Here is a 56,762-nt window from a genome sequence, read left to right on the forward strand (position 1 = left end):
CCGACAACTGTTCGCAGTGGCCACGTCATGATCCGTCCCGCTGCGCTCGCAACCACGCTTCTTCCTCACCCGGTGCGGGCAGCACCCGACCACCTTCGATCGCAAAGTGAGCCGGGCTGTTCTGAATGACTACCAGCACCCGTTGAGCAGGGATGCCAGTGACCCGTGTTGCCGCGGAAGCGATTTCGGCGACCAATTGGCTGGTCTGGGCCTCGGGATGCCCGGTGCGGACCCAGCCGTTGATCAGCAGTGGCTTCGCAGGCTCACCGTCGGTGTACACCTCGTCGGCGGCAAGTTCATGGAAGACCACGTTGACGTACGTGCCGGGCACGTGATTGATCATCGAATGGATTCTGGTCAGTTCCCCGGCCAGGTTGGCCCGGGTTTGCGCGTCAAGCGTCGATTGCACTGTCGTGCACGTGTAGACCGGCATCGTTCAGCCCAGGAACGGCAGGTGCGATTGAGTGGGAACCACCAGGACGGTGGGCCCGTCGGCAGCCAGTGCTTCGTTGAATTCGCGCACGAGATCCTCGGTGCCGTCAACGGTAGCGGTTCGACATCCGAAACCGGTTGCCAGCGAGGCGATATCAAGACCGGGCAAATCCATACCGGGCACGTTGGGCGTCTTCTCGAGGAGCGCGAAGGACTTCAAGACGCAGTACTCGCCATTGCGTTGCACCACGAACACGATGGGTAGCTTGTGTTGTGCGGCGGTCCAGATGGCCTGTATCGAGTATTGGAACGAGCCGTCGCCGATCGAGGCGACGACCGTCCGCTTCACCCCCCGCGCCCGGTCCCCGAGCGCGATGCCCACCGCCGCAGGCACTCCCCAGCCGATGCCGCCACTACCTGTCGCGAAGAAGCTTCCCGTTCGCCGGGTCGGCCACCAGGTGATGAGATCCGCGAGCGTGGACGTGGATTCCATCACGACCGCCGCGTCATCCGGCTTGACCGAGCTGAGCACCGCATAGACGTCGTTGGGCGTCAGTGGCGCCGAAGCCACCGGTAGGTCACCGCTGAGGTTTCTGGTCAACCCGGGGGGTGCTGTCCGATCACTCGGCACCTCGACGAGATCCAGGAGCTCTTCCAGGACCGTGCCCATGTCGCCGATCAGACTGTCGCCCACCGGGGCGATGGCCGCAAGATGGGGGTCGGCGGTGATGTGCAGCACTTCGGTCCCCGCCGGCAGGTATTCGCCTGCGACGTAAGGGTAGTACCGGAACACCTGCGCCCCGATCACGATGACCAGGTCGTGGCCGGTGAGGGCCTCGTTGACGCCGGCGATCGTCAGCGGCAGCGGCCCACCGTACAGCGGGTGGTCCTCGGGGAACGAGCACCTGTCGGACAGCCCACTACCCCGGACCGACGCACGCAGCTTCTCGGCGAAGGCGACCCCAGCGTCCCACGCGCCGGCACGGTCGACTTCGGGTCCGAGCACCAACAGGGGACGCTCCGCCTGGCTGATCCGAGTGGCGAATTCGCGCAGGCGCGCGGCGTCCGGTTGCACGCGCTGGCTGACCGTCCGCACCACCGCCGGGCCCAGCGCCGGCTTGTTCCAGTCATCGAGCGGGATCGACAAGAACACCGGACCTGCCGGCGGCTGCATCGCGACCGCATAGGCACGCATGAAGGCCGCCGGTACGTCTTCTGCGCGCGAGGGCTCGTAGGCCCACTTCACCCAGGGTTGCGGCAACACAGTCGCGTCGGGGTTGTTCAGGTACGGGTCGACAACGGACATCTCGCGGGTCTGCTGACCCGCAGTGACGATCAGCGGTGTGTTGGCGCGGTATGCGGCAACCAGGCTGCCCATGGCGTTACCGGTGCCCGCCGCCGTGTGCAGATTCACCAGGGCCGGCTTTCCGGTCGACTGCGCGAAACCGTCGGCCATTGCCAACACCGACGCTTCTTGCAAGCCCAACACGTAGGTGAAATCGTCCGGGAAGTCCTGCAGGAAGGTTTGTTCGGTAGAGCCGGGATTGCCGAACACGGTTGTCAGTCCGAGTTTTCGGAGCAGATCGTAGGTGACCTCGTGGACGGTCTTGGCGCTGGTCATTGTTCAAGCCCTTCGTCGATTACATACACAGAAATTCGATGTGGAGATCTGGAGAGCACACGTGCGACACATCACCCACCGGCGGTTCTCAAAGCCTCTGCGGCAGTCGTCCGCCGATGTGGTCCAGCAGTGTGCGTCGGGCGGCCCGTCCTTCCGGCACGGGCAGCAGCGGGTAGACGTGTATCGCCCCGGGCTGTTCGTGGTAAGTGAGCCCGCCCCCGCCGATGGTGTCGCGCAGTCGACGGCAGTCGGCGAGGAAGATGTCGCGGTCGCCGACGTAGAGATCGATCGGCGGAAGATTGTGCAGCACACCGAAGATGGGGCTGACCCGGTTGTCGTCCGTCGCCAGCTTCGCGGCCCATACCTTGCCACATTCGCGCAGACCGGGAACCGCCAGCCAGGGGTCGCGGATGGCGATCGGGGCGATGGCGGGATTCGTCAGTTCGATGTCCAGCCAGGGGCTGATCAGGGTCAGTCCGACGGGTGGGGCGGCCGCGTCGCTGATCATCGTCTGCGTCGCCGCCAGCGCAAGCCCCGCGCCCGAGGAGTCGCCGACCATGTAGAACGGCCCGTGCCGGGCGGCGCGCCCAGTCACCGCTCGGAGGAAGTCAATCGCCTCGCCGGCGCAGTGCTGGGGCGCGAGACCGTACAGCGGCACGTGCACAGGGCAGCCCGTGGTATCCGCGATCGCGCAGATGATCTTCCAATGCGCCGGTTGGATCTGGTTGACGTAGGCACCGCCGTGGACATAGACCACCGACGGTCCGTCCCCGCCAGCGGTGCCACAGTTGGTGGATTGCACGGTGTAGCAGTCGAACCCGCCCACGATCTCGTGGCTGACACGATAGCGGGTGGACCTCCCGAGGTGCGCGGGAGGTTGGCCGCGGCCCTTCGGTTTCGCCAGGTAGGCGCGGGCAGCTTGAGTTGTCGCGTAGGTGCGGGGCCGGCGGACCAGACGCCCGTAGGCGGCAAAGGCGTGCATCTGCCAGGACATGGCTCACCTGACCACAGCGATTTTGAACACCGCGCGAGTGATCGTTCCGAAGGCGTTGCGGCCGCCGATGAACAGCCGCTTGGTGTCGTAGCCGGCAACGTCTTTCATGTTCTGGCCGCCGAAGCTGGCCGCGGCGCCGTCGGGGAGGACGACGTCGACGCCGAGCAGAGCGTGGCGTACGGCGAGGCGTTCTGCGCCGCCGGCGTTGGCGATCAGTTCGCCGACCGTGCGCTCGGCGCCGGCCGCCGGGATCGCCGGGCATGTAACGCCGTATTGGTCAAGCTGTTTCACCAGATCGCCGAGGGTGACTGCGCCACCGACTACCAGATTCAGGTTGCCGGTGTTGACCTCGACCGAGGTGTCGTTACCGTCGCTTTGCCCAGCCGACAATGGTGTGCGTTCCAGCGCTGCGCGCACGGCGGCTTCGAACGCCGGAAGTGCGGGTTCTTGCGGCGACACGTCCGGGAGCATGATGCCGGGGTTGAAGCGGTGTGCGGGATCGAAGTGCTGCTTGAGGATGCGCTGGGCGGCGATTTCGACCGGCGTGAAGCGTTTGGTCATGAACTGGATCTTCTCGGTGCCGACCCCGTGCTCACCGGTGATGGTGCCGCCGAGTTGTAGTGCTGCATCGATGATTTCGTTATTGGCGGCTTGCAGAGCCACGGCGGCGGCGGGGTTGTCCTTGTCGTAGAACGTGGTCGGATGCAGGTCACCGTCGCCGGCATGTCCGGTGACGGCGATGAACAGCAGTGCGTCGGAGTGTCGTGCGGCGGCGTCCTGGATGGCCTGCTGCATCTCCGGGATGTGCTGGCGGGGAACGGTGACGTCGCCGATGAAGAAGCCTTTGCCGCTGCTCACCACGGCATCCGGGGCGTGCAGGCGTCCGTACCACAGCTTGGCACGGGCGTCGTCGTCATCGGCGCGGCGCACCTCGACAGCGCGTTGCCGCAGTACCCCTTCCACGACGCGGGTGTCCCGGTCGACCTCGTCGGCGGTGCCGTCGACGTCGATCAGCACGATGGCGTCAACGTCGGTGGGATAGCCGGTGTCGGTGTACTGCTGCAGCCCGTTGATACCGGCGCGGTCGAGCCATTCGACCGCGGCGGGGACGGTGCCGGTCTGAATGATCGCGGCGATGGTTTCGGCCCCGTCCTGGGCGGTGGCGAAGCTGCCCATCAGGCTGTGGGTGACCGGCGGGATCGGCCGCAGCGCGACCGTGGCCTCGGTCAAGATCGCGAGTGTCCCTTCGGAGCCGATGAGAATGCCCAGCAGATCGGGGCCGTCGTCGTCGGCGCTGAAGCGGACGACTGAACCGTCGGCGAGCACCGCCTCGACGGACAGTACGTGGTTGTACGTGACGCCGTATTTGAGAGCGTGTGGGCCGCCGGCATTTTCGATGATGTTGCCCCCGATGGTGGCCAGATGTGCCGATACCGGGTCGGGTGAGAACACCAATCCGTGGGGAGCCAACTGCTCTTGCAGGTCGGAGTTGATGACGCCGGGCTGGACCCGAGCGGTGCGGGCGGCCGGATCGATGTTCAGGATCTGGTTCATCCCGGTCAGATCGAGCACTGCCCGGTCCGGGCCCGCCATGACTCCGGCGCTGCAGTTCGATGCGCCACCGCGGATGACCAGCGAGACATTGTGTTCGGCTGCGACTTTGACGATTTCGATGACTTCGTCGCGGCTGCGCGGATGCAACACCAGGCCGGGCCGCTGGCCGAAACCCCAGTAGTCGAAGGTGTTTGCGGCCAGGGTGGTGGCATCCGCGGCCACCGCCTGGCGTCTGTCGAGTACATCGGTGAAGGCCGAGACGACGGTGCTATCCATGGTGGGTGCTCCTAGTTTTCGAATCCGGTGGGGACAGGGATGGTGTATCGGGCTGCGCAGCGGTGAATACCGGCGATCGGGCGCGGTCGGCGGGTTCGATCACCGCACGGTTCGCGGCCCCAGACGATGGTGAGATCAGCCAAAGACGTCATGACACGAATGGTCATCAACCGGCGCGCACTTCACCACGAACTGCAGCCCAGACTTCGCACCGCGAAATCTGTGCCCGCGCACAACGGCGCGCAACGCTCTACGATCCGTTCATGGTGGAGCAGCGACCACTGACAGTTTTGGTCAATCGGGTCCGCCAACAGTCTGATGCGATTGTCACCAGGACCCTCGCCAGGCTTCGCAGCGAGGTTCCCGACTATCTGCACAGCAGCGGTGATGACGACGACACCGTCCGCGTCAACACCGTCAACTATCTCGATGAGATGCTCGAGTGGATTGACCGCGGCGTTGAACCGGTCGACATCAATTTCGACTCGGCCATCCGTCGGCGAGCAGGCAGGGGGCTGACCCTATCTAGTTTGCTGCATGCCTATCGGCTGGGGGCGGCGACCATCTGGGACGAGCTCGCGGATCTGGCTGCCGCGGGTGAAATCGACAAGGCGGCATTGATCAAGGCGACACCGACGATCTTCGCCTGGATGAACGTCAATTCGCTTCGCGCACAAGCAGTTTTCCATGAACTTGAGATCCGCGACGCACGGCGCAACGAGCAGGTGCGGGCCGCCCTGCTGGACACCGTGCTCTTCAACGAATCGAGCACCGGAGCGCCCTTCTGGGACGCCGTCGCCACCCTGGGCCTGCCCCGCTCGGGTGAGCTGACCGTGATCGCAGCCGCGCCCACCGCGCCCGTCATCGAGCAATCGCCACACGACATCGAGGCATTGATCTCGGCGCATCCCGCGGTCCAAGGTTCGTGGTTTCGTCTCGCCTCCCACTCGCAACTGGGAATCGTCGCGCTACGCCCGAACCGCACCGAGGTGCTGGACGGCGTCGCCGAGAACATCTGCGCCGACGTGCCGATCCTTATCGGCCTCAGCGGACCTTTCACCACGATCGCGGACTGCTCCAAAGCCCGCGCTCAGGCACAGGTCGCCATGTCAGCCTGCGGCGACGCACGACCAACTGCTCGCTACAACCGCGACGTACTGCCCGTCTTGCTCGCCAGCTCACCCGACGCCGCGGAGGCGGTCGTGACTGCGACCCTGGGACCGATACTCCAGCTACCATCCGAACGAGCCCGGCCCCTGATCGAGACCGTCCATCGCTGGCTACGACTGGGCCAGTCGGTGTCAGCTACCGCAGAAGCCATGCATTGTCATCGCAACACCGTGAACTATCGGCTGCGCCGATTCGCCGAACTCACCGGACGACCTTTGACCGACACCATCTGGTTGGCCCAAGTCGCCCTGGCACTCGAGGCGTTGGGCGCGCGGTCCTGAGCTCGACGCGCAACTGAGCGGAGGCGCCAGGGAGCCAAAGGGCGGCTTAACTCGGCGACTCGAGCTCCACGTCGCCCGGCGCCTTGTCCGGACGCAGGCCACGCCAGCTCGGGTGCCGCAGTCGGCCGTCGGACGTCCACTCACCGAAGCGCACCTCGCCGACCAGTTCGGGCCGCACATACGTCACGCCTTTGGCGTCCAATCTGGGAAGTGCTGTGGCGAAGGGTGATTCGTCGGTGTGCAGTGGAGCCAGGATCTTCTTGAGCCGGGTCAGCTCCTTGTCGGTGAACCCGGTGCCCACCCGGCCGATGAACCGCAATCCACCGTCGTCGGGGATGCCCAGCAGCAGCGCACCGATGCCGCTGGAGCGACCGCCGTTGCCCTCGCGCCACCCGCCGATCACGGCCTCCTGCGTGTTCCAGTTCTTGTCCTTGATCCACGCCGCCGACCGGCGGCCCGGCTGATACGTCGAATCCCACTTCTTGGCGACAACACCCTCCCACTTTTTCTTGCGGGAGAACTCCAGCGCCTGCGGACCATCCCCGTCGAGCAACGGGGGAACGATGAGATCGGTTCCCTCGGCGAAGGTTTCGAGTACCTTGCGGCGGTCGCGGTACTTGGCCTTCAGCAGTGAACGCCCGTCGAGCCGCAGAATGTCGAACGCCCAGAATTCGATCCGGGTGGCCCGCACCCGGTTCTGCATCTCACCGAAGTTCGGTACCCCGTCGGCGTCGAGCGCCACCACCTCGCCGTCGAGGATCACCTCGTGATCGGCGAGATTGTCTGCCAGTGAGCGTAATTGGGGATAGTCAGCGGTCAGGTCACGCCCGCTACGCGACTGCGCCCGGAGCTGCCCGTCGGAGATCTCGACCAGCAACCGATACCCGTCGAACTTGCCCTCGAACGCGTACTGCGCCGCGGTCAGCTTCTCTACCGACCCGAGCGTGGCCAGCATCGGCGAGTAGTCCTGCAACCGGGGAGCCGGCTGCTCCTTCATCCGGTGCGCCAACCATTGGTCGCCCTTGGTCTGAATCAGGGCATACCGTCCCGAAATCCGTTGGCCGCGAAGGTCGACGATCACCTCGCCGCCCTTCTCGGCGCCGGAGTCCCGGAACTTCTCGGCCTCATACGTCCCGGAATCCCAGATGATCACCTTGCCGCCGCCGTACTCCCCTTTCGGGATGTCACCGGAGAATGTCCCGTACTCCAGCGGGTGATCCTCAGTGTGTACGGCGAGATGATTGACGGCCGGGGTGTCCGGCAGATTCTTCGGCACCGCCCACGACACCAGCACGCCGTCGTGTTCCAGCCGGAAGTCGTAGTGCAGCCGCCGCGCATGGTGTTCCTGGATGACGAACGTGTTGTTCTGACCGACCGCCGGCGTCGCCTTGGGCACCGGCTCGGGTGTCTTGCTCGCATCACGCATGCTGCGGTACGTGGTGAGCCTGTCGTACTTGGGCATGTCGTCGTCCAGCCCGGCCAGCAGGTCACCCTGCTCGGCGACCCGCGCCAGCACTTCGTGATATTCGAGGTGCCGCAGCGCGGGATCGCCGATCTCCTCCCACGTCCGCGGGGCAGCCACCGTCGGCGTCTCGCGGCCACGAAGCGAATACGGCGCGATCGTCGTCTTGGAACCGTTGTTCTGACTCCAGTCCAGAAAGATCTTGCCGGCCCGAAGACTCTTGGTCATCGTCGCGGTGACCAGCTTGGGCATGCTCTTCTCCAGCTGTTCGGCCACCCGGCGGGCCACCACCACCGCGCCACTGCTGCTGACCGGATCGGCCAGCGGTGCATACAGATGCAGCCCCTTGCTACCGCTGGTGAGCGGGTAGACCGTCAACCCGATGTCGTCCATCAGCTCGCGCACCGCGTTGGCCACCTCGCACAGCTGCGGCATGGTCACGCCTTCGCCCGGGTCGAGGTCGAACACCAAACGCGTTGCCGGGCCTATCTTTCCGTCCGCGGTGAACCGCCATTGCGGCACATGGACTTCCAGCGAGGCCTGCTGCGCAATCCACGCCAACCCGGTCGGGGTCTCGATGATCGGGTAGGTCGTGCTGCCCGACCGGTGGTCCACCGTCGCGCGCTCGAGCCACCCCGGTGCCGAACTCGCCAGCTGCTTTTCGAAGAACGCAGGTTCGTCGACGCCGTTGGGCCAGCGTTTTCGGGTGACGGCCCGCCCGGCGATGTGCGGCAGCATCACGTCGGCGATGGTCGTGTAGTAGGAGAACACGTCGGCCTTGGTGGTGCCGGTGGCCGGGTAGAGCACCTTGTCGGCGTTGGTGAGCACCACTCGCGGTCCTCGCGTCGCCCCCGGCGGCCACACGTCATTCACCATCCCACGGTATTACCCGCTGTTACCGTGGACTAGTGATCAAAATGCTGGCGGCCGCCGTTCTGGTGCTGCCCGCGGTGATTGGCGTTCCGCAGGCGGCCGCCGATCCAGAGGATCACGTGCCGTACTGCTCGGGTGATCAGACCCCGATGAACAACAACTGCCAGTACGCGCCCGAGCAGGGCTACATGAGCGGCGCGCCGGGCGCCAACCCGGATACCCCGCTCGGGCTCACACCGCTGGACGAACCCGCCATCTAGCCGCGGCAACTCCGATCGGCCCTGCATACTGGACAGATGCGTTCCATCTGGAAAGGCTCGATCGCATTCGGTCTGGTGAACGTCCCTGTCAAGGTGTACAGCGCCACCGAGGACCACGATCTGAAGTTCCATCAGGTGCACGCCAAGGACAACGGCCGCATCCGCTACAAGCGCGTCTGCGAAGTGTGCGGCGAGGTCGTCGAATACCGGGACATCGCCAAGGCCTTCGAATCCGACGACGGCCAGACCGTGGTGATCACCGACGAGGACATCGCCACACTGCCCGAGGAACGCAGCCACGAGATCGAAGTGGTGGAGTTCGTGCCCGCCAGTGAGATCGACCCGCTGATGTACGACCGCAGTTATTTCCTGGAGCCCGACGGTAAATCGTCGAAGTCCTATGTGCTGCTGGCCAAAACGCTGGCCGACACCGACCGGGTCGCCATTGTGCATTTCGCGCTGCGCAGCAAGACCCGGTTGGCGGCGCTGCGGGTCAAGGACTTCTCCAAGCGCGACGTGATGGTCATCCACACGCTGCTGTGGCCCGACGAGATCCGCGACCCCGACTTCCCGGTGCTCGACAAGGAGGTCGAGATCAAACCGGCCGAACTGAAGATGGCCGGCCAGGTCGTCGAGTCGATGGCCGACGACTTCCGCCCCGACGAGTTCCGCGACACCTATCAGGAGCAGCTTCGGGAACTCGTCGCCGCCAAGCTCGAGGGTGGCGAGGCGTTCACCACCGAAGACCAGCCCGCCGAACTCGACGAGACCGAGGACGTCTCCGATCTGCTGGCCAAGCTGGAGGCAAGCGTCAAACGCCGCCGCGGTGAAGCCGGCGACGACGACGGCGAGGCCAAGAAGGCTCCTGCGAAAAAAGCCGCCGCGACGAAAGCCCCCGCCAAGAAGACCGCCGCGAAGAAGGCACCTGCGAAGAAGGCCGCCAAGAAGTCCTGACGCCCTCAGGATGTGAATTTTTCGCCGATTCCTCGAACTCGGCACCAAAGTAGAACGTGTTTCAGTTACGTTCCGAAAGGAGCGTCATCAACCGCAGCGGTCTTGTTACGGTGTTCGCCGACAAGGGAAGAGAGACACGTGATACTCGACAAGTTCAGACTTGACGGTCAAGTTGCAGTGGTCACCGGCGCGGGCCGCGGCCTGGGAGCGGCGATCGCCGTCGCATTCGCCGAAGTCGGCGCCGACGTCGTCATCGGCTCGCGCACCCAATCCGAGTTGGAGTCGGTGGCCAAGCAGATCGAGGCGGTCGGCCGACGCGCCCACATCGTCGTCGGCGACCTCGCCCACCCGGAGACCACGGCCGAGTTGGCAGGCAAGGCCGTCGAGGCGTTCGGCAAGCTCGACATCGTCGTCAACAACGTCGGCGGCACCATGCCCAACGCGCTACTCAACACCAGCGTCAAGGACATGAAGGACGCGTTCACATTCAACGTCCTCACCGCTCACGCCCTCACCCTGGCCGCGGTACCGCTGATGCTCGAACACTCCGGCGGCGGCAACATCATCAACATCACCTCGACGATGGGCAAGCTGGCCGGACGTGGCTTTGCCGCCTACAGCACCGCCAAGGCCGCCCTCGCCCACTACACCCGGCTGACCTCGCTGGACCTGTCGCCCAAGATCCGGGTCAACGCGATCGCGCCGGGCTCGATCCTCACCTCGGCGCTGGAGATCGTCGCCTCCAACGACGCGCTGCGCGACCCGATGGAGAAGACGACGCCGATGAAACGACTCGGCGATCCGCTCGACATCGCCGCGGCCGCGGTGTATCTCGCCTCGCCGGCCGCCAGTTACCTGACCGGCAAGATCATCGAGGTCGACGGTGGCCTCATCGTGCCGAACCTCGACCTTCCCATCCCGGACCTGTAAGCCCTGACCTGAGGAGCACCATGCCCATCCGCGTCGCACAAGTCGGCACCGGCAATGTCGGTGTCCACGCGCTCAAGGGATTGATCACCAACCCGGAGTTCGAACTCACCGGGGTCTGGGTTTCCTCGGACTCCAAGGCGGGCAAGGACGCCGCCGAGCTGGCCGGGCTCTCCCAGGCCACCGGCGTCACCGCCACCACCGATCTCGATGAGATCCTGGCCGCCAAGCCGCAGTGCGTGGTCTACAACGCGTTGGCCGACAACCGGCTGCCCGAGGCGCTCGAGGACTACCGCCGCATCCTGGCGGCCGGCGTCAACGTGGTCGGCAGCGGCCCGGTGTTCCTGCAGTGGCCGTGGGAGGTGATTCCCGAGGAGATGATCAAGCCGCTGGAAGATGCTGCGCAGCAAGGTGATTCGAGCCTGTTCGTCAACGGGATCGACCCCGGCTTCGCCAACGACCTCCTGCCGCTGGCGCTGGCAGGCACCTGCCAGCGCATCGAGCAGATCCGGTGCATGGAGATCCTCGACTACGCCACCTATGACAGCGCCACCGTGATGTTCGACGTGATGGGCTTCGGCAAGCCACTCGACGACATCCCGATGCTGCTGCAGCCCGGTGTGCTGAGCCTGGCCTGGGGTTCGGTGATCCGTCAGATCGCCGCCGGACTCGGACTCGAACTCGACGGCATCGAGGACATGTACGTGCGCGAGCCCGCACCCGAAGACATCGAGATCTCCGCAGGGACCATCGCGAAAGGCACTGCGGCGGGACTGCGTTTCGAGGTGATCGGCCTGGTCGGCGGCGCTCCGGTGATCGTCCTTGAGCACGTCACCCGACTGCGCGAGGACCTGTATCCGGAGTGGCCGCAGCCGTCCCAGCCCGGCGGCAACTACCGCATCGAGATCACCGGCGAACCGTCGTATGCGGTGGACGTGTGCCTGGGATCGCCGAACGGCGACCACAACCACGCCGGATTGGTCGCCACCGCCATGCGACTCGTCAATGCCATTCCCGCGGTGGTGGCGGCACCGGCCGGGATCCGCACCACGATCGACTTGCCGCTCGTGACTGGCAAAGGGCTGTACGCTCCTAGTTAGGGAACTGCCAGGAAGGGAATGTCCATGCGGCAAAGGCTCCGCTATGTGTTTCCAATCATCATCGCGGCCGGAGCGGCCGCCGGTGCGCTCGCGCCGGTGGCGGTTGCGGACACGACGCTGATCAACCCGACGCTCCCCACTTGTGTAGATACCGGCGGCAGCACCGTCATCGGCGGCCAGAACACCGAATGCGCTACCCCCGGCAACGTCGAGCTCAACTCGACCCCGGAAGTTCCGGAGGATTTCGCCTACCCCTGGGGTGACGAATTCTACGGTCCTGCACTGATCTTCGGCGGCCCCGGCCCCGTCAACAACGGCGGCGGCGGAGGACATGGCGGCGGAGGCCGCTGACAGATCGCCCGGCCATAAAGGAGGCCACCATGCGGACCAAGATCGTTCTTGGCGCTCCCCTGATGATCGTGTTCGCGAGCGTGGTGCTGGCCGTCCCGGCGGCTGCCCGCCCGGCGCAGTGCACCGACACCGGCCCGAGCACGACGGTCTGCGAGACGCCCGGGCATGCCGCGATCGTCACGTCGCCCAACCCGGCTTTGCAGAATCCGCTGGCCGGCTGGGGTTACGGCGGCTTCGGCATCGGGCTGGGCGGGATCTTCATCGGTTTGTGAGCAGCCTTTTCGGTTACCCTAACTTTTCAGTTTGAGTGACCGGATAGAAAGCTCGGCGGTTGGCAGAGGTGACGCGGGCCCGCACGGCGGGCTGGTATCTGCTCGGCCCCGCCTTTGTCGCGGCGATCGCCTACGTCGATCCGGGCAATGTCGCCGCCAACATCAGCGCCGGAGCCCAGTTCGGATATCTGCTGGTGTGGGTGATCGTCATGGCCAACGTGATGGCCGGACTGGTCCAGTACCTGTCGGCCAAACTCGGTCTGGTCACCGGGCGCACCTTGCCGGAAGCCGTCCGGGACCACACCCGCACACCGACCCGCATCGGGTACTGGCTGCAAGCCGAACTGGTGGCCATCGCCACCGATGTCGCCGAGGTGGTCGGGGGCGCCATCGCGCTGCGACTGCTGTTCGGCTTGCCGTTCCTGGTCGGCGGAGTGATCACCGGCGTGGTGTCGCTGGTGCTGCTGGCCGTGCAGGACCGCCGGGGCCAACGGGTGTTCGAGCGGGTGATCACCGGCCTGCTGCTGGTCATCGCGATCGGCTTCCTGTCCAGCCTGTTCGTCCGGACGCCGCCGGCCGCCGAGGTGGTGGGCGGCCTGCTGCCCCGCTTCGCCGGCCCGGAAAGCGTGCTGCTGGCCACCGCGATGCTCGGCGCCACCGTCATGCCGCACGCGGTCTACCTGCATTCCGGCCTCGCCCGCGACCGGCACGGTCACCCCGAGGCGGGTGCCCCGCGGACCCGGCTGCTGCGGATCACGCGGTGGGACGTCAGCATCGCCATGCTGGTGGCGGGGGCGGTCAACATGTCGATGCTGCTGATCGCGGCGACCAATCTGCAGGGCCGCGATGACACCGACTCGATCGAAGGGGCACATGCGGCTGTCCGCGACGCGTTGGGGCCGGGAGTCGCTTTGCTTTTCGCGATCGGGCTGCTGGCCTCGGGCCTGGCGTCGACGTCGGTCGGCGCGTATGCCGGGGCGATGATCATGCAGGGGTTGCTGCGCAAGACGTTCCCGTTGCTGGTGCGCAGGCTCGTGACGCTGATCCCGGCGCTGGTGGTGCTGGGCACCGGCATCGATCCCAGCCGCGCGCTGGTCATCTCCCAGGTGGTGCTGTCGTTCGGGATCCCGTTCGCCTTGGTGCCGCTGGTCCGGCTGACCAGCAAGTCCACGCTGATGGGAGCCGATGTGAACAGCCGGATGACCACGGCATTCGGCTGGGCGGTCGCAGCGGTGATTACGCTGCTGAACGTGGTACTGATCTATCTGACCCTCGCTCACTGAGGTGAGACACCCGTACTTCGCCTACGGGTCCAACCTCTGCGTGCAGCAGATGGCCCGGCGCTGTCCCGACGCCGCCGACCCCCGGCCTGCGACGTTGGCCGACCACGACTGGCTGATCAACGAGCGAGGCGTCGCGACCGTCGAGCCCTTCGCAGGCAGCGAGGTGCACGGGGTGCTGTGGTGGCTGACCGACCACGACCTCGCCACCCTGGACAGCGCCGAAGGGGTGCCGGTGCGGTACCGCCGCGACCGACTGACCGTGCAGACCGCCGACGGCCCCGCCGCGGCGTGGGTGTACATCGATCACCGCACCGAACCCGGCCCGCCCCGGCCGGGCTATCTGGAACGCATCATCGACGGCGCCCAGCACCACGGCCTGCCACAGCGTTGGGTGGACTTTCTGCGCCGCTGGGACCCAGCACACTGGCCGCGACCGCTGGCATCGAACAAGACTGGACCACAATCACTTTCGGAGCTGCTCGCCGACCCGTCGGTCGTCGAGGTGAGCCGGCTGCGGTCACGGTTCGGGTTTCTGGCCATTCACGGCGGCGGCCTCGAGCAGATGACCGACGTCATCGCCGAACGAGCCGCCGATGCCGCCGGGGCGTCGCTGTATCTGCTGCGCCACCCGAAGGACTACCCACATCACCTGCCGTCGGCACGCTATCTCGGCGCCGAATCAGACCGTCTTGCTGCGTTTTTGGACCACGTCGAGGTGGCGGTCTCCCTGCACGGGTACGGGCGCATCGGCCGCAGCACCGAACTGCTGGCCGGTGGCGGCAATCGGGAGCTGGCCGACCACCTGGCCGCCCACATCGAGCTGCCCGGCTACCGCATCGTCACCGACCTCGACGCGATCCCCGCCGAACTGCGCGGTCTGCATCCGAACAACCCGGTCAACCGGGTCAGCGGCGGCGGCACGCAGCTGGAATTGCCGACGCGGGTGCGCGGTATCAGCCCGCGCAGCCAGCCGCCGAATGCCGACGGCCTGTCCCCCGCCACCTCCGCGCTGGTACAGGGACTGGTCAGCGCAGCACACGCGTGGACGCTCTAACCGTCCGGGATACGAACTCCAGCAGTCGAATCGGTTAACGCCGACCCTGTCGGCTGCGTATCGACCCGGCGTTGCGACAGGATCCACGCTATGGCCGACGTCGACTTCTCGCTTCTGGACCTGCCCCGCGAGACCCCACCGCCGGATCCGGAGGCATATCTGCGCGCGGCGATGGCCTGGCACTTCGGCGCCGACACCGGCTCGCCGTACTGGCTGCGCACCGCACAACGCCTGGACTTCGACCCGCTCACCGACGTCCGGACTTTCGCCGACCTGCGGCGGTTCCCGAACCTGGTCAACGAATTACGCGACGTCCCGGCGCACGACCTGATCCCGCGCGGCTATGGCACGCCGCCTCCGGTCCCGCTGATATTCGAATCCGGCGGCACGACAGGCGCACCCAAACGGACAGCGCAGCTGCCCGACTGGGTGGCGCAGGTGGTCGACTGGCAGACCGACGATTTCCGGCGCGCCGGGTTCGTGCCCGGCGGCGGCTTCCTGTGCCTCATGCCCAGCGGCCCGCACGGAGTGGGTCACTTCTCCAGAGCCGTGTCCGCCCGGCTCGGCTCGATCTGTCACACGGTCGATCTCGACCCCCGCTGGGTCAAAAAACTCGTCGCCCGCGGCGCCGCGGCCGAGATGTCGGTCTACCTCAACCATCTGCTCGAACAAGCCGAACACGCTCTGCGAAGTCAGCACATCGTCAATCTGCACACCACTCCCCCGCTGCTGGACGCGATCGCTCGTGACGGCACGCTCACCCAGTTGGTCGGTGACACGGTTCGCTTCATCATGCTCAGCGGTGCGCATGTGGACCCCGACACCCTCGATGTGCTGCATGACGTGTTCCCCGACGCCGCCATCGCGATGGTGTTCGGCAGCACGATGATCCTGTCTCAGGCCCAAACGCGCTCCGGTGGTGAGCAATTCGTGTTCGACCCTCGTAGCCCCTACGTCGTGTTCTGGGTGGTCAATGCTGACACCGGCGAGCCGGTGGGGTACGGCGAACGCGGCCAGGTGGTGATGAACCACATCAGCAAGGGCATGTTCATTCCCAACAATCTCGAGCGGGACACGGCAATCAGGCTGCCCGGCCCCGACGGGCACGTCGGCGACTCGGTCGCCGAGGTCGCACCCGTCGCCACCCTCGACGGGGAGGCCGTGATCGAGGGCGTGTACTGACGTGATCGACCTGCCCGGCCTGGTACCGAACGGTGAATACCGTTCCCGCAGGCGCGAAGTCATCACCGATACCGCAGGCGTCCCAGTTGCCGAACTGAGCCTGGCGCCACCGCTGTACATCGCGCGGACCATCGCGGCGCAGCGCACGACCATGCCGCTGCCCATCGATCAACGACGCACCGCGCTGGCCGAAGCGGGTGCGGCATTCGTCGACTCGACGGCCGCCGGGTTGAACTTCGAGTCGTATGTGCAACTGGTGAGCCGAGTTTCGGGTTTGCCGATCGGCGTTGCCCGCGCTCAGGCCCTCGACGTGAGCGAGGCCGTCGGCGCCGCGTTCCGCTCGGTGCAGCCGGCCCGGCCGGTCGGCGCGGTTCCGGATTGGCAGGTGATGAGACCTGGGCAGGCCGGCGCGATCTGGTCGCGGCGCGGCGCGATATTCGGGGTGCACGCATCCGGCAATGCGCCCGGCGTCCACGGGCTGTGGCCGCAGGCGCTCGCGTTGGGGTACCGGGTGGCGATTCGGCCGTCACGGCGTGAGCCGTTCACCGCGCACCGGCTCGTCACCGCATTGCGGGACACCGGGTTCCGCGACGACGACGTCACCTACCTACCCACCGATCACGCCGGAGCCGACGAGATCATCAGCTCGGCCGATCTCGCCCTGGTGTACGGGGGCGACGACGTGGTCGCCAAGTACGGCAGCAACCCGAGCGTCTTCGTCAACGGTCCGGGCCGCACCAAGATCGTGCTGACGGCCGAGCAGGACTGGCACGAGCACCTGGACGTCATCGTCGACTCGATCTCCCGGCTGGGCGGCATGGCCTGTGTCAACACCACTGCCGTGTTGGTCGAGGGCGACGCGGCGGGGCTGGCCGCAGCGATCGCGCAGCGGCTGCGCACCATCGAGGCACTGCCCGCCGATGATGAGCGCGCAGTACTGCCGACTCAGCCGCTGGCGAGTGCCGAGGCCATCGCCAGACGGGTGGCCGCGCGAGCGGCGGGCACGACCGCGCTGCTCGGCGCCGACCAGATCGTGGCCGACCTCGGTGACGGCCGGGCAGCACTGCGCCCGGCCGTCCACCTGCTTGCCGGCCCGGATTCCGAGAAGCTCGGCACCGAGTTGCCGTTCCCCTGCGTCTGGGTCACCCCGTGGGAGCGTGTGGCGGGGATCGCCGTGCTGCGCAATTCACTGGTGATCGGTGCGTTCACCGAGGACGACAGCCTGGTGACCGCACTGCTCACCGAGCCCACGATCGCCAACGTGTACCGCGGACCGGTACCGACGTACTACACGGCGACCGGGCTGCCCCACGACGGTTTCCTGGCCGATTTCCTGATGCGCACGAAGGGGTTCGTCCGCGGCGAATGATCACGCGGGTCACACCCATCCAAGCGTTCGGGTGCTCCGAATACCGGATGTGGAACCGACAAGCACCCTCACAGGCCGCCCGACGACCGCGCTGTACCGGACCCGCATCACACAATTGCGCAGGTCACCGGTGCACCACCACACCGAGCGGTGCAGCTACAGCTGGTACGTCGACATCGACGACCTGCCGCGGCTGCCCCGGTGGCTGCAGCCCTTCGCCCGCTTCGAGGGCGCCGACCACTTCCAGGGGGCGCCTGACGACACCTTGCGCCAGCGGGTCGACGCGGTTCTGGCCGACCACGGCGTCCACCTGCCGGGTGGGCGGATCACCGCACTGCTTCTGCCGCGCGTGCTGGGCCGGACCTGCAACCCGCTGAGCCTGTTCTGGTGTCACGACGCCCAGGGCGTCCTGCGCTGTGTGCTCGCCGAGATGCAGCACGGCGGGCGTCGGCATGCCTACCTGCTGCCTCCGGGTGAATACGCCTCCCCTTTCGACGGGTCGGGAGGCCAGTACGTGATCCGCGCGCCATTGCCCGACGAAGAAGTGGACCTGCGGATGTCACTGCTCCGCGATCACCAGACCGCCGTGGTTGCCACCATCCGTGGCACTCGTCGGCCCGCCACCGTCGCGCAGATCCTGCGACTGCAGGTGACGGCGCCGCTGGCTCCGCAGATGACCGCGCTGAGCATGCGGGTCCACGACGTCGTGCTGCGGCTGCGCGGCGTCCCGGCGATGCCGCGACCGGCCGAGCAGCTGGAACGCTCGCCGCACACCGTGGCCATCCGTCCGGGTTGGACCGCGCAGAAATGTTCGTGGATGCCATCGTGACATGTGCGGCCGGAGGGGCCGTTAGGCTACGCGACGATGCCAGCAACATGTGGATGGCGGCGTTGACGACCGCGGCTGCTGAACTCGACGCACTTCTGCGCCGGGTGGCTCAGCGCGACGCCGATGCCTTTGCCTCTTTTTACGACGCCACCCGCTCGCGGGTGTACGGACTGGTCACCCGCGTACTGCGGGATCAGGGGTACAGCGAAGAGACGACCCAGGACGTCTACCTACAGGTATGGCGGACCGCGGAAAGCTACGACCCTGCCTCGGGCAGCGCGGTCGCCTGGCTTCTGACACTGGCGCACCGCCGCGCCGTCGATCGGGTCCGCTCCGAGCAGGCCGCCACGCAGCGCGAGTCCCGGTATGGCGCGAGCAGTGTCGAGCCGCCGCTGGACCACGTGGCCGACGCGGTGATCACCGAAGACGAACGGCGACAGGTGACCGCCTGCCTCGACGGGCTCACCGAGGTGCAGCGCGAGTGCATCGAACTCGCCTATTACCAAGGAATGACTTACGTGCAGGTGTCGGAGCGCTTGGCCGCCAACCTGGCTACGGTCAAGTCCCGAATGCGCGATGCGCTTCGTGGCCTGCGTAATTGTTTGGGTGTGCGATGACTGAACCACACGAAACCGACGTGCTGGAGCTGGCGGTGCCGTATGCGCTGCATGCGGTGTCCGACGCCGAGCGCGGCGAGATCGAGGACCGCCTGGCGCGGCTGGCGCGGCCCGAAGCCGACGCCTTCTACGACGAGGTGCGGGCCGTCCGCGAGACCATGGCTGTCGTCTCCGCGGTGAGCGCCAGTGAACCTCCCGCCGATCTGCGGCGCCGGCTGCTGTCCGCGGTGGCCGAGGACAACGTGCGCGGTCTGCCTGTGGCCCAACCTGTTTCGACGGGCCGGGGCTGGCGGGGCGCGGTGCTCGCGGTGGCGGCGGCGTTGGTGATCGGCCTGGGCGCGGTGGGTGTCGGTATCGCATTGCGGCCGGAGCCTGCAAAGGTGTCAACCGCGCAGCAGGTCTTCGGCGCTCCCGACGTGCACACGGTCTCCGGCGCGATTCCCGGCGGCGGCACCGCGACGCTGGTGTTCTCTCGCGAGAAGAACGCCGGCGTGCTGGTGATGAACGATGTGCCGAAACCAACGCCGGGCACGGTGTATCAGATGTGGCTGGTCGGCAACAGCGGCGCCACGTCGGCCGGGACGATGGACGACAAGGCGGTGACGCCGTCGACGACGGCGGTGCTTCCGGACCTCGGCAATTCGACGGCGCTGAAGTTCACCGTCGAACCGGGAACGGGATCCACCCAGCCGACCGGTGCCGTGGTGGCCGAACTGCCGCTGGCCTAAGTTTCCACAGTGGCCGCCGCGGCGACGGCGACGACGTCGGCGATGTCGTGCCGTTCCCGCCACGCGGCGCGCTGCCGCATCGCCCCGTTGCCGTCCCGCAGCAAGCGGCCCATCTCGGCGTGCACCCATTCGCCGTCACCGAGTTCGTCCAATGCCGGCTGCAGCAGGCCCAGCCATTCGCCCAGCACCCGTGACGTCGGAGCCGTCGCCCACCCCTCGATCACGTCGATGGTCTGGCCGTCCAATCCGTCGTGCGCGGCCTTCCAATAGGCGGCGCGCAGGACGTGGTCGTCGACCTTGGGGGCCTTCTCGCCCCCGCGGTGGGCCGCGAGCGCGGTCATCACCGCGGCACGGCTGAGTGTCGCCAGCAGAACGGTCTCAGCCGCGGTGGCCGGGACGTCGGCGACCCGGATCTCGACCGTCGGGAACTTCTCGGACGGCCGCACATCCCAATAGACCATGCCCTCGTCGAGCATGGCGCCCGAGTCGTTCATCAGTGCCACGATCGCGTCGTAGTGCTCGGCCGAATCGAAGTGCGGCGGCGGTCCGGCGCTGGGCCAGCGGCCCCACAGCACGCTGCGCCAACTCGCGTGGCCACTGTCGGCGTTGCGGTAGATCGCCGAGTTGGCGGTCAAGGCCAGCAGCATCGGCAGCCACGGACGCAACCAGTTGCTGACGGCAATCGCCGCGTCACGGTCGGGCACCTCGACATGGACATGACACCCGCAGATGCCTTGCTCATGGGCGATCATGCCGAACCGCTCGGCGATGTCCCGGTAACGCGGTTTGTCGGTGATGGGAAAACTGTGCGGCACCGTGGGCGGCAGACCGACGGCCAGCAGTCGCGCACCTGCCTTCTCGGCGGACTCGGCCACGACCGCCCGGAGCTCGTTGATCTGTTGGCGCAGTTGCGAACTCGTCTGCGCCACCTCGGTAGCCGTCTCGACCTGACACGAGGTCAGTTCCAGTTGCAGCTCGACCCCGCGTTCGGCCGCGTACCTGGCGACTTCGGTATTGCGGGCGACCGGTTCACCGGTGCTGGGATCGACGAGGAGGAATTCCTCCTCCACGCCGACGCTGGGTGGATTCACGAAGCACAGACATGCCCACGCCACAGGGCGGCCAAACCCAAAGGTCAGCAGTGCCACATACCGAGACCGACACTGTCGATCGCGCTGAGCCCGGCCATAGCATGCCGGGATGGTCAAAGACTTTCGCTTCGGCATCGGTGTGCGGTCGGTCAAGTCGGCACAGCGGCTGCGCGAGACGGTGCGCAGGTTCGAAGATCTGGGCTTCGACGTCCTGCATGTCCCGGACCATCTCGGCCGCTTCGGGGTGCCCGCGCCGTTCCCCACCATGGTTGCCGCGGCCGAGGCCGCCAAGACCATGCGGGTGGGGACGTTCGTGATCAACGCGGCGTTCTACAAGCCGGCGTTACTGGCTCGCGACGCCGTCGCCGTCGACGTCCTCAGCGAGGGCCGCCTCGACCTCGGCTTGGGCACCGGCTACGTGCGCGAGGAATTCGAGGCAGCCGAGATGGCGTATCCGAGTGCCGGTGAGCGGGTCGACCATCTGCGGCACACCACGCAGTACCTCAAGCAGACCGCGCCGACGATCCCGATCCTGATCGCGGGCAACGGCGACCGGGTGCTGCGGATCGCCGCCCAGCATGCCGACATCATCGGCTTGACCGGGGGCGGGGTGCCGGAGTACCCGGGCCATGACCCGCTGGCCGAGCGCATCGACTTCGTGCGGGCCGCGGCCGGCGACCGGTTCGCCGACCTCGAACTGAACATCGCCATCACCGGGGTGCCGACGGATTCGTCGGGCATCCCCGACCTGGCACTGACCCGCGGGTACGCCCCCGATGCCACCGAGGAGCAACTGCTGGCGCTGCCGACCGTGCTGACGGGAACGCCGCGGGACATCGCGGATACCCTGCGGGCGCGGCGCGACGACTACGGCATCACCTACTTCACCGTGCAGGACTACCACGCCGAGTACTTCGCCAAGGTCATAGCGGAACTGCGCTAAGGGGTTTGCGAGGCCGTCAAACTGGCAATGGCTCCACGATTGGAGGCGTACGGCATGGCGGCATTACGGGGCTACTCGATGGAACACAACGGTTATGACGGCAGCAGAATGCAGCACGCTGAGGGCGTTCTCGTGGGGCTGAGGCGCTGCTCGGTGGATGCGGCGTCCGGGGAGATCGACCAGGTGTCGCGGCGGCACCGGGTGGACGGTGGACGGGTGGCCCAGGCGTTGGTCCGGTTGGCCCAAGAGGTGGAGCCCGAGGCGGACAGCAATGCGACCGCGGTTGCCCGGTACGAATGGGGCGCGCTGCTGGCGGGAGGACGACGCTCATGATGCGCCGCTTCGTCGCCTGGGTTCGTCAGGACTACCCCAAGGCCGCACCGGCGCACGGCCACTGCTATCTGGTTGCGCTGTACTCGCCGCGCGGCGCGGTGCGCTGACCCGCGGGAATGATGGGCGCGCGGCCGGCAGGCGGTAAGCTGCCAGCCGTTGCGCCCCCGTAGCTCAGGGGATAGAGCACGGCTCTCCTAAAGCCGGTGTCGCAGGTTCGAATCCTGCCGGGGGCACTTTTTTCTTGCGCTAGGCGATCGACTGGCTGGCGTCACCGCCGACGTCCGGTCGGCGCCGGTCGATCGGGTCGGTGTTCTGGTGCCGGCAGCTGTTGCCGCCGGCACGCTTGGCGCGGTACATCGCCCAGTCGGCGTTGCCGACCAGCCGGTCGAGGAGCACCTTGTGGTCTCCGTAGGTGTCGGACAACCGGACCGCGGTGGTGCCGACGCTGGCGGTGACCCCGGCCGGCGACTCCGCGATGGCGGTGCAGATCCGCTGCGCCAGCTCGTTGCAGTCCGCGCTGGGCAACGCGGCCGCGACCACGAACTCCTCACCTCCGCTGCGGGCGACCACGGCCTCGGCACCGGCAGCCTGCTCGATCGCGCGGGCGACATGCATCAACGCCTCGTCACCGGCGGCGTGCCCGTAGCGGTCGTTGACCGACTTGAACTTGTCCAGGTCGATCAGGGCCACAGCGAGGTGAGCATCGGCATGACGTCCCGACTCGATCAGCCCGCACGTCTGAGTGTGGAAAAGCCGCCGGTTGAGCAGCCCGGTCAGCGGATCACGCTCGGCGCGAAGAAGATCGACGCCAAGCGCGTTCACCAGAATCTGAATGGCCAGCGGCAGCGCGATGTTGACCTGGATGATCAGCCACCAGTCCACGCCGGCGAGGATCAGCTGCCCGTCGGCGGCCATCCGGACCGCACCCCAGGTGGCCACGGTGGCCGCGACAAAGAAGTTGTACAGCACCAAAAGGGTGGTGTGAAAGAACGCGATGTAGGCGCCGATCGTCGCGAATGAGATGCAGCCGACCAGGGAGTGCAGTGGACTCGGATTGGCGACGCAGGCCAACGCCATCGATGCGTTGGTGACGAACACGAACAACACCGACTCACGCCGGGTCGGCCACTTGACGGTGAACAGCGCTGCGCCGGCCACCCCGCCGGCGATGGCCAGCCACGTCATCGCTCTGGGGACGGTCCCGATCGGCCCGTCCGGCGAGTTCAGCATGCCCAGCAGGCACGCGACCATCGAGACGGCGAGAAATGCCATCAGCGCACGTGCCGGACCGCGCATACCGCGGTCAGCGAGATAGCCGCTCAACCACTCGTAATGAGTGGATTGCTGCCACCAACGCCTGAGCGCATCCCTCACCATCGAGCGACCCCCACCAGCACCAGGAACTTCGGTCCAACGATACCGCCGGTTCCGGGACGCTCGTGCCGACTACGTGCCTCTGGTCGCGATTACCCGGTTCGCGATGTCGACCAACCTGGTGTTGGACGTCTGCGACAGCTCGCGCAGCATCTCGAATGCGCGCATGGCGTCGACGTTGAACCGTTCCATGATCACGCCCTTGGCCTGCCCGATGACATCGCGGGTGTTCAGCGCCGATTCGAGTTGCTCACCGTGCCTGCTGGCCAGGATGGCCGACGCGGCGTGGGCGGCCAGCACCGAACCGATCGCCTCGGACTGCCCGTCGAAGGCGTGCGGCTGCATACCGAACAGATTCAGTGCGCCTGCCGTCGTTTTGCCGGTGTAGAGCTTGAACGACAAACCGCTGCGCACTCCGAGTTCGGTGACCGCGGCGCTGTACTTCGGCCAGCGCCGCTCGGTGGTGAAGTCGTCGGTGCGCACGATCAGCTCGTCGACGGCGGCCTGGATGCACGGACCTTCCCCGCAGGCCTCCTGCAGTGCGTCGAGTTGGTAGATCAATTCCGACGTCCCGAACAGTGACTCGAACTTGCCGCCCTTGCCGATCAGCAACACACCGCAGGTGTCGGAGCCGGGAATCATCTCCGTTGCCGCGGCGGTCACCCCGGCCAATACCTCGTCGACATTTCGGGGTGCTGCCGTCGCTCTGGCCAACTCCGCCATCCGCAGCGCCAGATCGTGGTTGGGCACAGACATGGTGCCAAGTCTTCCTCACGGTTGCCGGATTGACGAACGCGGCTGGCCAATCGAGACGTTTGCGGATTTTCTACCTGGGCATGCTGCGCGGCAAGCGAGCGTGGTGGTCGACACCCACGCTCGCGAGGTCCTGTCGGTTCAGACCGTGAGCCGACGGGGCCGCCCCTAACTCGTGCGCTCTGCCCAATCCGGCCCGGCACTCTCTTAGCTGTAGTAATTTCGGCGCTGTGGCGAGCAATGTCTGGATTCTTGGCGGCTATCAGACCGACTTCGCCCGCAACCTCACCCGCGAGAGCCGCGATTTCGCCGACCTCACCACCGAGGTCGTCGACCTGACGCTGCGCGAGGCGATGATCGACGCCGCCGACATCGACGTCGTGCACGTCGCCAACGCGTTCGGTGAGATGTTCGCCCGCCAGGGTCACCTCGGCGCGATGCCCGCCACCGTTCACGAGGGTCTGTGGGACACCCCCGCGACCCGGCACGAGGCGGCGTGCGCCTCCGGCAGCGTGGCCGCGCTGGCGGCGATGGCCGATCTGCGGGCGGGCAACTACCGCACCGCGCTGGTAGTCGGCGTGGAGCTGGAGAAGACGGTGCCCGGCGACACCGCGGCCGCCCACCTCGGCGCCGCGGCATGGATCGGCCACGAGGGTGCCGACGCCACCTACCTGTGGCCGTCGATGTTCTCCAAGGTCGCCGACGAGTACGACCGTCGCTTCGGGCTCGACGACGCGCACTTGCACGCGATCGCGGCGCTGAATTTCGCCAACGCCAAACGCAACCCCAACGCCCAGACTCGCGACTGGGCCGTCCCCCATCTGGCCACCCAGGGCAGCGACGACGCGGTCAACCCACCCACCGAGGGCCGGATCCGCCGCTATGACTGCAGCCAGATGACGGATGGCGGCGCGGGCGTCGTCCTGGTCAACGACGACTTCCTGCGTGATCACCCGGGCGTGCGCCCGATCGGGCTGATCGAGGGCTGGGGCCACCGCACCGTCGGTTTGGGATTGCAGCAGAAACTCGACCGTGACGCGGCCAATCCCTATGTGCTGCCGCACGTCCGGGCTGCCGTGTACGACGCGTTCGGCCGGGCCGGCGTCGGTCTCGACGATCTCGACGGCATCGAGGTGCACGACTGCTTCACCCCGAGCGAGTATCTGGCGATCGACCACATCGGCCTGACCGGACCGGGCGAGTCGTGGAAGGCGATCGAGAACGGGGAGATCGAGATCGGCGGGCGACTCCCGATCAACCCCAGCGGGGGCCTGATCGGTGGCGGCCACCCGGTGGGTGCGTCCGGCATCCGGATGATGCTCGACGCCGCCAAACAGGTCAGCGATCTCGCCGGCGGCTACCAGGTCGACGGCGCGCGCCGCTTCGGCACGCTCAATTTCGGCGGAAGCACGGCAACCACAGTCAGTTTCGTGATCAGATCGGCAGACGATGGACACTGAGATCGTCGGCAAATTCCTGTCGACGCTACCCGAGGACGACGACCACCCCTATCGCACCGGCCCGTGGCGGCCGCAGACCACGGAGTGGCGCGATGACGACCTCACCGTCGTCGACGGGGAACTCCCCACCGACCTCGACGGGGTGTACCTGCGCAACACCGAGAACCCACTGCACCCGGCACTGAAGGCGTATCACCCCTTCGACGGTGACGGCATGCTGCACATCGTCGGCTTCCGGGACGGAAAAGCGTTCTACCGCAACCGTTTCGTCCGCACCGACGGATTCGAGGCGGAGAACGCCGCAGGCGGTCCGCTGTGGCCGGGCCTGGCCGAACCGCTGTCGCTGGCGAAGGTCGACTACGGCTGGGGCGCACGCACCCTGATGAAGGACGCCTCCAGCACCGACGTCGTGGTGCACCGCGGCACCGCGCTGACGAGCTTCTATCAGTGCGGCGACCTGTACCGCGTCGACCCGTACTCGGCGGAGACGCTCGGCAAGGAGACCTGGGGCGGCGGATTCCCGGGCGACTGGGGCGTCTCCGCCCACCCGAAGGTCGACGACCGCACCGGGGAGATGCTGTTCTTCAACTACTCCAAGAACGCGCCCTACATGCACTACGGCGTGGTGGACGCCAACAACGACCTGGTGCACTACACCGACGTGCCGCTACCCGGGCCCCGGCTGCCGCACGACATGGCGCTCACCCGAAACTATGTGATCCTCAACGACTTCCCGCTGTTCTGGGATCCCGAACTGTTGCAGCGCGACGTGCACATGGCGCGGTTCCACCGCGACATACCGTCGCGGTTCGCAGTGCTGCCTCGACGCGGAACCAGCAGTGACATCCAATGGTTCGAAGCCGACCCGACATTCGTTCTGCACTTCGTCAACGCCTACGAAGACGGCGACGAGATCGTGCTGGACGGGTTCTTCCAGGGCGATCCCGAGCCGACCGACAACGGCACCGGCACCAAGTGGCAGCGGGCGTTCCGGTTCCTCGCGCTGGACCGCATGCAGGCCCGGCTGCACCGCTGGCGGCTCAACCTCGTCACCGGCGGACTCACCGAAGAACCGCTGTCGGACAGCATCACCGAGTTCGGCATGATCAATACCGGCCACCTCGGTGAGCCGTACCGCTACACCTGGGCGGCCAGCGGCAAGCCGGGCTGGTTCCTGTTCGACGGCCTGGTCCGTCACGACGTGCGAACCGGCGACGAGGAGCGCTACTCCTTCGGTGACGGGGTCTACGGCAGCGAGACCGCGATGGCACCCCGGGTCGGCAGCCGGGCCGAGGACGACGGCTACCTTGTCACCCTGACCACCGACATGACCGAAGACGCCTCGTTCTGCCTGGTGTTCGACGCGGCTCGGCTGGCAGACGGTCCGGTGTGCAAACTCAAGCTGCCCGAACGGATCTCGAGTGGCACCCATTCCACCTGGGTGGCCGGCTCCGCGTTGCGCCGGTGGCAGACCGCCGACTCGGCCGCCGACGCGATCGGTCTGTAGTGGCCGAAGTGCACCCCGCCGAGACGCCCACCGTCTTGGCGCCCGACAGTTCCAATGCGATCGGGCGGATGCTCGGGCTGCTCGGCGACGAGTGGAACCTGTTGATCATCCAGCAGGCGTTGCTCGGCGCCAGCCGCTACAGCCAATTCATGTCGCGGCTGCCGATCTCGAACTCGGTGCTGACCAACCGGCTGCGCACCCTGGTCGGCGACGGTCTGCTGACCCGCAAGGTGCATGCCTCGACCCGCGCGCGCACCGAGTACCTGATCACCAGCCGTGGCCGGTCACTGTGGCCTGCGATGCTGGCGATCTGGGAGTGGGAACGCAACTGGGTCACCGAACATCGGGAGACGTTGCCTGACATGCGCCACATCGCGTGCGGCTCGCATTTCGCACCGTTGTTGCGCTGCAACACCTGTCATGCCGTCGTCACCGGATCCGAGGTCGAGCTGACCCTGGGGCCGAGTGGCGACTGGGCCCGGTCGGCGCCGGCCGCCTCGACCCGACGCCGCTCGGAATCGGACACCAGCGCGCGCCAGGCCGGGTTGTTTCCCGAGACGATGAGCGTATTCGGTAATCGTTGGGCGGCGGCGCTTTTGGTGGCAGCGTTCCTCGGCACCACCCGCTTCACCGATTTCCAGACTCAGCTCGGGGCGCCGCCCAGCTTGCTGGCCGAACGTCTCCAGACGTTCTGCACTCTTGGCGTGTTCACCACGTCGCCCGCGGAGCGGTCCGGTCCGGAGCGGGCCGCATACCTGCTGACAGACAAGGGCCGGGCGTTCTTCCCGGTGTTGACCGCGGCACTGCAGTGGGCGCAGTGGTGGTTCCAGGCGCCTGAAGGTCCTGCCGTGGTGATGACCCACCACGATTGCGGAGCCGGGTTCACCGGCGAGCTGGCCTGCGACCGGTGCACCGAACGGCTCACCGGCGCCGAGGTCAGCACCGTCGCTATTTAGCCGGGACGATCTGGAATCCCTTGAGGATCGTCGCCGAATCGGCTGCGTACGTGGGGTTGTCGGGCTTGATCGTCTGCACCGTCAGTGTGCTCACCCAGTTCACGTCACCGTCGGTGAAGACCACCGCCAGAGAGGTCGCGCTGCGGGCCGGGATCTTGCCCATCGCCGGGGCGGTGTAGGACGTGGACTGGGCCGTCGACCCGCAGACCGTCGCAGAACTGTTCTTCAGATCCGTCACCTTCAACCGCGCCACCAGCTGTTTGTTCTGAATGTCGAGGATCTGCTGGGCGTTGCCTTCCTTGGCGGCCACCTTCTGCAGGGTGACGACCGCGTTGGGTGTGAAGCCCTCCTCGGCCAGTGCCGGGTTGCGAATCGCGAAGCGGATGGACTCGGAGTCCAGCTTGTCGGTGCGTTCCCAGCCCGGTGGCTGCGGCAGCCGAAGCCTCGGTTCCTGGTCGGTTCGTGTAGGGACGTCCACGAGCGGCGCCGACACCTCGTCGCATTTGGCCGCGACCGGCTTATTGTCGTCGGAACAACCCGTGATCGCCACTGCCAGTGCGGCCGCCAACACGGCCGACACGATTCCCGTCCGCTTGCGCAAAGTCATCCCTTCGAAAAGCCCGGCCCAGCCTACCGGTGGCGAGAGAAAAACCGGTCGAAAAGTATTAGCACTCGCCACCATCGAGTGCTAATCTGGCCGTGCACAGTAAAGCTGCCCGCCAGGGTGGTGGGCTTGCGTTCAGCGATGCAGGAGGTGAGTACTGTGCTCCGCTTCGATCCGTTCAATGAAATTGAAGCCATGACCCGGGGACTGCTGACCAGCCAAACCGGAACCGATCGCAGCCCCCGATTCATGCCGATGGACCTCTACAAGGTCGAGGACCACTATGTGCTGACCGCCGATCTTCCCGGTGTGGATCCCGGTTCGATCGACGTCAACGTCGACAACGGCACCCTCACGCTGACAGCACACCGCTCGGCCCGTTCCGAGGACTCCGTGCAGTGGCTGACCAGCGAGAGGTTCTTCGGCACCTACCGTCGCCAGCTGGCACTCGGCGAAGGTATCGACACCGCCAAGATCTCGGCCACCTACGAGAACGGCGTGCTGACGGTGACGATCCCGCTGGCCGAGCGGGCCAAGCCACGCCGCATCGAGGTCACCCGGTCCGGCGAAAGCAAGCCGATCGAGCCGACCACCATCGAAGCAGGCTGAGGCCCAACTGATTCCGTGACGTTCCGTGCTCAGCCGCCATCTTCGGCGGCTGAGCACGGATACGTCGTGGCCTCATGGTCGGCAGGCGCGGATCGCCTGCCGCACACCATGTTCAGCCGGCGAGGTCGACGACATCGGACGGTCTGCCGAGGTGGAAACCCTGGCCGTATTCGATGCCGAGACCGATCAGCGTCTTCAGCTGGCTGGATGTCTCGACGGCCTCGGCCACCGTCTTCGCCCGCAGCTCGGAGGCGAGTGACTTCAGTGCGGTCGCCATCGCCCGCTTGACCGGGTCGTCGTCGATACCGGCGATCAACTCGCCGTCGATCTTGATGATGTCGGGACGTAGCCGCAGCAGCTGGGTGAAGTTGGCGTAACCGGCGCCGGCGTCGTCGACTGCGATCGATACGCCGCGATCCCGCAACGGTTTCAAACCGGGGCCCAGATCAGTGGGAAACGGCTCGTGCTCGGTGATTTCGACGATCAGCGCCCGGTCCTGGGCAGCGAGCGCGTCGTGAATCGCGGGCTCGAGCGCCGCGCTCGGACTCAGGTTGACGGCCACCGGGCGGTCACCGGGGATCGGGTGCGCCGCCCGCAAGATGGTGCACAGCGCGGCATATTCCAGGTCGACGCCGCGGCCGAGCCGCCGGGCAGCAGTGAACCAGTGCATCGGGGTCACATCCGATGACTCGGGAAACCTCATCAGTCCCTCGTAACCGGCGATGGTGCCGTCTTCCAGACGGACGATGGGCTGGAAAACCGCCCTGAGCGCGTCCGGCTGCGCGAGCAACACATCGAGTCGTTCTTGCAGCCCCTCGGTCTCCACCGCTTCGGGGACCATGACCGAGGCGACGAAACGCGCCGTGAGTGCGCGTTGTCCTCGCTCGTCGCCGTCGGTCATCACCTGGGTCAACAGCGCCGACAGTTGCAACTGGGCGCCGACCAGCGCCGAGACGAACTCGCTGATGGCCAGGAGCGCGTCGACATCGGAGTCAGAGAACGCGCCGACGCTGGTGGCCGCCAGCAGAAGCGAACCGATCGGGTCGCCGTTGTACGTCAGCGGAATCACCGCCCACGACCGGGTGCCCCACTGCTTGTTGATCGCGCGGACACGTGCCGTCAGACGTTCGTCGATCAGCGCATCGTGGATCAACATTGGGCGGTTCTCCCGGGCTGCGAGGCCCTGGAAACTGTTGTCCCTGGGCACAACGAAACCCGTGGTCGCCGCGATCACGCCGTGCGCGGACACCGTCACGTACGCGTTATCGGGGCCGCGAAGCAGCGTGACGGCCGCCCCGTCGGCGGCATGCATGAACGCGCACACCTGTTCAGCGACGCGACCGACCAACGACACCGGGTCCATCGAGGCCGTCAGTGCCCGAACCAGCCGCTCCACAGCACCCCCATCTCCGCGCCACGACAGGACCGTGGCGCCGTGAGGCGTATCTCTCACTCCACGCACGACAGTACTGGTTGAGGCGGTGGCAACCGTCAAGAATGGCGGCTGAGCCGAAACGTCAGGTTGTTGCGCACCGCAGGCCATTCGATGTCCAGGATGGAGTAGACCACGGTGTCCCGGCGGGAGCCGTCGGGCAGCAGTTGATGACTGCGCAGCACGCCGTCGAGTTTGGCGCCCAGGCGTTCGATCGCCGCCCTGCTGACCTGATTGAAAAAGTGGGTGCGGAATTCCACAGCGACACAACCCAGTTCGTCGAAAGCGTGGCTGAGCAGCACCAATTTCGCCTCGGTGTTGACCCCGGTTCGCCGCGCCGCGGCGGAGTACCAGGTGTGGCCGATCTCGAGCCTGCGGTTGGCGGCGTCGACGTGGAACAAGCTCGATGAACCGACGGCGACGCCGTCGGCGCGCCGGCGGATCACATAGGTCACGCCCTCGTCGGCGGCCTGCATCGCCTGCATCCGGCTCACCCACGCCGCGGCGGTATCCGGCGTAGGTGCGCTGGTGAACCACAACTCGCCCACGTCGGCCGCGGCGGCGGCAATCTCGGGAATGTGAGACTCTCCCAGCGGCTCGAGGGAAACCCATTGCGCGCCGGTCAAAGTGACCGGTTCGACGAATCGGCTCATCTGCGGCGCACCAATGCCGAGATCAACGCCCACACCGAGCAGATCAGTGCGCCGGCCGCGCACACCGCCCCGATATAAAAGCCGTACGCCACCGACACCGATCCGCCGACGTTGAGGTGGTAGTACCAGTAGGTCAGCACGCCGAGCAGCACCGAGATCACCAGCGCCGCCGCGGCGGCCAGGCGCGGGGACAGCCCGCGCGCCACCATCGCACCGGTGACGATCAGCGCCGAGGCCAGCAACACGATCAACTGACCGGCGCCGAACCGGGGCGGGAGCACGATGCTGCCGACGGTACCGCCGATGGCGCTGGCCCGGCCACCGCCCGCGACCGACGTCGTCAACCACGGCAACCAGGCGCTGACGGCCAGGACCGCCGCGCAGAGCGCGACGAACCAGCCCGCGCGCAGGTGTGCCATGGTCCGACCCTAACCCGCCGCATCCAACACGCCGGGGTGCCGCATCGACAACGTCCGGTCCAGATCCAGCCGGGACAGGAACTCGTCGTCGTGGCTGACCACGATCACCGCGCCACGGTAGGCGCGCAGCGCGTCGACCAGCTGGTCCACGCTGGCGAGGTCGAGATTGTTCGTCGGTTCGTCGAGCACGATCAGCTGCGGCGGCGGATCGGCGAGCAGCAACCGCGCCAGCGCCACCCGGAAGCGCTCCCCACCGGACAGCCCCGCCACCGGCCGGTACACCGAGTCACCTCGCAGCAGGAACCGGGCCAGCCGGGTGCGAACCAGGGCGGTGTCGGCACCGGGCGCGGCGGCGCGCACGTTGTCCAGGACGCTGCCCTGCTCGTCCAGGCCGTCGACGCGCTGCGGCAGATAGCCGACGCGGTCGGTCAGCAGGCGACCCGCTGTTCCGGCGATCAGATCGTCCAGCAGCCGGGTCTTGCCGATGCCGTTGGCCCCTACGATCGCAATACGTTCGGGACCCATCACCACCAATGGTCCACGCACGCCCGGCAATTCGGCGATCCTGCGGCTGGCAGGCACCTCCGGATCGGGCAAGTCGACGCGAATGTGCTCGTCGTTGCGCACCCTCGCTTCGGCGGCCTGCAGCGCGTCCGCGGCCTCGGCGGCCAAGGCGTCGAGCCCGGTGCGCAGTTTGCCCGCCGCCACCTCCGCGGATGACGCCCAGTTGTTCATCACGATCTTGGGCGCGCGTTTGTTGGCGTAGTCCTTGCGCGCCTTGCGGTTACGCCGAGCCAGCTTGATCTCGGCGGCAGCGCGCTGACGCTTCTGCGTTCGTACGCTCTGTTCGGCGGCGGACACCGCCTGTGCCGCCGCGGCCTGTTCACTGTCCAGGTGGGCACGGAATTCGCGGTACGGACCGCCGAACGAGGTGAGCCGGTGGTTGTGCAGCTCGGCGGTATGGTCCATCCGGTTCAGCAGCGCGACATCGTGACTGACGATCACCAGCGTGCCCGGCCAGTCCGCGACCAGATCGAACAACCTGGCCCTGGCGTCGCGGTCGAGGTTGTTCATCGGCTCGTCGAGCAGGGTGATGGCCGCGCACTGAAGCCGAACGGCGCTGACCGCCAACAACATCGCTTCCCCGCCCGAGACCTGCCCGACGGTCCGGTCCAGGTCGTCGGGCCCCATGCCGATGACGCGCAGCGCGTCGGCGGCGCGGTCCGCGACGTCCCAGTCCTCGCCGATCACCTCGAAGTCGTGTTCGGTCGCCGAGCCTGTCTCGATCGCGCGCAGCGCGGCGAGCTCGGCTCCGACACCGAGCACGTCGGCGATCGACACATCGACGTCGAGCGTCAGCGTCTGCGGCAGGTAGGCGACGTCACCGCCGGTGAGGATCCGGCCTGCCGTCGGTGTGAGTTGACCGGCGATCAGCCGCAGCAGGGTGGACTTGCCGCTGCCGTTGGCGCCGACCAGGCCGGTGCGGCCGGCGGGCAGCGTCGCGCTCAGCCCGTCAAGCGCGACGGTTCCGTCCGGCCAGGCGAAGTCGAGGTCGATCAGCGTGATGGCGAAGTCGGTAGGCATGGGTCTCCCAGTGGTGGTCGGCGAGCAGGTGAGCTGCGCTGTGATCCACGACGGGGACCCTCCTCACTGGACTGAAAGACTCGAACGGGCGCCACGCTAATGGCACAACGCCGACGCGGGCAACCGATTTATCCCTACGCTGAGGCCATGACGGATCTCCCCGACTGGGTTCGCGAGCTGGAGATGGGACCCCATCCCGAAGGTGGCTTCTTCCGCGAGACCTGGCGCAGTGACCTGATTGTCGGCGAATCAGCGCTGCCGCCGGACTACAACGGCCCGCGCAACGCGGGCACCGCCATCTATTTCGTGCTGCTGCCCGGCCAGCAGTCCGCCTGGCACACCGTGCGCAGCGCCGAATTGTGGCTCTATCACCGCGGCAGCCCGCTGCTGCTCGACATCGGCCCGGAAAAGGACAGCGCCACAACGGTTCTCCTGGGCCCCGATATCGTCGCCGGTGAACGGCCGCAGGTGCTGGTGCCGCCCGGTCACTGGCAGCGTGCCCGTCCCCGCGACGATGAGCCGACGTTGGTCAGCTGCGTGGTGGTGCCGGGCTTCGACTTCGCCGACTTCGCCCTGGCCCCGCCTACCGACTGACGTTCCGCAGCACGTCGAACGCGGCGGCGACCAGTTCGGCGTTGCCGGGGGCCGGTGACCCGTCCGGCATCGCCACGGTGTCTTCCAGCCCGATTCGGGTTTGCACTCCGCGCAGTCCCGCGTGGGCCAGCAGTGGCCAGCAGCTGTCGTCGAGGCCGTGCAGCAACACCGGCGCCGGCGACTCGGCCCGGCGGATCCGCGCCAGCAGGTCGTCGGCGGTCGCCGTGTCCCCGTCGGCCTGGAGCTCGATCATCACCCGAAGGCAGTGCGGGGCCAGCGGTGAACTCGCCCAGGATTCGGCGGCGTCAGCATGAAAGATGCCTGCCTCCACGCCGATTCCCCGGCTCAGCAGCAGCTCCGCCAGATCCTGCGCACCGGGCTCATGCCAGTTGACGGAGGCGAAGTCGGGCAACACGGTCCAGGACTCGACGGCACGTAACCGGCGCTGTGGATCGGGCAGCGCCCAGAATCCGGTCGTCACCCCCAGCGGCAGGCCCGGCACGGCGTGCCGAACAGCGCTGACCGCGGCGCCCACCGTCTCCGGTTCGAGGGAGTCCACCCCGTCGGCGGTCTTGGGGTGCAGGTGAACCGCCATGGCCCCGGCAGCGTGCGCGGCGACGGCGGCAGCGGCCAGTTGCTCCGGCGACACCGGGAGTCCGGCGTGCTGGTCGGGGGTGCGGGCGCCGTTGATGCAGGCTTTGACGTAGGGGGTAGAGGCCATAGCTCATTCTCACCCGCCATGACGACACTTTCCGAAGTAGCGTTCCCTCATGCGGGGCCACACCATTGTCTGCGGCGACGACGCGCTCGGGTTGCGGATCATCGACGAACTCAACAACGCCGGGGTCAGTGTCGCGATCTCGCAGGCCCCCGAGGATCTCGAGGGCGCCGGGATCGCCACCGCCGATGCCGTGATCTGCGCTGACGACGACGATGCGCTCAATCTGGAGATCGCGCTGCTGGCGCGGCAGGCGAACCCGAGGGCACGAATCGTGGCGCGGCTGTCCAATGCGGTGCTGCGCGAGGCGATGGCCGACGGCAACGGGCCCGGCGCCATCCTCGACGTCGCGGACCTGGCGGCGCCGTCCGTGGTCGAAGCACTGCTGAAGCGCACCACCCACACCATCTCGGTGGCCGGGGTGGACTTCGTGGTCACCGGTACCACCGCGCGGCGGGACGGCAGCCTGCGGGAGATCTTCGGCGACCTCGCCCCGGTCGCGGTGATCCGCGGCGAGGGCTCGGACAACCCCGGCGAGGTCATCGCGTGCCCGGGCCGCGACGTTCAGGTGCACGCGGGTGACTGGACGGCGATGATCGGCACCGCCGACGAGCTCGCCGAGCGGGGTATCGAGGTCGCCAAGCCGATACCGGCATCGCCGCGGGCACGCCCGCTGTTCGTCCGGATCTCCGACGCGGTCCGCGCATTCGCCGACGACCTGAACCCGATGTTCTACCGTGCGCTGGCGGTGTCGGCCACATTGCTGGTCGGCTCGACGGTCATGTTGCGCTTCGCCTACAAGCAGCCAGGGATGGACTGGATCGACGCGCTGTACTTCTCCGCGGAGACCATCGCCACCGTCGGGTACGGCGACTTCAACTTCCTCGACCAACCCGACTGGCTGCGACTGTGGGGCGTCGTGATGATGTTCGCCGGTGTCGCCACCACCGCCATTGTGGTCGCGTTCGTGGCTGATGTGCTTCTCTCGCACCGTATTTCGCAGGCCGCCAACCGGCAGAAGGTGCGCCACCTCCAGCGTCACGTCGTGGTGGTGGGACTCGGATCGTTCGGGATCGGGGTGGCAGCTGTTCTCAAAGCGGCCGGGCACGACGTGGCCGTGATCGAACGCGACGAGGACAACCGCTACCTGTCGGCGGCGGCCGAACTGGGTGTCCCGGTGATCTTCGGTGACGCCACCCTGCGCCAAACGCTCGACGCCGCCCGGATCGGTGATGCCCGCGCGGTAGCGGTGCTCACCCAGGACGACGTGGTCAACATCGAGACCGGCATCGTGGTGCGCGAGATGCTCGGTCCACGAGCACTTCCCGAAATCCAGCGCCCCGACGTTCCGATCGTGCTGCGCATCTACGACCGGGCGCTCGGATCGGCGGTCGGCACCCGGTTCAAATTCGAGTTCGTCCGCTCGACCGTCGACCTGGCCACCCCGTGGTTCATCGGTGAGGCGATGGGCCTCGACGTGCTGGGGACCTTCTCGGTCGGGCAGCGGTCGTTCATGGTGGGTGCGGTGCAAGTGCAACCCGGCAGCGAACTCGATGGCATCCGGATGTTCGAGCTGTCGACCCAGACCCGGGTCATCTCCATCGCCCGGGAGGGGTCACCGCTGCGGCTGCATCCGCGCCGCGACACCCCGCTGATCGCCGGCGACACCGCCTACCTCGTGGGGCCATACCGTGAATTGATCGCCACGCTGCGCAAGGGGCAACACAGACAGGTTGATCACCTACCCTCTGCTCATGACGGAGTCGGGTGAACCGGTCGGCACCAGGCGGCGCCTCGAGGAGCGCTACCGCCGTCTGCAGGAGTCTCGGCGGCTGAAGCCGCTGACGGCGTTGGTCACGCGGTACAACGAAATCGACGGCGGCACCCAGGGAGCCGTGGTGTCCACCCAGCTGTTCACCACGGTCATCCCGCTGATGATCATCGGCTTCAGCTACATGCAGGGGTTCGCCGACAACGCCAGCCCCGGCACGATCTTCACCCGTCAGTTCGGGCTCGAACATCCGCTGTCCGACCGGTTACGGGAAGCCTTCGGCAATTCGGCCGGCCTGCGGGCGGATTGGACGCTGATCGGCGTCGCGAGCTTCCTCGTCTGGGGTATCCCGATGGCGGCCTCGGTCGCGACGATCTTCGCCAAGGCCTGGCGCCGCGAGCAGTACAGCCTGGTGACCCGATTACTGCGCGGCACAGCATGGTTCGCGTTGTACCTCGTCACCATCGCCGTGCGCGAGCGGATCATGTTCGGCCATCACCACCACGGTCTCCCCCGCGCGCTGCTGTTCGTCGTGGGCCTGTTGCCGGTGTGGCTGTTCTGGTCACTCACCCCGGTCCTGCTGGTCCGCGACGGCGGCCGAGGCGTGAGTCCACTGGCCCTGGCCGGTCTGGCCGGCGTGCTGATCGACGGCGTCGCGATCCCGCTGGGCTCCCGCCTGGTGTTCCCGTCGCTGCTGCACGACTGGGATGGCTTCGGCCCGATCGGGGTGGCGATGGCACTGCTGATCTGGTGCGGCGCGGTCGGCACCGGCTGGGTGCTGACGGCCTGCGCGGGCGCGGTGCTGTGGGAACGCAACGCACCGTCGGAGATGGTGGTCGAATCCCAGGTCGCCTAGGCCAGGCGCAGCACGCGCAGGGCGTTCTCCTTCAGGATCTTTCCGGCCACCGCGGTGTCGATGCCGAGCGTCTCGAAGTCCTGGCGCCAGCGCTCCAGCGCGATGTAGGGGTGGTCGGTGCCGAACAGGGCTTTGGTGGCGAGCTGCCGTCTCAGGGCCGAAACGAGTTGCGGCGGGAAGTATTTGGGCGACCACCCGGACAGGTCGATGTACACGTTGGCTTTGTGTGACGCGATCGCGATCTGCGAGTCGACCCAGGGCACCGCGGGGTGGGCCATCACGACGGTGAGATCGGGGAAGTCGGCGGCGACGTCGTCGAGCAGCATCGGGTCGGAGTAGCGCAGCTTGATCCCGTGCCCGCCGGGCAGCGCCGACCCCAGTCCGGTCTGCCCGGTGTGAAACAGCGCGGGCACTCCCGATGCGGCGATGGCCTCGTAGATCGAATAGAACCGGCGATCGTTGGGCTCGAAGCCCTGCAGGCTGGGGTGGAACTTGAAGCCCTTGACCCCGTAGTCGCCGGTCAGCTCGACCACCCGCCGCACCGCGCCGGTATCCCACGGGTCGACGGACCCGAACGGGATCAGGACGTCGTTGTTGCGCACCGTCCCCTCGATCAGCTCCTCGACCGAGTTCGGCCTGCGCCCCGACACCGTGTGGGCGTCGATCGTGAACACCACCGCGGCGGTGTTGTGCTGCCGGTAGTGCGCGGCGAGGTCGTCGACGCGGCTGAAGTAGTCGGCACCGAGCTTGAAGTAGCGCCCGGTGGCCTCGGCCAGCTCGTCGTCGTAGGCACAGTGGCCGCTCGCGTCGACCTCGACGTGGGTGTGGAAGTCGACGGCGTCGACCGCCGAGAGGTCGATCGCGGGTTCGTACCTGACCGTCACCGACGCAGTCTAGGAGAGCTCGGAGGTTCCTCCGCTGATTTCATGACCAAAGTCCCTACCGGCCGGTAACCGTCCCGGGCTTCACTGCTTTGTGCTCAAGGTGTTCCTGGTCGACGACCACGAAGTCGTGCGCCGTGGTCTGGCGGACCTTCTCAGCGCCGATCCCGAGCTGACGGTGGTCGGCGAGGCGGCGACGGTGGCCGAGGCACTGGCCCGCGTCCCGGCTGCCGCACCCGACGTCGCGGTGCTCGACGTCCGGTTGCCCGATGGCAGCGGGATCGACCTGTGCCGGGATCTGCTGGCTGCCAACGACGACCTGCGGTGCCTCATCCTGACGGCCTTCACCGACGAACAGTCCATGCTCGACGCCATCCTGGCCGGTGCCAGCGGCTACGTGGTCAAGGACATCCGCGGGATGGCGCTGGCCGAGGCGATCAAAACCGTGGGAAGCGGAAAGTCGTTGTTGGACAACCGCGCCGCGGCCGCCCTGATGTCACGTCTGCGCAGGGACACCGAGCAGGACGAGCGGCTACGGGACTTGTCGTCCACCGAACGCACACTGCTGCAACTGTTGGGCGAGGGCCTGACCAATCGGGAGATCGGCCAGCGGATGTTCCTGGCCGAGAAGACGGTGAAGAACTACGTGTCGCGGCTGCTGCTCAAGCTCGGCTTCGCCGGGCGCACCCAGGCCGCGCTGTTCGCCGCCGAGAACCTGCGGCGCCCCGAGCCCGGCCCGGCGGTGACGCCGTAAGTCAGACGGAGATCTCGACGGCCGGTTGCAGGACGAACGTCGCGCGGCAGAAACGTTCGACGAACAGCGGCACGAACTCCCTGATCCTGGCGTCGTCGAACCGGCGATAGGTGCTGTCCACCGTCTCGGTGATGATGTGGTCCGGCACGTAGGGGAACGATTCGGTCAGGCGGCTGACCACCTGATCGATCTGGCGCTGCTCTTCAGCACGTTCCACGCCGGACATCATCGGACGAAATACGCGGTTTGCGCAACTATCGGCACGACAGCGCATGACGAACGGGTAGCGGGTCGATGAACAGCGAGCGGTGAAGTTTGTGTAATTCCACCCGGTGCGCGCGCAGTCACCCGGTCGGATACAGTTCGGCCGTGACCTCACCGAGCAATGTGGACGCAGGCGACCAGACGCCCGAATCCGCGAATCGCCTTCAGGCCGAACATCTCCGGGAGATGCTGCTGGCCCAGTGCGAGCAACTCGACGCCGACCTGGCCACCTACGGCTCGGCGCTCGAGCGTTACCAGCGGCGCGGCGAGCAGACCCAGGCCCGGCGCATTCGCGGCATGATTCGCGCCGCCGAACGCGAGCGTCGCTCGGTGCAGGATCTGATCACCGGACTGGAGTGCCGGTTCCTGGTCACGGAGACCGCACGCAGCGAGCAGGCCCGGCGTCTTCCCGGCCTGGGCGGCGCCCGCCAGAACGCGCCTCGCGTACATCCGTACCCGACCCCGCACCGGGTCATCCGGAACTAGCGCTGCGACGGACGCGAAGGCTAGGACGGAGCAAAGACGGCCACAAAGCGGTCCAGCGACTCCTTGATGTCACCCTTCAGCGCGCCCGCGACGACCATGCCGATCGGGCCGAACAGTGCCGCGCCGCCCAGGTGGACGTCCATGGTCACCACGGAACTGTCGGCGTCCTTATCGTGGGCCCGCACCTTGCCGATCAGCTTGACCTTGACCCCGCCCACACCTGCGCCGTTGAGTGTCATGGCCTCCGGCGCCTTGAAGTGGACGATCTCCCACTTCACCCGGTTGGGCATGCCTTTGACCTCGACGATCGACTCCACGACGGTGCCCTTTTCGAGGGTCTCGGGCAACTTGGAGCGCCACACCCGGTGGATGGTCAGCCAGTCCTTGTAGCGCGACAGGTCGGAGGCGTGCTGCCACGCCTGCTCGGGCGGTAATGGAACATCTACGGATACAGAGAGTTTCGCCATAGGTTAGCTTGGTTCGTTGCCCTTGTCGGTGCGGTTGGACTCGACGTAGTTCTTGGCAGCGTCCTGCACCTTGTCGACGGTGCCGGAGTACTTGCCCTGCGTCTTCTGGTCGATGATGTCGCCGGCCTTGTCGATGGCCTGGCCCACTTTGTCGGCATTCTCACCCAAGACTTCCTTAGTCTTGCCGAGGGCTTTGTCGAGGAATCCCATCGGTCAATCTTGCACCGCGGGCTCGGTTCGCCACAACATCCGCGGTTCGCCCAGCACCCGGCCCTGCACCCACCAGGCCACCTCGACCAGACCGGCGGCGAGCAACCCCATCGCGACGCCGGCCGAGGTGATCTCCAGGTTGGACGGATCGAGCATGAACGCCGTGCGGGCCGCCGGTATGGCGAAGATCACCACATAGGCCAGGCCTGAGGCGGCCACCAGCGCGACCCGCCACCACTGGTAGGGCCTGGCGACCACCGCGAGCACCCAGACCGCCCCCATCAGCAGGGTGATCAGCGCGGCGGTCGAGGCCTGGGTTTGCTCGGTCACAGTTGCGTCGGTCTTGTGGTTGGCGATCAGGTACGAGGTGTAGGTCATCACGCCGATCACCACCCCCGACGGCAGTGCCGAGGTCATCACACGCCGCACGAACCCGGTGTGAGCACGCTCGTTGTTGGGCGCCAGCGACAGGATGAAGGCTGGGATGCCGATGGTGAACCACGCCGCGATCGTCACGTGGATCGGCTGGAACGGGTACAGCAGCGAGGGCGTGCCGAAGATCTTGTGGGACAACCCGGCCAGCCCCACCAGCAGGGCCAGCAGCACCGAGTAGACCGTCTTGGTGAGGAACAGGTTGGAGACCCGCTCGATGTTGCCGATGACGCGCCTGCCCTCGCCGACCACATAGGGCAGGGTGGCGAACTTGTTGTCCAGCAGCACAATCTGGGCTACCGCCCGCGACGCCGGGGAGCCCGAGCCCATCGCCACGCCGATGTCGGCATCCTTGAGGGCCAGCACGTCGTTGACGCCGTCGCCGGTCATCGCGACCGTGTGGTCGCGTGACTGCAGGGCATGCACCATGGCGCGTTTCTGGTCGGGACGCACCCGGCCGAACGTCGTGTACGTGGCCATCGTGTCGGCCAAGGCGTCGGGGTCCGTCGGCAGCCGGCGGGCGTCCAGGGTCTCGCCGTGCAGGCCCAGCGTCCCGGCCACCGCGGCGACCGACACCGCATTGTCGCCCGAGATCACCTTGACTGAGACATGTTGCGAGGCAAAGTATTCCAGTGTGTCCCGGGCGTCGGGGCGGACCCGCTGCTCGAGCACCACCAGCGCCACCGGGGTGACGCGACCCGGCGCATCGGGACTGTCCACGGGCAGATCGCCGGCACCGAGCAGCAGCACTCGCATGCCGCGGGAACCGATCTCTTCGGCCTGCGCTGAGGCCGCGGAGTCGGGATCCAGCAGGACGTCGGGGGCACCGATCAGCCAGTTCCCCTGCTCGCCGTAGGACACCCCACTCCATTTTGTTGCGGACTTGAACGGTGCTGCGGCCGTTGCGGTCCAACCCGGCGCATGCGGATACGCCTCGGCGATCGCCTGCATGCTGGCGTTGGGCTTGGGGTCGTCGGCGGCCAGTGACGCCAGCACGTCGGCCACCCGATGGTCGTCGTCGCCCAGTGCGGTGACCTCGGCCAGTCGCATGCCGTTCTCCGTCAGGGTGCCGGTCTTGTCGGCGCAGACCACGTCGACGCGGGCCAGCCCCTCGATGGCGGGCAGTTCCTGCACCAGACATTGCCTGCGCCCCAACCGGATAACCCCGACCGCGAACGCGATCGATGTCATCAGCACCAGGCCCTCGGGAACCATCGGAACCAGGGCGCCGACCATCCGCAGCACCGATTCCCGCCAGCCCACGTCCGTCGTGAACAGCTGGGTGTAGATGACCAGCAGCCCGGTGGGCCACAACAGGTAGGTGATGAACTGCAGGATTTTGTTGATCCCGCTGCGCAGTTCGGATTTCACCAGGGTGAACTTGCTGGCCTCCTCGGCGAGCTTGGCGGCGTAGGCTTCCCGCCCCACCTTGGTGGCGCGATAGGCGCCGGCGCCGGCGACCACGAAGCTGCCCGACATGACGGTGTCGCCGGCGTGCTTGGCGATCGGGTCCGCCTCACCGGTCAGCAGTGACTCGTCGACCTCGAGATTGGCAGCCTCGAGCAGTTCGCCGTCGACGACGATCTGGTCTCCCGGGCCGAGCTCGATGATGTCGTCGAGTACTACCTCGTTGGGCGGCAACGGTTTTGTCCCGGTCCGGCGGCGCACGGTGGGTCTGGCCTGCCCGACGATGGCGAGGTTGTCCAGCGTCTTCTTGGCGCGTAGTTCCTGGATGATGCCGATGCCGCTGTTGGCGACGATGAGCAGCCCGAACATGCCGTTGATCAGTGATCCGGTGGACAGCACGATCAGCAGCAGCACCCCGAGGATGGCGTTGATGCGGGTGAAAACGTTGGCCCGCACCACCTCCGCGACACTGCGCGAGGCGCGGGTGGGGACGTCGTTGGTCTGGCCCGCGGCGATCCGGGCGGCGACGTCGTCCGCGGACAGGCCTGCTGCGACAGCGGCCGTCATCGGGTAAAGGTTCCCATCTTGTCCTCGTCGTAGTACTCGAGCGTCAGCTTGTCGCCGTCGAAGGTCGCCGTGGAAATGCTTCCGGGCGGGAAGTTCTCGGAGGGGAACGTGAACGTGAAGACGTCACCGTCCCAGTGGCTGAGTTCGAGGGTTACCGGCCGCGGCCCCAACGACAGCGTGAGCTTGCCGTCCTTGTCGGCGACCACCGCCGCACCCCAGTAGTCGTTGCGGTAGGTGCCGGCATACCTGGCGGCTGGTTGGGCGGGGGCCGGGTTGACCGGCGGTGTCTTGCCCGCGAGCGAGCCGAACGGTTTGTCCATGTCGGCGAACGCGTGCGCGTACAGCGTGCGCCAGTCCTGGCGGACCTCGCCGAACTGGACGAGGTCGGCGAATTCGGCGGTCAGCGTCTCCGGGATGCCCGTCGGGGTGGCGTTGGTCAGTGCGACGATCGCGACGTCGGCCGACGGGATGATCACGAAATTCGTTGCGGCACCGAGGTCGAAGGCCCCGGAATGGCTCAATTGCACGCGGGCGGCTGACGTGGTGCCGACGTTGAACCCGTACCCGTAGAAGCCCGAACGCATAGCGGGTTGCTCCGGCGGGCTCGACACGATCTGCGGGGACACCGCCGGCAGCAGCGCGGCGGAGTCGACGATCTGCTTGCCGTTGTACTTTCCGTCGGCCAGCATCATCGTCAGCCAGTGGGTGAGGTCGTTCACCGAGGAGCTCACCCCACCGGCGGGCGCTTCGGGGTCGGCATCGCGCGTGTAGAGCGGCTTGTAGGCCCCGTCGATGCGGATGTGCCCGACCGCCTTGTCGGCCCTGGCCTCGTAGTCGGCGAACCGGGAACTGGTGGACGCCATGCCCAGCGGCCGGTACAGCACCTCGTCGCTGAGGTCCTCCCAGGACTTGCCTGCCGCCACCGCCACCGCCTCGGCGGCTGCAGTCAACCCGAAGTTGGTGTATGCGTAGGAGATTCGGAACGGCGCTAACGGAAGCTGGCGCAGGCGTTCCAAGATGTAGCGCCGGTCGTAGCCGAGGTCCTCGAGCTGATCCCCGGCGTGGTCGGGCAATCCGGAGCGGTGCGAATACAGGTCACCGACGGTGACCATCCTGGTGGCGGCCGGGTCCGACAACGCGAACCAGGGCAACTTGTCGGTCACCGGGGTGTTCCAGCCGATGGCGTGCCGGCTGACCTGATGGGCGACGACGGTGGCGCCGATCGGCTTGGACACCGACGCCAGCTGGAACACCGTGTCCGGATCGACCTTGTTGGCGGGGTCGTCGACGGAACGGCTGCCGTCCTTGACGCCGAATCCCTTGGCGTACACGGTCTTACCGCCGTGCACCACCGCAACCGCCATCCCGGGGATGCCCGCGGACTTCATCAGGTCGGCGGCGATCCCGTCGAGCTTGGCCACCGCGTTGTCAACGGCGTTGTCCGGCAGCGCCATGGCGGGCACCAGCGGCGGTGGCTGGTCGGACAGCGACGGGCGCGCCTCGGGCTTGGACGCCGGGCCGCTACACGCGGTGAGTGCGGCTACCAGGGCGACGATCGCGGCACGCGCGGCCAGAGCGGTCATGGCTTGCACCGTAGTGGCTCACAGTTGCCACCACTTGTCTATTGCTCCCGCGGCGCCCGCCACGACCCGGCCACCCGGCCTCGGCACCGCCGCCTGCACCCCGGCGTCGTCGGCGGCCGCCAGCATCCGTTCGACCGGCTCGGCCCAGGGATGGGGAGCCAGCCGGAACGTGCACCAGTGGATCGGGACCAGCAGCCCGGCATCGGTGACATCGCGGTGGGCGCGCACCGCCTCCTCGGGGTTCATGTGGATGTCCGGCCAGGACTTGTTGTAGGCCCCGATGGGCATCAGCGTCAGATCGAAGGGTCCGTGCTCGGCGCCGATGTCGGCGAAGCTGCGGGTGTAGCCGGTGTCGCCGCCGAAATAGGCGCGGTGCTGCGGACCTTTGATCGCCCACGATGCCCACAGCGTGGTGTTGCGCGTCAGGAACCGGCCGGAGAAGTGCCGCGCGGGTGTGCAGACCAGGGTGAGGTCCCCGATGCGGGTTTCGGCGTTCCAGTCGAGCTCGATGATCCGCTCCGCCGGGACGCGCCATTGCCGCAGGTGCGCGCCGACACCGAGCGGTACGACGAACGGCGCCCGTTGGGTGCGGACCAGCCCGAGCACGGTGTCCATGTCGAGATGGTCGTAGTGGTCGTGGCTGATCACGACGGCGTCCAGCGCGGGAAGCGCCTCCAGCGGGGCGGGCACCGGGTGCAGCCGCTGGGGCCCGACCGTGCGCGACGGCGAGCATCGCTCACTCCACACCGGGTCGGTGAGCACCCGGTAGCCGTCGATCTCCAGCAGCGCCGTCGAGTGGCCCAGCCAGCTGACGGCCAGCGGTTCGGACGCGGTGGCCGCGGGCGTGACCAGCGGCACGGTGCCGGCGGGGCGGCTGGCCGAGCGGGTGGAGAACATGTCGAACAGGACGAGGCGGCTTTCCTCGGAGTCCAGCCGCAGGGCGGAGGCCGGTTCCAGGTTGTGGAAGATGCCCTCGCGGTAGTGGGGCGATCCGTCGGCGACCGGCCGGATCTCGCCGGGCCCGGCCCCCAGCGATGCGGGCGCGTCGTTCAGGGCGCGCAGCAGCCAGCCGCCGCCTGCCAGCGATGCCGTGCCTGCGGCCAGCCGCACCGCGGCCCTCAACAAGTCAGGCGCCCTTGAAATCGGCGGCACGCTTCTCGATGCGCGCCACCTGGGCTTCGATGACGTCCTGGCTGCCCCACGCCTTCTCGAACAGTTCCTTGTGGGTGGGCCACTGTTCCTCGTACGCGCCGTCGTCGTTGAGCACCCGTTTGGACGCCTGCAGTGACAGCGGCGCCAACCCGGCGATCTCTTGCGCCCAGGCCTGGGCGTCGGCCAGGTCGCCGAGCCGGTTGGCCATCCCGGTCATCAACGCGGTGTCGGCGTCCAGCTTCTCGGCGCCCAGCAGCATGCCGCGGGCGCGGCCGTAGCCGGCCAGCGAGGACAATCGGCGCACACTCCAGTTGTCGAGCGCCAGACCGTATTTCGCGATCGGGAATTGGAAGTAGGCGCCGGGCGCCACCACTCGCAGGTCGCAGATCATGGCCAGCTGGACGCCCGCGCCGATCGCAGGGCCGTTGATCGCCGCGATAACCGGCATCGGTGCGGCGTCGATCGCCTTGTTCAACGCGATCGCCTTGTCGGGGAAGTCGGCGGCGAACACGTCTCCGGACAGATCGGCGCCTGCGCAGAACACGGTGCCCTGGCCGGTCAGCACGATCACGCGGACATCCTCGGCGGCGGCCTTCTCGACCGTTTCCCGCAGCGTGTCGACGAGTTCGGAGTTGAGTGCGTTGCGTCGTTCCGGACGCTGCAGCTCGATGGTGGTCACATCCCCCACGCGGTTGATACCGATCATGGTTCGAGGGTACTGGCCCGATAGCGTGAGCTCATGAGTCGGATCGGGGCTGCCGAACTTCGCGACGCCGCGCTGGACACTGGCTCCTTCCGGAGCTGGGACTCGGCGCCGCTCGACGTCGGCGCCGACGACGCCTACGCCGGTGAGCTCGAACGAGCCCGCGCCAAGACCGGCTTCGACGAGGCGGTGCTGACCGGCGAGGGGACGGTCCACGGCCGCCGGGTCGCCGTCGTGGCCTGCGAATTCGATTTCCTCGCCGGATCCATCGGGGTGGCCGCCGCCGAGCGCGTCACCGCGGCGATCGAACGCGCGACCGCCGAGAAGTTGCCGCTGCTGGCCTCGCCGAGTTCGGGTGGTACCCGCATGCAGGAGGGCACCGTCGCGTTCCTGCAGATGGTGAAGATCGCCGCGGCCGTCACCCAGCACAAGCGGGCGAACCTGCCGTATCTGGTGTATCTGCGGCATCCGACGACCGGCGGGGTGTTCGCGTCCTGGGGCTCGTTGGGTCACATCACCGCCGCGCAGCCCGGTGCGCTGATCGGATTCCTCGGGCCGAGGGTGTACGAGCAGCTGTACGGCGAACCGTTCCCGCCGGGCGTGCAGACCGCGGAGAACCTGTTGCGGCACGGCGTAATTGACGCGGTTGTCGGTCTCGAAGCGCTGCGTGCGACCTTGAACCGCGCGCTGACGGTCATCACCGGCGCCCCGGGTGAACCGCCCGCGGCGCTGCCCCACGAAACGATCCCCGATGTGCCGGCGTGGGAGTCGGTGATCGCATCGCGACGTCCGGACCGGCCAGGGGTGAGCTGGCTGCTGCGCGAAGGCGCCACCGACCCGGTGCTGTTGTCCGGCACGCACGGCGACGCGGCCACCACCGCACTGGCGCTGGCCCGCTTCGGCGGCCAGCCTGCGGTCGTCGTCGGTCAGCAACGCGTCGTCGGCGGGCTTGATCAATTCCCGAGTCGCTTCGCTCCTGCCCTCCGGACCGGCCCGGCCGCCTTACGCGAGGCCCGTCGCGGCATGGCCCTGGCCGCCGGGCTGCGGCTGCCGCTGGTGCTGGTGATCGACACCGCCGGGCCCGCACTGTCCGCCGAGGCCGAACAGGACGGCCTGGCCGGTGAGATCGCCCGCTGCCTATCGGATCTGGTCATGCTGGACACCCCGACGGTGTCGGTACTGCTGGGTCAGGGCAGCGGCGGACCCGCACTGGCGATGGTTCCGGCCGACCGGGTGCTGGCCGCCCAGCACGGCTGGCTGGCGCCGCTGCCACCGGAGGGTGCCAGCGCCATCGTCTTCCGCGACACCGCCCATGCCCCGGAACTGGCTGCGGCGCAAGGCATCCGGTCGCTCGACTTGTTGCGCAGCGGAATCGTCGACGCGATCGTTCCCGAGCATCCCGACGCCGCCGACGAGCCGGTGGAGTTCGCGCGCCGGTTGTCCGTGGCGATCGCCCGCGAGATACACGATCTGCGCGAGACCCCGTCCGAACAGCGGTACGCTGCGCGGCTGGCACGCTACCGCCGAATCGGATTGCGTTGACAGCGCAGTGAGAGCGAACTCTCGGCCAAATCCTCGCTCTCAGTGCGATGTCAACGCTTGGCGCGCTCCAACAGGGCGGTCACCTGCTCGTCGGAAGTCTGACGGAAGTCGTCATAACCCTGCCCGACGGCACTGAAATTGCGCGGCGCCCCCGGACATACCACTTCGTCGGCGTAGGAGCGCAGTTCGGCGATGGTGTCCGGAGCTCCGATCGGGGCGGCCAGCACCACCTTCGCCGCGCCCCGCGCGCGGGCGACCAGGCACGCCGCCCGCGCGGTGGAGCCGGTGGCGAAGCCGTCGTCGATGATCAGCACCACCCGGCCGGCCAGCGGCAGCGGGGTCTTGCCGCCGCGGTAGCGCGCGACTCGGCGCGCAAGCTCGGTGCGCTGCTCGGCGTCCACCTCGGCGATCTCGGCATCGCTGATCACCACGTGCCGCAGCACCGCCTCGTTGATCACGCGCACACCGTCCTCGCCGATCGCACCGAAGGCCAGCTCGGGCTGCCCGGGTACGCCGAGCTTGCGCACGACGAGCACATCGAGCGGGGCGGCCAGGGCCTTGGCGACCTCGAAGGCCACCGGCACGCCACCGCGGGGCAGACCGAGGACCAGGACGTCGGCATCACGGTAGCCGGCCAACGACTCGGCCAGCTGCCTGCCCGCGTCCGCTCGGTCGGCGAAGCGCTGCATGGCTTCGAGTATTCGCCTAAGCCAGCGATTCCAGCCAGGCGCGGTGCAAGGCGGCGTAATGGCCCTCGGCATCGATGAGGTCACCGGGCGGACCGTCCTCGACGATGCGCCCGTGCTCCAGCACCAGCACCCGGTCGGCGATCTCGACCGTCGACAACCGGTGGGCGATGATCAGCGCCGTGCGGTCGGCCAGCACCGTGCGCAGCGCCCGCTGCACCAGCCGCTCGCTCGGGATGTCCAGCGACGATGTCGCCTCGTCGAGGATCAGCACCGCGGGGTCGGCGAGGAATGCCCGCGCGAACGCGATCAGCTGCCGCTGCCCGGCCGACAGCCGCCCGCCGCGGGTGGCGACGTCGGTGTCGTAGCCGTCGGGCAGCGCCTCGATGAACTCGTCAGCCCCGACCGCGACCGCGGCGGCGTGCACCTGCGCGTCCGACGCCGACGGGCGGCCGAACCGGATGTTGTCGGCCACGGTCCCGGAGAACAGGAAGTTCTCCTGGGTGACCATCACGACGTGGCGGCGCAGGTCGCTTTGCGCGAAGTCCCGCAGATCGACGCCGTCGAGGGTGACCGCACCCGAGGTCGGGTCGTAGAACCGGGCGATCAGCTTGGCGATCGTGGTCTTGCCGGCACCGGTGGTGCCGACCAGCGCGACGGTCTGTCCGGCCGGCACGACCAGCGACAGGCCGGGCAGCACCGGGCGGGCCGGCACATAGTCGAATTGCACGTCGCGGAAGGCGATTTCGCCGTTGATGCGGTCGAGGTGGACAGGCTCCGACGGATCCGCGATCGCAGGCTTCTGGGCCAGCACACCGGCAAGCTTCTCCAACGCACTGGACGCGGACTGGAAAGTGTTGAAGAACTGCGAGATCTCCTGCATCGGTTCGAAGAACATCCGCAGATACAGCAGGAACGCCGCCAGGGTGCCGATCGTCATCTCGCCGTGCAACACCCGGTAGCCGCCGTAGAGCAACACCACTCCGGTGGTCAGGTTGCCGACGAGCTTGACCGCGGGCATGAAGATCGCCAACAGCCGGAAGGTGCGTTCGTTGTCGAAGCGGTAGCGATCGGCGACGTCGTCGAAGATCTCCTGATTGCGTGGCCCGCGGCGGTAGGCCTGGACGGCTTTGATGCCGGTCATCGTCTCGACGAACTGCACGATCACCAGCGCGGCGCTTTCTCGCACCCGGCGGTAGGTCTTGGCCGACTCGGCCGAGAACCACCACACCAGCGCGACGAGGATCGGGAAGGCGGCCAGGCACATCAGGCCCAGCTTCACGTCGAGGGTGACCAGCAGAATCGCCGTGCCGAACAGCGTCAGCACCGCGGTGATCAGGCTGTCGAAGCCGGTCTCCAGCATGTCCTGGATGGCGTCGACATCGTTGGTCAGCCGGCTGACCACCCGACCGGAGGTGTAGCGGTCGTGGAAGGCGACGTCGAGGCGCTGGAAGTGCCGGAACACCCGGCGGCGCACCTCCAGCAGCACACTCTGGCCGATGCGGCCGGAGCGCTTCAGGAACGTCATCCGGCTGATCGCTTGTACACCCACCACGCCGCAGAGCGCCGCGACGACGATGATCAGTTCACGGGCCGATCCACCGGCGAGCAGCGGCGGGATGGCGTGGTCGATACCGCGCTGCACCAGAAGCGGAACCGACAGCCGCGCAGCGTTTTCCACCACGACGACCAACGCCAGCAGCGCGACCGTCGCCTTGAACGGCGTGAGCAGCGAGCCCAACAGCGCGCGGGCCTCACGTTTGCGCGGCGCGGCCTCGTCGATCGGCAGGTCGTCGGGTTCTTCGTCGAGCTTGCCCCGCCATTCGGTGGCGGTCATCGCTGTCTGCCCTCCGACGCGGCGTAGTCGGATGTGCGCCGGGCGGCACCGCGCTGCTCGCACGCCTCCTCGTAGGCATGATCCAGCCGCTGCCGCTCGTCGTCGTCCTCCCAGTCGCAGCGCACCTCGCACCCGTCGTCGAGCTCGTCGTCGGCGGCGAGCAGGAAGCGGTAGCGCGGCACTTCGGCCAGCAGTTCGGCGTGGGTGCCGATGTGGGTGATGGTGCCCGCACCGTCGACGGTGTCGAGCAGCGCGACCCTGTCGGCCAGCAGAACCGTCGACGCGCGGTGGGCTACCACCACCGCTGTGACGCCGGCCAGCACCCGCCCGAGGGCCTCGGTGACGGTGGCCTCGGTGTGCACGTCGAGTGCGGACAGGGTGTCGTCGAGCACCAGGACGCGCGGTGCGGCCAGAATGGCGCGGGCCAGCGAAAGCCGTTGGCGCTGACCGCCGGACAGGCTCATGCCCTGTTCCCCGATGCGGGTCTGCAAGCCGTAAGGCAGGTCGTAGACGAACTGTGCGGCGGCAATCTCGACGGCGCTGCGCAGTTCGTCGTCGGTCGCGTCCGGGCGGCCCAGCCGCAAGTTCTCGGCGACCGACATGGAGAACAGCGTCGGATCCTCGAACGCGGTGGCCACGGTGGTGCGCAGCGCATCCAGCGACAGCTCGCGGATGTCGGTGCCGTCGATGCGGATCGCGCCCTCGGTGACGTCGTAGAGCCGCGGCAGCAGACCGGCCAGTACAGACTTGCCCGAGCCGGTGGCGCCGACCAGGGCGAGGGTCTCCCCCGGCTCGACGGTCGCGGTGACATGCCGCAGCGCGAAAGTATCGGCATCGGGGAACTTGAAGCCCACATCGTCGAACTCGAGCCGCCCGCCGCGCGGTGCCACAGTGCGCGGCCCGTCGGTGATCTCTCGGGGGGCGTCGAAGATCTCGGCGATCCGGTTGGCCGCCGTCATCGCCTCCTGCGTCATCGACAGCAGGAAGCCCAGCGACGCGATCGGCCAGACCAGCGACAGCATCATCGTGATGAACGCGACCAGCGTGCCCATGGTGACCAGGCCGTGCCCGGCGGCGTATGCGCCGAAGCCGAGCACCACGATCAGCGCGAGGTTGGGGATCACTTCGAGCAGCGTCCAGAACTTCGCCGAGACCGCGACCTTCTGGATCTGGGTGTCGTACAGCGTGCTTGCCTGCTCGTCGAAGCGGTCGTACACGTAGTCCTCGCGGCCGAAGGATTTCACCGCGCGCAGCCCCAGCGCCGACTCCTCGACGTGGGTGGCGACGTGGCCCGCCTGGTCCTGGGCCTGCCGGGCCAGTTGGGTGAAGGTGCGCTCGAAGTGCAGCACGATCAGGGTGATCGGCGCGATCGAGACCAACACCACCACACCGAGTGGCCAGTACATCGCCAGCAGGATGATGGTGACGACGGTGATCTGCAGGATGTTGAGGATCAGGAACACCAGGCCGAACGACAGCAACCGCCGAATCACGTTCAGGTCGTTCATGATTCGCGACAGCAGCTGGCCCGATTGCCAGCGGCCGTGAAACGACATCGGCAGGATCTGCAGCCGGGCGTAGAGGTCTTTGCGGATGTCGGCCTCGACACCCATGGTGGCCCGGGATACCAGCCAGCGTCGGATGAACCACAGGACCGCCTCGGTGACGCCGACCGCCATCGCCGCGGCGCCGACCACCCACAGCCCGCGCTGGTCCTGGTGGCGGACCGGTCCGTCGATCACCGCCTTGGTCATCAGCGGGATCGCGACGGTGGCCGCCAGGCTGCTGATCGCGATGACGAGCATCGCGATCCACCGCGCGCGATACGGCAGCAGATACGGCAGTAACCGGAACAGATCGGAGGCGGCCCGCCCGGACGTGCGCGGCGCGGCGATCGCCGGTTCCGGGCGCAGCCCTGCTTCGGAAGTCACCTCGTCCACCCCACCAACTGTTCCCTCGTCACCGACACCGCTGAACCTATGCGTCCAGTCCGACATGACTCCCCTGCATTCGATGATCCCATGGGCGTGCAATCGGTTATCGGACGAGATTTTTCAACGCTAGAACCTCAACAACGATTGAGGTCAAACCCTTCCGGCGCAGGCCACCGTGTCGCGTCGGCCTCCCACTGATACGGGCGTCGATCAGGCAAGATAGTGCCCATGGACAGTAGTTCGGCCGCACCACGGGTTCTGGTGGTCGATGACGACCCCGACGTGCTCGCCTCGCTGGACCGCGGGCTTCGGCTCTCCGGATTCGAAGTGGCCACCGCCGTCGACGGCGCCGAAGCCCTGCGCTCAGCCACCGAAACCAAGCCCGACGCGATCATCCTCGATATCAACATGCCCGTGCTGGACGGCGTCAGCGTGGTGACCGCGCTGCGCGCGATGGACAACGACGTGCCGGTCTGTGTGCTCTCCGCGCGCAGTTCGGTCGACGACCGGGTCGCGGGCCTGGAGGCCGGCGCCGACGACTACCTGGTCAAACCGTTCGTGCTGGCCGAGTTGGTGGCCCGGGTCAAGGCGCTGTTGCGCCGTCGGGGGTCGACGGCCACGTTCTCCTCGGAGACCATCCAGGTGGGGCCGCTGGAGGTCGACATCCCTGGTCGGCGCGCCAGGGTCAACGGCGTCGACGTCGACCTCACAAAACGTGAGTTCGACCTGCTGGCCGTTCTCGCCGAGCACAAGACGGCGGTCCTGTCCCGCGCGCAGCTGCTCGAGCTGGTGTGGGGCTACGACTTCGCCGCCGACACCAACGTGGTCGACGTCTTCATCGGTTACCTGCGCCGCAAGCTCGAGGCGGGCGGCGCACCCCGACTGCTGCACACCGTGCGCGGCGTCGGTTTCGTGCTGCGCACCCAGTGACCGGCCCGTGACGCTGCCGCGCATCTTCCGCCGCACGCCGTCTCTTCGCACCCGGGTCGCGTTCGCGACGGCGATCGGCGCGGCGATCGTCGTCACGATCGTCGGCGCGATCGTCTGGGTCGGGATCACCAACGACCGCCTGGAGCGCCTGGACCGGCGACTCGACGAGGCGGCCGGCTTCGCCGTCCCGTTCGTGCCCCGCGGTCTCGACCAGATCCCGCCGTCGCCCAATGACCAGGACGTGGTGATCACCGTGCGCCGGGGCGATCAGGTCCGGTCCAACTCCGACGTCGTATTGCCGCGACTGAACTCCGACTACGGCACCGCCGTGGTCGACGGGGTCCGCTACCGGGTACGCACGGTCGAACTCTCCTACCCGGAGGCCACCAGCCTTGAGGTGGGCGCCACCTTCGACGACACCATTGCCGACACCAACAACCTGCACCGCCGCGTGCTGATGATCTGTGTGTTCGCCGTGTGCGCCGCCGCGCTGCTGGGCTGGGTGCTGGCGACCTTCGCGGTGCGGCCGCTGCGGCGACTCGCTGCCCAGACCCGGGAGATCCAGGCCGGCGACAAGGCGCCCGACGTCGACATCGGCGGCGCCACCGAGGCGGTGGAGATCGGTGAGGCGATCAAGGGTCTGCTGGAACGGATCTGGACCGAGCAGGAGCGGACCCAGGCGGCGCTCGCCTCGGCGCGCGACTTCGCCGCGGTGTCGGCTCACGAGCTGCGGACACCCCTGACCGCGATGCGCACCAACCTCGAGGTGCTGGCCACCCTGGACATGACCGACGAGCAACGCGAGGAGGTGCTCAGTGACGTCGTGCGTACCCAAACCCGGATCGAGGCGACGCTGGGTGCGCTGGAACGCCTTGCCCAGGGCGAACTTTCGACCGAAGCCGACCAGGTCCCGGTCGACATCACCGAGCTGCTCGACCGCGCCGCGCACGACGCCATGCGGGTCTACCCCGACCTCGAGGTGACGCTGGTGCCGTCACCCACGTGCATCATCATCGGCCTGCCCGCCGGCCTTCGGCTGGCGGTGGACAACGCGATCGCCAACGCGGTCAAACACGGTGGCGCGACCCGGGTGCAGCTGTCCGCGGTCAGCTCGCGCGACGGTGTGGACATCGCGATCGACGACAACGGCTCCGGCGTCCCGGAGTCGGAGCGCGAGGCGGTGTTCGAACGCTTCGCCCGCGGGTCGACAGCGTCGCACTCTGGATCCGGACTCGGCCTGGCATTGGTCGCGCAGCAAGCCGAAATCCACGGCGGCACAGCCTTGTTGGACGAGAGTCCGCTCGGCGGTGCGCGACTGATGCTGCGGTTACCCGCACCCTCCTAGGCGGCCGGGGTGGCCCGAATCGGCCCCTTCACACGCCGAGCGTGGTTGTTATCGTTGAATTTTCGTCGATCTCCAACGACAACCCGCACGCTCGCTGATCGGGACCACTGCGAATGGACTAATGACTCAGGACACTAGGCGGCCGGGGTGGCCCCGCAGATCGCGTTGCCGCCGTCGATGATCAGGGTGGTGCCGGTGACGTAGGACGCTCCGGGGGTGGCCAGGAAGGCGACGCCGGCCGCCACCTCGTCCGCGGTGGCCGACCGTCCGATCGGGGTGGCGTTCCCGGCGGCGACCTCCGAGGGCAGCTGGGCGGCTGTCGCGATCCAGCCGGGCAGCACGAGGTTGGCGGTGATGCCGTCCTTGGCGTAGTCGACGCTCATCGAGCGCGTCATCCCCAGCATCGCGGCTTTGGCGGTGTGATATCCGACGTCGCCGGTGTAGGCGGTCAGCACCCCTGCCGTCGAACCGACATGGACCACCCGGCCGTAGCCGCGTTCGACCATTCCGGGTAGTGCCGCCCTGGTGACGAAGAACGCACTGTCGAGGTTGCGCCGCAAGGCAAGTGACCATTCTTCGTCGGTCATCACCATCAACGAGTTGGGCTCCTCGGGGCTGTTCACCGAAGCCAGACCGGCGTTGTTCACCAGGATGTCGAGCTTGCCGAACGCGGCCTCCGTGGCCTCGACCAGACCGCGTGCCGCATCGCGGTCGAACAGGTCGGCGATGTGGGCCTGCGCCCGGATACCGTCTGCGGCGAGCTCCTCGGCTCGCTGATGCACTCGATCCGTGGTGCCGGTCACCATCACCGCCGCACCCAGTTGCCCCAGCAGCCGCGCCGAGGCGAAGCCGATACCGAGCTCACTGCTCGATCCGGTGACCAGAGCCACCTGACCGCTCAGGTCGAACGCGCTTGGCGTAGCGGGCATTGCGCTTGCTCCCTCCGTAGTCCAGCTGTACGACGCCGACACTAGGGCCTCGCCGCAGACGTTTCTAGGTCGAACGTCCAAAACTTGGACGTTCGTACAAGGTGGTAACCGTCATGTCACACAGTCGAAATCAGCCGACCTGAGACTTGCCCGATGAAACTCACGTCGGGAATCGCACCGCTGGCGCTCGTCGCGCTGCTGTTCGCCGGGACGGCATGCTCGGGAAAAACCAACAGCCCCAACAACACTGCCGCCGAAGCATCGACGGTGCGAACCCCGCTGATGTCGGACCCGCCGCCGCTGGATCCCGACACGTTCTACCAGCCCGAGGGCCTGCTAATCATGACCTCGGCCTACCAGGGGCTACTCCAGTACGCACCCGGGACGACGAAGATCGCACCCCTGCTGGCCACCAAGTGGGACGTCACGCCGGACGGACTGACGTATACGTTCACCCTGCGTGACGGCGTCAAATTCGCCGACGGCACCCCGTTCGACTCGGCGGCCGCCAAGGCCAGCTTCCAACGGCGGATCGACATGAATGGCGGTCCGGCCTACATGCTCGCCGACGTCAAGGACATGCAGACGCCGGACCCGCGCACCTTCGTGGTCACCCTCACCAAACCCGTTGCGCCGTTTCTGGATTACCTCGCATCCCCGTACGGCCCGCTGATGACCAGCCCGACCGCCGTCGCACAACACGCCACCGGCGGCGATCACGCCTCGGCGTGGCTGGCCTCGCACACCGCGGGAACCGGTCCCTACGAATTGACCGACGCCGTGCAGGCCAGCCACTACACGATGAGCGCGAACAAGAACTACTGGGGACCGGCGCCTCAGATCACGTCGGTGCAGATGCCGGTGGTGACCGCCTCCGCGGTCCAGCGCCTGCAACTCGGCAACGGTGAGCTCGACATGATCCTGCACGGGCTGTCCAAGGGCGACTACGAGGCCCTGGCCAGCGGTCCCGACACCGAGGTACTGCAGCAGAACGCGCTGATCAAGACCATGATCATGGTGAATCCGGCGTCGGCGGTCTTCGCATCGAAGGACGCCCGCGCGGCACTGTCCGCCGCACTCGATCAAAAGGCGCTGACAACACAGGTTTTCGGTGCGCAAGGATCACCGTCCACGCAGTTCTACCCGACCGGCATGATGCCGGACGGGGCGGTACCCGACATTCACACCTATGACCCGTCGAAGCTGGCCGCACTCGGCCGCAATGGCGGTGACGTCTCGATCGGCTACCCGTCCGGCGACAGCAGCCTGCAAGACCTGGCCAACCAGACCCAGGTGATCCTGCAGGCAGCGGGCTTCAAGGCGACGGTCCGCGACTTCCCGTCGGCGCAGCTGTTCGCACTGCCACAGAACCCGGACCAGCGCCCCGACCTGTTCGCCGAGTCGTGG

At 67.5% G+C, this 56,762-nt stretch carries 54 protein-coding genes, 1 tRNA gene and 1 pseudogene (1 of these 56 only partly in view); 30 read left to right on the top strand and 26 right to left on the bottom strand.

Annotated features, from left to right (window positions below; all coding sequences use genetic code 11):
- Positions 1 to 25 precede the first annotated feature (25 nt).
- The 4 genes from BST42_RS10020 to BST42_RS10035 form a co-directional block, all read right to left on the bottom strand.
- Entirely contained in the window at positions 26 to 433 is a 408-nt protein-coding gene (locus BST42_RS10020; protein ID WP_083118448.1) for a tautomerase family protein, read from the bottom strand.
- Between the two features lie 3 nt (positions 434 to 436).
- The gene (gene mdlC / locus BST42_RS10025) at positions 437 to 2,053 is read right to left on the bottom strand and encodes a benzoylformate decarboxylase (RefSeq protein WP_083118449.1); all 1,617 of its coding nucleotides are present in this window, start codon (positions 2,051 to 2,053) and stop codon (positions 437 to 439) included.
- Between the two features lie 88 nt (positions 2,054 to 2,141).
- On the bottom strand, positions 2,142 to 3,047 hold the full coding sequence (locus BST42_RS10030; protein WP_083118450.1) for an alpha/beta hydrolase: 906 nt from the start codon (positions 3,045 to 3,047) through the stop codon (positions 2,142 to 2,144).
- A 3-nt stretch (positions 3,048 to 3,050) separates the two neighbouring features.
- Positions 3,051 to 4,877, bottom strand: coding sequence for an FAD-binding oxidoreductase (locus tag BST42_RS10035; RefSeq protein ID WP_083118451.1), 1,827 nt, complete (start codon positions 4,875 to 4,877; stop codon positions 3,051 to 3,053).
- Positions 4,878 to 5,140: 263 nt separating this feature from the next.
- On the opposite strand from BST42_RS10035, the gene BST42_RS10040 reads away from it, so the two are divergent.
- Entirely contained in the window at positions 5,141 to 6,328 is a 1,188-nt protein-coding gene (locus BST42_RS10040; protein WP_083118452.1) for a PucR family transcriptional regulator, read from the top strand.
- 46 nt (positions 6,329 to 6,374) lie between these two features.
- Here the strand turns inward: BST42_RS10040 and BST42_RS10045 are convergent, their stop codons facing one another.
- Positions 6,375 to 8,663: an ATP-dependent DNA ligase gene (locus tag BST42_RS10045; RefSeq protein WP_435406021.1), complete on the bottom strand. Its 2,289-nt coding sequence runs from the start codon at positions 8,661 to 8,663 to the stop codon at positions 6,375 to 6,377.
- 44 nt (positions 8,664 to 8,707) lie between these two features.
- On the opposite strand from BST42_RS10045, the gene BST42_RS10050 reads away from it, so the two are divergent.
- The 13 genes from BST42_RS10050 to BST42_RS10110 all read left to right on the top strand — a co-directional run bounded on the left by BST42_RS10050 (position 8,708) and on the right by BST42_RS10110 (position 19,589).
- Positions 8,708 to 8,923 carry a hypothetical protein gene (locus tag BST42_RS10050; protein ID WP_083118836.1) on the top strand — a complete coding sequence of 72 codons (216 nt, stop codon included), beginning with the start codon at positions 8,708 to 8,710 and terminating at the stop codon, positions 8,921 to 8,923.
- Between the two features lie 36 nt (positions 8,924 to 8,959).
- On the top strand, positions 8,960 to 9,877 hold the full coding sequence (ku, locus tag BST42_RS10055) for a non-homologous end joining protein Ku (protein WP_083118454.1): 918 nt from the start codon (positions 8,960 to 8,962) through the stop codon (positions 9,875 to 9,877).
- A gap of 138 nt (positions 9,878 to 10,015) precedes the next feature.
- Complete coding sequence (locus tag BST42_RS10060) at positions 10,016 to 10,807, top strand: SDR family oxidoreductase (RefSeq protein ID WP_083118455.1); 792 nt, start codon at positions 10,016 to 10,018, stop codon at positions 10,805 to 10,807.
- 20 nt (positions 10,808 to 10,827) lie between these two features.
- Entirely contained in the window at positions 10,828 to 11,904 is a 1,077-nt protein-coding gene (locus tag BST42_RS10065; RefSeq protein WP_083118456.1) for an NAD(P)H-dependent amine dehydrogenase family protein, read from the top strand.
- A gap of 24 nt (positions 11,905 to 11,928) precedes the next feature.
- Positions 11,929 to 12,255: a hypothetical protein gene (locus BST42_RS29885; protein WP_083118837.1), complete on the top strand. Its 327-nt coding sequence runs from the start codon at positions 11,929 to 11,931 to the stop codon at positions 12,253 to 12,255.
- A gap of 29 nt (positions 12,256 to 12,284) precedes the next feature.
- Entirely contained in the window at positions 12,285 to 12,527 is a 243-nt protein-coding gene (locus BST42_RS10075) for a hypothetical protein (protein ID WP_083118457.1), read from the top strand.
- A gap of 59 nt (positions 12,528 to 12,586) precedes the next feature.
- Positions 12,587 to 13,810 carry an Nramp family divalent metal transporter gene (locus tag BST42_RS10080; RefSeq protein ID WP_083118458.1) on the top strand — a complete coding sequence of 408 codons (1,224 nt, stop codon included), beginning with the start codon at positions 12,587 to 12,589 and terminating at the stop codon, positions 13,808 to 13,810.
- Position 13,811: 1 nt separating this feature from the next.
- On the top strand, positions 13,812 to 14,864 hold the full coding sequence (locus BST42_RS10085) for a poly-gamma-glutamate hydrolase family protein (protein ID WP_083118459.1): 1,053 nt from the start codon (positions 13,812 to 13,814) through the stop codon (positions 14,862 to 14,864).
- Between the two features lie 90 nt (positions 14,865 to 14,954).
- Complete coding sequence (locus BST42_RS10090; protein ID WP_083118460.1) at positions 14,955 to 16,046, top strand: acyl-CoA synthetase family protein; 1,092 nt, start codon at positions 14,955 to 14,957, stop codon at positions 16,044 to 16,046.
- 1 nt (position 16,047) lies between these two features.
- Positions 16,048 to 17,415: an aldehyde dehydrogenase family protein gene (locus tag BST42_RS10095; protein ID WP_083118461.1), complete on the top strand. Its 1,368-nt coding sequence runs from the start codon at positions 16,048 to 16,050 to the stop codon at positions 17,413 to 17,415.
- A 40-nt stretch (positions 17,416 to 17,455) separates the two neighbouring features.
- Complete coding sequence (locus BST42_RS10100) at positions 17,456 to 18,244, top strand: DUF1365 family protein (RefSeq protein ID WP_083118839.1); 789 nt, start codon at positions 17,456 to 17,458, stop codon at positions 18,242 to 18,244.
- Positions 18,245 to 18,291: 47 nt separating this feature from the next.
- Positions 18,292 to 18,861: a sigma-70 family RNA polymerase sigma factor gene (locus BST42_RS10105; RefSeq protein ID WP_110918552.1), complete on the top strand. Its 570-nt coding sequence runs from the start codon at positions 18,292 to 18,294 to the stop codon at positions 18,859 to 18,861.
- Entirely contained in the window at positions 18,858 to 19,589 is a 732-nt protein-coding gene (locus BST42_RS10110; protein ID WP_083118462.1) for an anti-sigma factor, read from the top strand. The genes BST42_RS10105 and BST42_RS10110 overlap by 4 nt, the downstream gene beginning before the upstream one ends.
- Here the strand turns inward: BST42_RS10110 and BST42_RS10115 are convergent.
- Positions 19,586 to 20,680, bottom strand: a complete 1,095-nt coding sequence (locus BST42_RS10115; RefSeq protein WP_237159351.1) for a glutamate--cysteine ligase 2 — start codon at positions 20,678 to 20,680, stop codon at positions 19,586 to 19,588. The genes BST42_RS10110 and BST42_RS10115 overlap by 4 nt on opposite strands.
- 109 nt (positions 20,681 to 20,789) lie before the next feature.
- Here BST42_RS10115 and BST42_RS10120 point away from each other — a divergent pair, with 109 nt between their 5' ends.
- From BST42_RS10120 to BST42_RS10130, 3 genes are all read left to right on the top strand, one after another.
- Complete coding sequence (locus BST42_RS10120; protein WP_083118843.1) at positions 20,790 to 21,623, top strand: LLM class F420-dependent oxidoreductase; 834 nt, start codon at positions 20,790 to 20,792, stop codon at positions 21,621 to 21,623.
- Between the two features lie 27 nt (positions 21,624 to 21,650).
- Positions 21,651 to 21,956 carry an ANTAR domain-containing protein gene (locus BST42_RS10125; protein WP_083118463.1) on the top strand — a complete coding sequence of 102 codons (306 nt, stop codon included), beginning with the start codon at positions 21,651 to 21,653 and terminating at the stop codon, positions 21,954 to 21,956.
- Positions 21,957 to 22,116: 160 nt separating this feature from the next.
- Positions 22,117 to 22,189 (top strand) — tRNA-Arg (locus BST42_RS10130).
- A 13-nt stretch (positions 22,190 to 22,202) separates the two neighbouring features.
- On the opposite strand, the gene BST42_RS10135 is transcribed toward BST42_RS10130, so the two are convergent.
- Positions 22,203 to 23,228 carry a GGDEF domain-containing protein gene (locus tag BST42_RS10135; protein ID WP_237159353.1) on the bottom strand — a complete coding sequence of 342 codons (1,026 nt, stop codon included), beginning with the start codon at positions 23,226 to 23,228 and terminating at the stop codon, positions 22,203 to 22,205.
- Positions 23,229 to 23,402: 174 nt separating this feature from the next.
- A complete protein-coding gene (locus tag BST42_RS10140; RefSeq protein ID WP_083118465.1) occupies positions 23,403 to 24,086 on the bottom strand; it encodes a GAF and ANTAR domain-containing protein in 684 nt (227 codons plus the stop codon).
- 227 nt (positions 24,087 to 24,313) lie between these two features.
- On the opposite strand from BST42_RS10140, the gene BST42_RS10145 reads away from it, so the two are divergent.
- From BST42_RS10145 to BST42_RS10155, 3 genes are all read left to right on the top strand, one after another.
- Positions 24,314 to 25,543, top strand: a complete 1,230-nt coding sequence (locus tag BST42_RS10145) for an acetyl-CoA acetyltransferase (protein ID WP_083118466.1) — start codon at positions 24,314 to 24,316, stop codon at positions 25,541 to 25,543.
- Entirely contained in the window at positions 25,533 to 27,050 is a 1,518-nt protein-coding gene (locus BST42_RS10150; protein WP_083118467.1) for a carotenoid oxygenase family protein, read from the top strand. Before BST42_RS10145 ends, BST42_RS10150 begins: the two co-directional genes overlap by 11 nt.
- Positions 27,051 to 27,118: 68 nt before the next feature.
- A complete protein-coding gene (locus tag BST42_RS10155) occupies positions 27,119 to 28,006 on the top strand; it encodes a winged helix-turn-helix transcriptional regulator (protein ID WP_083118845.1) in 888 nt (295 codons plus the stop codon).
- Here the strand turns inward: BST42_RS10155 and BST42_RS10160 are convergent.
- On the bottom strand, positions 27,999 to 28,613 hold the full coding sequence (locus tag BST42_RS10160) for an LpqN/LpqT family lipoprotein (protein WP_083118468.1): 615 nt from the start codon (positions 28,611 to 28,613) through the stop codon (positions 27,999 to 28,001). The two genes, BST42_RS10155 and BST42_RS10160, sit on opposite strands and share 8 nt — an antisense overlap.
- Positions 28,614 to 28,769: 156 nt before the next feature.
- Here BST42_RS10160 and BST42_RS10165 point away from each other — a divergent pair, with 156 nt between their 5' ends.
- Positions 28,770 to 29,219, top strand: a complete 450-nt coding sequence (locus BST42_RS10165) for an Hsp20/alpha crystallin family protein (RefSeq protein ID WP_036341177.1) — start codon at positions 28,770 to 28,772, stop codon at positions 29,217 to 29,219.
- A gap of 112 nt (positions 29,220 to 29,331) precedes the next feature.
- Here the strand turns inward: BST42_RS10165 and BST42_RS10170 are convergent, their stop codons facing one another.
- From BST42_RS10170 to BST42_RS10185, 4 genes are all read right to left on the bottom strand, one after another.
- Positions 29,332 to 30,615 carry a sensor domain-containing phosphodiesterase gene (locus BST42_RS10170; protein ID WP_165760826.1) on the bottom strand — a complete coding sequence of 428 codons (1,284 nt, stop codon included), beginning with the start codon at positions 30,613 to 30,615 and terminating at the stop codon, positions 29,332 to 29,334.
- Positions 30,616 to 30,710: 95 nt separating this feature from the next.
- Positions 30,711 to 31,304 carry a GNAT family N-acetyltransferase gene (locus BST42_RS10175; protein ID WP_083118470.1) on the bottom strand — a complete coding sequence of 198 codons (594 nt, stop codon included), beginning with the start codon at positions 31,302 to 31,304 and terminating at the stop codon, positions 30,711 to 30,713.
- Positions 31,301 to 31,723 carry a hypothetical protein gene (locus tag BST42_RS10180; RefSeq protein WP_083118471.1) on the bottom strand — a complete coding sequence of 141 codons (423 nt, stop codon included), beginning with the start codon at positions 31,721 to 31,723 and terminating at the stop codon, positions 31,301 to 31,303. The genes BST42_RS10175 and BST42_RS10180 overlap by 4 nt, the downstream gene beginning before the upstream one ends.
- A gap of 9 nt (positions 31,724 to 31,732) precedes the next feature.
- On the bottom strand, positions 31,733 to 33,307 hold the full coding sequence (locus BST42_RS10185) for an ABC-F family ATP-binding cassette domain-containing protein (RefSeq protein WP_083118472.1): 1,575 nt from the start codon (positions 33,305 to 33,307) through the stop codon (positions 31,733 to 31,735).
- A gap of 147 nt (positions 33,308 to 33,454) precedes the next feature.
- Between BST42_RS10185 and BST42_RS10190 the strand changes: the two genes are divergently transcribed.
- Positions 33,455 to 33,901 (top strand): cupin domain-containing protein, encoded by a 447-nt coding sequence (locus BST42_RS10190; protein WP_083118473.1) that lies wholly within the window; start codon positions 33,455 to 33,457, stop codon positions 33,899 to 33,901.
- On the opposite strand, the gene BST42_RS10195 is transcribed toward BST42_RS10190, so the two are convergent.
- Positions 33,891 to 34,622, bottom strand: a complete 732-nt coding sequence (locus BST42_RS10195; protein ID WP_083118474.1) for a 3-keto-5-aminohexanoate cleavage protein — start codon at positions 34,620 to 34,622, stop codon at positions 33,891 to 33,893. The two genes, BST42_RS10190 and BST42_RS10195, sit on opposite strands and share 11 nt — an antisense overlap.
- A 49-nt stretch (positions 34,623 to 34,671) precedes the next feature.
- Between BST42_RS10195 and BST42_RS10200 the strand changes: the two genes are divergently transcribed.
- Together BST42_RS10200 and BST42_RS10205 are read left to right on the top strand one after the other, a co-directional pair.
- The gene (locus BST42_RS10200) at positions 34,672 to 36,390 is read left to right on the top strand and encodes an NAD-binding protein (RefSeq protein ID WP_083118475.1); all 1,719 of its coding nucleotides are present in this window, start codon (positions 34,672 to 34,674) and stop codon (positions 36,388 to 36,390) included.
- Positions 36,374 to 37,246 carry a hypothetical protein gene (locus BST42_RS10205; RefSeq protein ID WP_083118476.1) on the top strand — a complete coding sequence of 291 codons (873 nt, stop codon included), beginning with the start codon at positions 36,374 to 36,376 and terminating at the stop codon, positions 37,244 to 37,246. The genes BST42_RS10200 and BST42_RS10205 overlap by 17 nt, the downstream gene beginning before the upstream one ends.
- On the opposite strand, the gene BST42_RS10210 is transcribed toward BST42_RS10205, so the two are convergent.
- Entirely contained in the window at positions 37,243 to 38,130 is an 888-nt protein-coding gene (locus tag BST42_RS10210; RefSeq protein ID WP_083118477.1) for an amidohydrolase family protein, read from the bottom strand. The genes BST42_RS10205 and BST42_RS10210 overlap by 4 nt on opposite strands.
- Before the next feature lie 91 nt (positions 38,131 to 38,221).
- Here BST42_RS10210 and BST42_RS10215 point away from each other — a divergent pair, with 91 nt between their 5' ends.
- Positions 38,222 to 38,881 carry a response regulator gene (locus BST42_RS10215; protein WP_083118478.1) on the top strand — a complete coding sequence of 220 codons (660 nt, stop codon included), beginning with the start codon at positions 38,222 to 38,224 and terminating at the stop codon, positions 38,879 to 38,881.
- Position 38,882: 1 nt separating this feature from the next.
- Here the strand turns inward: BST42_RS10215 and BST42_RS10220 are convergent, their stop codons facing one another.
- Entirely contained in the window at positions 38,883 to 39,107 is a 225-nt protein-coding gene (locus tag BST42_RS10220; RefSeq protein WP_237159355.1) for a three-helix bundle dimerization domain-containing protein, read from the bottom strand.
- 143 nt (positions 39,108 to 39,250) lie between these two features.
- Between BST42_RS10220 and BST42_RS10225 the strand changes: the two genes are divergently transcribed.
- Entirely contained in the window at positions 39,251 to 39,631 is a 381-nt protein-coding gene (locus BST42_RS10225; protein ID WP_083118480.1) for a hypothetical protein, read from the top strand.
- A gap of 20 nt (positions 39,632 to 39,651) precedes the next feature.
- Here BST42_RS10225 and BST42_RS10230 read toward each other — a convergent pair whose 3' ends face one another.
- From BST42_RS10230 to BST42_RS10255, 6 genes are read right to left on the bottom strand one after another with little or no spacing between them, the layout of a single operon-like run.
- Entirely contained in the window at positions 39,652 to 40,098 is a 447-nt protein-coding gene (locus tag BST42_RS10230) for a type II toxin-antitoxin system Rv0910 family toxin (RefSeq protein ID WP_083118481.1), read from the bottom strand.
- A gap of 3 nt (positions 40,099 to 40,101) precedes the next feature.
- The gene (locus BST42_RS10235; RefSeq protein WP_083118482.1) at positions 40,102 to 40,308 is read right to left on the bottom strand and encodes an antitoxin; all 207 of its coding nucleotides are present in this window, start codon (positions 40,306 to 40,308) and stop codon (positions 40,102 to 40,104) included.
- Positions 40,309 to 40,311: 3 nt separating this feature from the next.
- Positions 40,312 to 42,714, bottom strand: coding sequence for an HAD-IC family P-type ATPase (locus BST42_RS10240; protein WP_083118483.1), 2,403 nt, complete (start codon positions 42,712 to 42,714; stop codon positions 40,312 to 40,314).
- On the bottom strand, positions 42,711 to 44,297 hold the full coding sequence (locus BST42_RS10245; protein WP_110918554.1) for a serine hydrolase: 1,587 nt from the start codon (positions 44,295 to 44,297) through the stop codon (positions 42,711 to 42,713). Before BST42_RS10245 ends, BST42_RS10240 begins: the two co-directional genes overlap by 4 nt.
- Positions 44,298 to 44,315: 18 nt before the next feature.
- A complete protein-coding gene (locus BST42_RS10250) occupies positions 44,316 to 45,419 on the bottom strand; it encodes an MBL fold metallo-hydrolase (protein WP_083118846.1) in 1,104 nt (367 codons plus the stop codon).
- A 4-nt stretch (positions 45,420 to 45,423) separates the two neighbouring features.
- Entirely contained in the window at positions 45,424 to 46,155 is a 732-nt protein-coding gene (locus tag BST42_RS10255) for an enoyl-CoA hydratase (protein ID WP_083118485.1), read from the bottom strand.
- A 33-nt stretch (positions 46,156 to 46,188) separates the two neighbouring features.
- Here BST42_RS10255 and BST42_RS10260 point away from each other — a divergent pair, with 33 nt between their 5' ends.
- Positions 46,189 to 47,694, top strand: coding sequence for a carboxyl transferase domain-containing protein (locus BST42_RS10260; protein WP_083118486.1), 1,506 nt, complete (start codon positions 46,189 to 46,191; stop codon positions 47,692 to 47,694).
- Between the two features lie 53 nt (positions 47,695 to 47,747).
- Here BST42_RS10260 and BST42_RS10265 read toward each other — a convergent pair.
- The 3 genes and pseudogenes from BST42_RS10265 to BST42_RS10275 all read right to left on the bottom strand — a co-directional run.
- Positions 47,748 to 48,383: pseudogene (locus tag BST42_RS10265) on the bottom strand (phosphoribosyltransferase); the annotation flags it as partial.
- 16 nt (positions 48,384 to 48,399) lie between these two features.
- The gene (locus BST42_RS10270; RefSeq protein ID WP_083118488.1) at positions 48,400 to 50,217 is read right to left on the bottom strand and encodes an ABC transporter ATP-binding protein; all 1,818 of its coding nucleotides are present in this window, start codon (positions 50,215 to 50,217) and stop codon (positions 48,400 to 48,402) included.
- A complete protein-coding gene (locus BST42_RS10275) occupies positions 50,214 to 52,148 on the bottom strand; it encodes an ABC transporter ATP-binding protein (protein ID WP_435406022.1) in 1,935 nt (644 codons plus the stop codon). The genes BST42_RS10270 and BST42_RS10275 overlap by 4 nt, the downstream gene beginning before the upstream one ends.
- 231 nt (positions 52,149 to 52,379) lie before the next feature.
- Between BST42_RS10275 and BST42_RS10280 the strand changes: the two genes are divergently transcribed.
- Together BST42_RS10280 and BST42_RS10285 are read left to right on the top strand one after the other, a co-directional pair.
- On the top strand, positions 52,380 to 53,081 hold the full coding sequence (locus BST42_RS10280; protein WP_083118490.1) for a response regulator transcription factor: 702 nt from the start codon (positions 52,380 to 52,382) through the stop codon (positions 53,079 to 53,081).
- A gap of 7 nt (positions 53,082 to 53,088) precedes the next feature.
- Complete coding sequence (locus BST42_RS10285; protein ID WP_083118491.1) at positions 53,089 to 54,426, top strand: sensor histidine kinase; 1,338 nt, start codon at positions 53,089 to 53,091, stop codon at positions 54,424 to 54,426.
- A 134-nt stretch (positions 54,427 to 54,560) separates the two neighbouring features.
- Here the strand turns inward: BST42_RS10285 and BST42_RS10290 are convergent, their stop codons facing one another.
- Positions 54,561 to 55,355 carry an SDR family NAD(P)-dependent oxidoreductase gene (locus BST42_RS10290; protein WP_083118492.1) on the bottom strand — a complete coding sequence of 265 codons (795 nt, stop codon included), beginning with the start codon at positions 55,353 to 55,355 and terminating at the stop codon, positions 54,561 to 54,563.
- Between the two features lie 153 nt (positions 55,356 to 55,508).
- Here BST42_RS10290 and BST42_RS10295 point away from each other — a divergent pair, with 153 nt between their 5' ends.
- Positions 55,509 to 56,762: the 5' portion of an ABC transporter substrate-binding protein gene (locus BST42_RS10295; protein WP_083118493.1), read on the top strand. 309 nt of this gene lie beyond the right edge of the window; 1,254 of the gene's 1,563 nt are visible here — the first part of the coding sequence; the start codon lies at positions 55,509 to 55,511; its stop codon lies off the right edge, out of view.

Origin of the sequence: Mycolicibacterium rhodesiae (genome assembly GCF_002086695.1) — a bacterium.
Taxonomy (GTDB): domain Bacteria; phylum Actinomycetota; class Actinomycetes; order Mycobacteriales; family Mycobacteriaceae; genus Mycobacterium; species Mycobacterium rhodesiae.

Coding starts and splice junctions, on each gene's coding strand:
- BST42_RS10240 (WP_083118483.1), bottom strand. CDS start 42,714: ATGACGGCCGCTGTCGCAGCAGGCCTGTCCGCGGACGACGTCGCCGCC.
- BST42_RS10235 (WP_083118482.1), bottom strand. CDS start 40,308: ATGGGATTCCTCGACAAAGCCCTCGGCAAGACTAAGGAAGTCTTGGGT.
- BST42_RS10020 (WP_083118448.1), bottom strand. CDS start 433: ATGCCGGTCTACACGTGCACGACAGTGCAATCGACGCTTGACGCGCAA.
- BST42_RS10125 (WP_083118463.1), top strand. CDS start 21,651: ATGGCTCCACGATTGGAGGCGTACGGCATGGCGGCATTACGGGGCTAC.
- BST42_RS10260 (WP_083118486.1), top strand. CDS start 46,189: ATGAGTCGGATCGGGGCTGCCGAACTTCGCGACGCCGCGCTGGACACT.
- BST42_RS10155 (WP_083118845.1), top strand. CDS start 27,119: ATGCTCGGGCTGCTCGGCGACGAGTGGAACCTGTTGATCATCCAGCAG.
- BST42_RS10135 (WP_237159353.1), bottom strand. CDS start 23,228: ATGGCATTTCTCGCCGTCTCGATGGTCGCGTGCCTGCTGGGCATGCTG.
- BST42_RS10110 (WP_083118462.1), top strand. CDS start 18,858: ATGACTGAACCACACGAAACCGACGTGCTGGAGCTGGCGGTGCCGTAT.
- BST42_RS10140 (WP_083118465.1), bottom strand. CDS start 24,086: ATGTCTGTGCCCAACCACGATCTGGCGCTGCGGATGGCGGAGTTGGCC.
- BST42_RS10105 (WP_110918552.1), top strand. CDS start 18,292: ATGTGGATGGCGGCGTTGACGACCGCGGCTGCTGAACTCGACGCACTT.
- BST42_RS10205 (WP_083118476.1), top strand. CDS start 36,374: ATGACGGAGTCGGGTGAACCGGTCGGCACCAGGCGGCGCCTCGAGGAG.
- BST42_RS10195 (WP_083118474.1), bottom strand. CDS start 34,622: ATGGCCTCTACCCCCTACGTCAAAGCCTGCATCAACGGCGCCCGCACC.
- BST42_RS10200 (WP_083118475.1), top strand. CDS start 34,672: ATGCGGGGCCACACCATTGTCTGCGGCGACGACGCGCTCGGGTTGCGG.
- BST42_RS10065 (WP_083118456.1), top strand. CDS start 10,828: ATGCCCATCCGCGTCGCACAAGTCGGCACCGGCAATGTCGGTGTCCAC.
- BST42_RS10280 (WP_083118490.1), top strand. CDS start 52,380: ATGGACAGTAGTTCGGCCGCACCACGGGTTCTGGTGGTCGATGACGAC.
- BST42_RS10040 (WP_083118452.1), top strand. CDS start 5,141: ATGGTGGAGCAGCGACCACTGACAGTTTTGGTCAATCGGGTCCGCCAA.
- BST42_RS10030 (WP_083118450.1), bottom strand. CDS start 3,047: ATGTCCTGGCAGATGCACGCCTTTGCCGCCTACGGGCGTCTGGTCCGC.
- BST42_RS10175 (WP_083118470.1), bottom strand. CDS start 31,304: ATGAGCCGATTCGTCGAACCGGTCACTTTGACCGGCGCGCAATGGGTT.
- BST42_RS10190 (WP_083118473.1), top strand. CDS start 33,455: ATGACGGATCTCCCCGACTGGGTTCGCGAGCTGGAGATGGGACCCCAT.
- BST42_RS10245 (WP_110918554.1), bottom strand. CDS start 44,297: ATGACCGCTCTGGCCGCGCGTGCCGCGATCGTCGCCCTGGTAGCCGCA.
- BST42_RS10050 (WP_083118836.1), top strand. CDS start 8,708: ATGCTGGCGGCCGCCGTTCTGGTGCTGCCCGCGGTGATTGGCGTTCCG.
- mdlC (WP_083118449.1), bottom strand. CDS start 2,053: ATGACCAGCGCCAAGACCGTCCACGAGGTCACCTACGATCTGCTCCGA.
- BST42_RS10090 (WP_083118460.1), top strand. CDS start 14,955: ATGGCCGACGTCGACTTCTCGCTTCTGGACCTGCCCCGCGAGACCCCA.
- BST42_RS10270 (WP_083118488.1), bottom strand. CDS start 50,217: ATGACCGCCACCGAATGGCGGGGCAAGCTCGACGAAGAACCCGACGAC.
- BST42_RS10035 (WP_083118451.1), bottom strand. CDS start 4,877: ATGGATAGCACCGTCGTCTCGGCCTTCACCGATGTACTCGACAGACGC.
- BST42_RS10255 (WP_083118485.1), bottom strand. CDS start 46,155: ATGATCGGTATCAACCGCGTGGGGGATGTGACCACCATCGAGCTGCAG.
- BST42_RS10150 (WP_083118467.1), top strand. CDS start 25,533: ATGGACACTGAGATCGTCGGCAAATTCCTGTCGACGCTACCCGAGGAC.
- BST42_RS10230 (WP_083118481.1), bottom strand. CDS start 40,098: ATGGCGAAACTCTCTGTATCCGTAGATGTTCCATTACCGCCCGAGCAG.
- BST42_RS10290 (WP_083118492.1), bottom strand. CDS start 55,355: ATGCCCGCTACGCCAAGCGCGTTCGACCTGAGCGGTCAGGTGGCTCTG.
- BST42_RS10120 (WP_083118843.1), top strand. CDS start 20,790: ATGGTCAAAGACTTTCGCTTCGGCATCGGTGTGCGGTCGGTCAAGTCG.
- BST42_RS10220 (WP_237159355.1), bottom strand. CDS start 39,107: ATGTCCGGCGTGGAACGTGCTGAAGAGCAGCGCCAGATCGATCAGGTG.
- BST42_RS10160 (WP_083118468.1), bottom strand. CDS start 28,613: ATGACTTTGCGCAAGCGGACGGGAATCGTGTCGGCCGTGTTGGCGGCC.
- BST42_RS10075 (WP_083118457.1), top strand. CDS start 12,285: ATGCGGACCAAGATCGTTCTTGGCGCTCCCCTGATGATCGTGTTCGCG.
- ku (WP_083118454.1), top strand. CDS start 8,960: ATGCGTTCCATCTGGAAAGGCTCGATCGCATTCGGTCTGGTGAACGTC.
- BST42_RS10185 (WP_083118472.1), bottom strand. CDS start 33,307: ATGCCTACCGACTTCGCCATCACGCTGATCGACCTCGACTTCGCCTGG.
- BST42_RS29885 (WP_083118837.1), top strand. CDS start 11,929: ATGCGGCAAAGGCTCCGCTATGTGTTTCCAATCATCATCGCGGCCGGA.
- BST42_RS10180 (WP_083118471.1), bottom strand. CDS start 31,723: ATGGCACACCTGCGCGCGGGCTGGTTCGTCGCGCTCTGCGCGGCGGTC.